The 57,671-nt window shown below is 65.2% G+C and carries 51 protein-coding genes (1 of these 51 running past the window's edge); 48 read left to right on the top strand and 3 right to left on the bottom strand.

Annotated features, from left to right (window positions below; genetic code table 11):
* From bamA to tilS, 10 genes are all read left to right on the top strand, one after another.
* Positions 1-796, top strand: the end of a protein-coding gene (bamA, locus tag ACGK9R_RS14715) for an outer membrane protein assembly factor BamA (protein WP_394582571.1). Its footprint begins 1,556 nt before the window's first position; the window shows 796 of its 2,352 coding nt (coding positions 1,557-2,352); its start codon lies beyond the left edge, outside the window; it ends in the stop codon at positions 794-796.
* Between the two features lie 59 nt (positions 797-855).
* Positions 856-1,353: an OmpH family outer membrane protein gene (locus ACGK9R_RS14710; RefSeq protein WP_394582569.1), complete on the top strand. Its 498-nt coding sequence runs from the start codon at positions 856-858 to the stop codon at positions 1,351-1,353.
* Between the two features lie 51 nt (positions 1,354-1,404).
* Positions 1,405-2,442 (top strand): UDP-3-O-(3-hydroxymyristoyl)glucosamine N-acyltransferase, encoded by a 1,038-nt coding sequence (gene lpxD, locus ACGK9R_RS14705; RefSeq protein WP_394582567.1) that lies wholly within the window; start codon positions 1,405-1,407, stop codon positions 2,440-2,442.
* 134 nt (positions 2,443-2,576) lie between these two features.
* Positions 2,577-3,020 (top strand): 3-hydroxyacyl-ACP dehydratase FabZ, encoded by a 444-nt coding sequence (gene fabZ / locus ACGK9R_RS14700; RefSeq protein WP_394582565.1) that lies wholly within the window; start codon positions 2,577-2,579, stop codon positions 3,018-3,020.
* Positions 3,017-3,784, top strand: coding sequence for an acyl-ACP--UDP-N-acetylglucosamine O-acyltransferase (gene lpxA / locus ACGK9R_RS14695; RefSeq protein WP_394582562.1), 768 nt, complete (start codon positions 3,017-3,019; stop codon positions 3,782-3,784). The genes fabZ and lpxA overlap by 4 nt, the downstream gene beginning before the upstream one ends.
* 60 nt (positions 3,785-3,844) lie before the next feature.
* Positions 3,845-5,020: a lipid-A-disaccharide synthase gene (gene lpxB / locus ACGK9R_RS14690; RefSeq protein WP_394582560.1), complete on the top strand. Its 1,176-nt coding sequence runs from the start codon at positions 3,845-3,847 to the stop codon at positions 5,018-5,020.
* Positions 5,013-5,633 (top strand): ribonuclease HII, encoded by a 621-nt coding sequence (gene rnhB / locus ACGK9R_RS14685; protein WP_394582558.1) that lies wholly within the window; start codon positions 5,013-5,015, stop codon positions 5,631-5,633. The genes lpxB and rnhB overlap by 8 nt, the downstream gene beginning before the upstream one ends.
* 30 nt (positions 5,634-5,663) lie before the next feature.
* Complete coding sequence (dnaE, locus tag ACGK9R_RS14680; RefSeq protein WP_394582556.1) at positions 5,664-9,173, top strand: DNA polymerase III subunit alpha; 3,510 nt, start codon at positions 5,664-5,666, stop codon at positions 9,171-9,173.
* Between the two features lie 115 nt (positions 9,174-9,288).
* Complete coding sequence (locus ACGK9R_RS14675) at positions 9,289-10,245, top strand: acetyl-CoA carboxylase carboxyltransferase subunit alpha (protein WP_394582554.1); 957 nt, start codon at positions 9,289-9,291, stop codon at positions 10,243-10,245.
* Entirely contained in the window at positions 10,226-11,512 is a 1,287-nt protein-coding gene (gene tilS / locus ACGK9R_RS14670) for a tRNA lysidine(34) synthetase TilS (protein ID WP_394582552.1), read from the top strand. The genes ACGK9R_RS14675 and tilS overlap by 20 nt, the downstream gene beginning before the upstream one ends.
* Here the strand turns inward: tilS and ppx are convergent.
* A complete protein-coding gene (ppx, locus tag ACGK9R_RS14665) occupies positions 11,498-13,033 on the bottom strand; it encodes an exopolyphosphatase (RefSeq protein WP_394582550.1) in 1,536 nt (511 codons plus the stop codon). The two genes, tilS and ppx, sit on opposite strands and share 15 nt — an antisense overlap.
* A 434-nt stretch (positions 13,034-13,467) precedes the next feature.
* On the opposite strand from ppx, the gene rho reads away from it, so the two are divergent.
* The 7 genes from rho to ACGK9R_RS14630 all read left to right on the top strand — a co-directional run bounded on the left by rho (position 13,468) and on the right by ACGK9R_RS14630 (position 21,399).
* On the top strand, positions 13,468-14,727 hold the full coding sequence (gene rho / locus ACGK9R_RS14660) for a transcription termination factor Rho (protein WP_394582548.1): 1,260 nt from the start codon (positions 13,468-13,470) through the stop codon (positions 14,725-14,727).
* 28 nt (positions 14,728-14,755) lie between these two features.
* A complete protein-coding gene (gene ubiD, locus ACGK9R_RS14655) occupies positions 14,756-16,252 on the top strand; it encodes a 4-hydroxy-3-polyprenylbenzoate decarboxylase (protein WP_394582546.1) in 1,497 nt (498 codons plus the stop codon).
* A gap of 63 nt (positions 16,253-16,315) precedes the next feature.
* On the top strand, positions 16,316-17,110 hold the full coding sequence (locus ACGK9R_RS14650; protein ID WP_394582544.1) for an FAD-binding oxidoreductase: 795 nt from the start codon (positions 16,316-16,318) through the stop codon (positions 17,108-17,110).
* Positions 17,111-17,610: 500 nt separating this feature from the next.
* Positions 17,611-18,669, top strand: a complete 1,059-nt coding sequence (locus tag ACGK9R_RS14645) for a 3-deoxy-7-phosphoheptulonate synthase (protein WP_394582542.1) — start codon at positions 17,611-17,613, stop codon at positions 18,667-18,669.
* A gap of 257 nt (positions 18,670-18,926) precedes the next feature.
* Positions 18,927-20,030 (top strand): lactonase family protein, encoded by a 1,104-nt coding sequence (locus ACGK9R_RS14640; RefSeq protein WP_394582540.1) that lies wholly within the window; start codon positions 18,927-18,929, stop codon positions 20,028-20,030.
* Positions 20,031-20,102: 72 nt separating this feature from the next.
* On the top strand, positions 20,103-20,612 hold the full coding sequence (locus ACGK9R_RS14635) for a DUF3087 family protein (protein ID WP_394582537.1): 510 nt from the start codon (positions 20,103-20,105) through the stop codon (positions 20,610-20,612).
* A gap of 46 nt (positions 20,613-20,658) precedes the next feature.
* A complete protein-coding gene (locus tag ACGK9R_RS14630) occupies positions 20,659-21,399 on the top strand; it encodes an MliC family protein (protein WP_394582535.1) in 741 nt (246 codons plus the stop codon).
* Here the strand turns inward: ACGK9R_RS14630 and ACGK9R_RS14625 are convergent.
* A complete protein-coding gene (locus tag ACGK9R_RS14625) occupies positions 21,396-22,490 on the bottom strand; it encodes a metal-dependent hydrolase (RefSeq protein WP_394582533.1) in 1,095 nt (364 codons plus the stop codon). The genes ACGK9R_RS14630 and ACGK9R_RS14625 overlap by 4 nt on opposite strands.
* Before the next feature lie 228 nt (positions 22,491-22,718).
* On the opposite strand from ACGK9R_RS14625, the gene gloA reads away from it, so the two are divergent.
* From gloA to ACGK9R_RS14550, 15 genes are all read left to right on the top strand, one after another.
* Positions 22,719-23,159 carry a lactoylglutathione lyase gene (gene gloA / locus ACGK9R_RS14620; RefSeq protein WP_394582531.1) on the top strand — a complete coding sequence of 147 codons (441 nt, stop codon included), beginning with the start codon at positions 22,719-22,721 and terminating at the stop codon, positions 23,157-23,159.
* 15 nt (positions 23,160-23,174) lie between these two features.
* Complete coding sequence (locus tag ACGK9R_RS14615; protein WP_394582529.1) at positions 23,175-23,630, top strand: META domain-containing protein; 456 nt, start codon at positions 23,175-23,177, stop codon at positions 23,628-23,630.
* A gap of 135 nt (positions 23,631-23,765) precedes the next feature.
* The gene (locus tag ACGK9R_RS14610; RefSeq protein WP_394582526.1) at positions 23,766-24,488 is read left to right on the top strand and encodes a mobilization protein; all 723 of its coding nucleotides are present in this window, start codon (positions 23,766-23,768) and stop codon (positions 24,486-24,488) included.
* Positions 24,489-25,298 (top strand): 3'(2'),5'-bisphosphate nucleotidase CysQ, encoded by an 810-nt coding sequence (gene cysQ / locus ACGK9R_RS14605; protein ID WP_394582524.1) that lies wholly within the window; start codon positions 24,489-24,491, stop codon positions 25,296-25,298.
* A 252-nt stretch (positions 25,299-25,550) separates the two neighbouring features.
* On the top strand, positions 25,551-25,817 hold the full coding sequence (gene rpsT, locus ACGK9R_RS14600; RefSeq protein WP_394582522.1) for a 30S ribosomal protein S20: 267 nt from the start codon (positions 25,551-25,553) through the stop codon (positions 25,815-25,817).
* Positions 25,818-25,902: 85 nt separating this feature from the next.
* On the top strand, positions 25,903-27,471 hold the full coding sequence (gene murJ / locus ACGK9R_RS14595; RefSeq protein WP_394582520.1) for a murein biosynthesis integral membrane protein MurJ: 1,569 nt from the start codon (positions 25,903-25,905) through the stop codon (positions 27,469-27,471).
* 126 nt (positions 27,472-27,597) lie between these two features.
* On the top strand, positions 27,598-28,698 hold the full coding sequence (gene ribF / locus ACGK9R_RS14590) for a bifunctional riboflavin kinase/FAD synthetase (protein ID WP_394582518.1): 1,101 nt from the start codon (positions 27,598-27,600) through the stop codon (positions 28,696-28,698).
* Positions 28,682-31,537: an isoleucine--tRNA ligase gene (gene ileS, locus ACGK9R_RS14585; protein ID WP_394582516.1), complete on the top strand. Its 2,856-nt coding sequence runs from the start codon at positions 28,682-28,684 to the stop codon at positions 31,535-31,537. Before ribF ends, ileS begins: the two co-directional genes overlap by 17 nt.
* A complete protein-coding gene (lspA, locus tag ACGK9R_RS14580) occupies positions 31,530-32,075 on the top strand; it encodes a signal peptidase II (RefSeq protein WP_394582514.1) in 546 nt (181 codons plus the stop codon). The genes ileS and lspA overlap by 8 nt, the downstream gene beginning before the upstream one ends.
* 10 nt (positions 32,076-32,085) lie before the next feature.
* Positions 32,086-32,529, top strand: coding sequence for an FKBP-type peptidyl-prolyl cis-trans isomerase (gene fkpB, locus ACGK9R_RS14575; RefSeq protein WP_394582512.1), 444 nt, complete (start codon positions 32,086-32,088; stop codon positions 32,527-32,529).
* Between the two features lie 101 nt (positions 32,530-32,630).
* A complete protein-coding gene (ispH, locus tag ACGK9R_RS14570) occupies positions 32,631-33,620 on the top strand; it encodes a 4-hydroxy-3-methylbut-2-enyl diphosphate reductase (RefSeq protein WP_394582510.1) in 990 nt (329 codons plus the stop codon).
* A gap of 61 nt (positions 33,621-33,681) precedes the next feature.
* On the top strand, positions 33,682-34,101 hold the full coding sequence (locus ACGK9R_RS14565; protein WP_394582508.1) for a type IV pilin protein: 420 nt from the start codon (positions 33,682-33,684) through the stop codon (positions 34,099-34,101).
* Complete coding sequence (locus ACGK9R_RS14560) at positions 34,102-34,497, top strand: prepilin-type N-terminal cleavage/methylation domain-containing protein (protein WP_394582506.1); 396 nt, start codon at positions 34,102-34,104, stop codon at positions 34,495-34,497.
* Entirely contained in the window at positions 34,494-34,964 is a 471-nt protein-coding gene (locus tag ACGK9R_RS14555) for a prepilin-type N-terminal cleavage/methylation domain-containing protein (protein ID WP_394582504.1), read from the top strand. Before ACGK9R_RS14560 ends, ACGK9R_RS14555 begins: the two co-directional genes overlap by 4 nt.
* 4 nt (positions 34,965-34,968) lie before the next feature.
* Entirely contained in the window at positions 34,969-35,424 is a 456-nt protein-coding gene (locus ACGK9R_RS14550) for a hypothetical protein (protein WP_394582502.1), read from the top strand.
* 68 nt (positions 35,425-35,492) lie between these two features.
* On the opposite strand, the gene ACGK9R_RS14545 is transcribed toward ACGK9R_RS14550, so the two are convergent.
* The gene (locus ACGK9R_RS14545; RefSeq protein WP_126950157.1) at positions 35,493-36,011 is read right to left on the bottom strand and encodes an Hcp family type VI secretion system effector; all 519 of its coding nucleotides are present in this window, start codon (positions 36,009-36,011) and stop codon (positions 35,493-35,495) included.
* Positions 36,012-36,652: 641 nt separating this feature from the next.
* Between ACGK9R_RS14545 and tssB the strand changes: the two genes are divergently transcribed.
* The 16 genes from tssB to tssI all read left to right on the top strand — a co-directional run.
* A complete protein-coding gene (tssB, locus tag ACGK9R_RS14540) occupies positions 36,653-37,162 on the top strand; it encodes a type VI secretion system contractile sheath small subunit (RefSeq protein WP_394582498.1) in 510 nt (169 codons plus the stop codon).
* A gap of 45 nt (positions 37,163-37,207) precedes the next feature.
* Complete coding sequence (gene tssC / locus ACGK9R_RS14535; protein WP_394582495.1) at positions 37,208-38,692, top strand: type VI secretion system contractile sheath large subunit; 1,485 nt, start codon at positions 37,208-37,210, stop codon at positions 38,690-38,692.
* Positions 38,693-38,705: 13 nt separating this feature from the next.
* Entirely contained in the window at positions 38,706-39,137 is a 432-nt protein-coding gene (gene tssE / locus ACGK9R_RS14530) for a type VI secretion system baseplate subunit TssE (protein ID WP_394582492.1), read from the top strand.
* A gap of 18 nt (positions 39,138-39,155) precedes the next feature.
* Positions 39,156-40,913 (top strand): type VI secretion system baseplate subunit TssF, encoded by a 1,758-nt coding sequence (gene tssF, locus ACGK9R_RS14525; RefSeq protein WP_394582490.1) that lies wholly within the window; start codon positions 39,156-39,158, stop codon positions 40,911-40,913.
* Positions 40,877-41,899, top strand: a complete 1,023-nt coding sequence (gene tssG / locus ACGK9R_RS14520) for a type VI secretion system baseplate subunit TssG (RefSeq protein ID WP_394582487.1) — start codon at positions 40,877-40,879, stop codon at positions 41,897-41,899. Before tssF ends, tssG begins: the two co-directional genes overlap by 37 nt.
* 3 nt (positions 41,900-41,902) lie before the next feature.
* Positions 41,903-43,282 (top strand): type VI secretion system-associated FHA domain protein TagH, encoded by a 1,380-nt coding sequence (tagH, locus tag ACGK9R_RS14515; protein ID WP_394582485.1) that lies wholly within the window; start codon positions 41,903-41,905, stop codon positions 43,280-43,282.
* Positions 43,279-43,818: a type VI secretion system lipoprotein TssJ gene (tssJ, locus tag ACGK9R_RS14510; RefSeq protein WP_394582484.1), complete on the top strand. Its 540-nt coding sequence runs from the start codon at positions 43,279-43,281 to the stop codon at positions 43,816-43,818. Before tagH ends, tssJ begins: the two co-directional genes overlap by 4 nt.
* Entirely contained in the window at positions 43,818-45,152 is a 1,335-nt protein-coding gene (gene tssK / locus ACGK9R_RS14505) for a type VI secretion system baseplate subunit TssK (protein WP_394582481.1), read from the top strand. The genes tssJ and tssK overlap by 1 nt, the downstream gene beginning before the upstream one ends.
* A gap of 3 nt (positions 45,153-45,155) precedes the next feature.
* Positions 45,156-45,995, top strand: a complete 840-nt coding sequence (icmH, locus tag ACGK9R_RS14500) for a type IVB secretion system protein IcmH/DotU (protein ID WP_394582479.1) — start codon at positions 45,156-45,158, stop codon at positions 45,993-45,995.
* 8 nt (positions 45,996-46,003) lie between these two features.
* Positions 46,004-48,604, top strand: a complete 2,601-nt coding sequence (gene tssH / locus ACGK9R_RS14495) for a type VI secretion system ATPase TssH (RefSeq protein ID WP_394582476.1) — start codon at positions 46,004-46,006, stop codon at positions 48,602-48,604.
* A gap of 4 nt (positions 48,605-48,608) precedes the next feature.
* Positions 48,609-50,201, top strand: coding sequence for a sigma-54 interaction domain-containing protein (locus ACGK9R_RS14490; protein WP_394582474.1), 1,593 nt, complete (start codon positions 48,609-48,611; stop codon positions 50,199-50,201).
* Entirely contained in the window at positions 50,198-50,845 is a 648-nt protein-coding gene (gene vasI / locus ACGK9R_RS14485) for a type VI secretion system-associated protein VasI (protein WP_394582472.1), read from the top strand. The genes ACGK9R_RS14490 and vasI overlap by 4 nt, the downstream gene beginning before the upstream one ends.
* A 9-nt stretch (positions 50,846-50,854) precedes the next feature.
* A complete protein-coding gene (gene tssA, locus ACGK9R_RS14480) occupies positions 50,855-52,300 on the top strand; it encodes a type VI secretion system protein TssA (RefSeq protein ID WP_394582470.1) in 1,446 nt (481 codons plus the stop codon).
* A 73-nt stretch (positions 52,301-52,373) separates the two neighbouring features.
* Positions 52,374-56,021 carry a type VI secretion system membrane subunit TssM gene (gene tssM, locus ACGK9R_RS14475; RefSeq protein WP_394582468.1) on the top strand — a complete coding sequence of 1,216 codons (3,648 nt, stop codon included), beginning with the start codon at positions 52,374-52,376 and terminating at the stop codon, positions 56,019-56,021.
* Entirely contained in the window at positions 56,005-56,589 is a 585-nt protein-coding gene (locus tag ACGK9R_RS14470) for a GNAT family N-acetyltransferase (RefSeq protein WP_394582466.1), read from the top strand. The genes tssM and ACGK9R_RS14470 overlap by 17 nt, the downstream gene beginning before the upstream one ends.
* Positions 56,590-56,792: 203 nt before the next feature.
* Positions 56,793-57,671, top strand: an 879-nt coding sequence (gene tssI / locus ACGK9R_RS14465) for a type VI secretion system tip protein TssI/VgrG (protein WP_394582464.1), incomplete at its 3' end; no start/stop codon positions are given.

Below are 57,671 nucleotides of genomic sequence, written 5' to 3'. Positions count from 1 at the left end.
GGTCAGCGAGCTTTCCAGGCTCAACTTCGGCGCCAGCGTCGAGGACCTGACGGTCAAGACCTACTTCGACACCGCTTCGGAAATCCGTCGCTACGTCGAGGACCAGGGCGACGATGCGCAGAGCCTCAAGCTCACCGCCAGTTGGACGCGCAACAACCTCAACCGCGGCATCATGCCTACCGCCGGTAACTACCAGCGCCTGTCGCTGGAAACCGGCGTACCGGGCAGCGACGCCGAGTACTATAAGGTGCGCGCTCGCGCTCAGCAGCTCTTCCCGGTCAACGAGGAAGAGACCTGGGCGCTGAAGTTCACCGGTAACCTCGGCTACGCCGATACCCTGGGCACCAACGACCCCTTCCCGTTCTACGAGAACTTCTACGCCGGTGGCCTTGGCTCGGTGCGTGGCTACACCTCCAACACTTTGGGTCAGCGCACGACACCTGCGCGTGAGGGCGGCCGCGACCGCACGCTCGGTGGTAACGTGCTGGTTGAGGGTAGCGCCGAGGTGCTCTTCCCGCTGCCCTTCGTCGAGGATCAGCGCTCGATTCAAACCTCGCTGTTCGTCGATGCCGGTAACACCTTCCTCGACTCCTGCTACGCCGTGCTCGACGAGGACGCCGGTCGTCAGCGCTGCAGCTCCGGCGTGGATCTGGGCGATCTGCGCTACAGCGCGGGTATCGGCCTTTCCTGGCTGACGCCGGTGGGGCCGCTGACCTTCAGCGTCGCCGAGCCGCTCAACGATGAAAGCGGCGACGATACGCAGTTCTTCCAGTTCTCGCTGGGTCAAACGTTCTAATGTGCGCTGCCGCCGGCAACGGCGGCGAGCCGCGGGCCAGTTCTCGATGAGGAGTTACCATGCGTAAATTGACGGCAGCCGTGTGTCTTCTGGGGGCTTTAGCGCTTCCCGCTTACGCCGCCGAAGTCGCCGTGCTCGACTGGCGCGCCGCGCTGATGAACACTCAGTCCGCCCAGGCCTCCTTGAGCCAGCTCGAAGGCCAGATTGGCAGCCAGCAGCGCGAGGCCCAGAGCCTGGGCAACGAGCTGCAACAGCTCCAGCAGCGGCTGCAAAACGAAGGTGACACCATGGGCCAAGCCCAGCGTGACGGCCTGGTTGCCGAGCTGCAGCAGAAGGGCAGCCGCTTCGAGCAGCTGCGCCGCGAAGTGCTCCAGGCGCAGCAGAACTCCGAGCAGCAGTTCCTGCAAAGCGCCGAATCCAAGCTCGAGCAGGCGGTCGAGCAGGTGCTGGCGCGGCGTAACATCGACGTGCTGGTCGAGCCTCAGGGCGTGCTTCACTCATCGACGGATCTGCCCAACGTCACCAACGAAGTCACGCAGATCTTCGATTCTCTCTAACTCAATCGATGAGGGTGCGGCCGGCCCGCACCCGCGCACTTGTGGGCTCCCATGACGCACGCTTCTCACACCATCACGCTTGCCGATATCGCTCGCCACCTGGAGATCGCCTTCGACGGCGACGCAAGCCGGCCCATTCGCGGATTGGCCACGCTCAAGGAAGCCGAGCCCGACCAGATCGCCTTTCTAGCCAACCGCGCCTACCTGAAGGACCTGGCCACTACCCGCGCCGCCGCGGTGCTGCTCCACCCGGAACACGGCAAGAACTGCCCGGTGCCGAAACTCGAAACGCTAAATCCTTACCTGGCCTACGCTCGTGTCTCCCAGCTCTTCGACCCGCTGATCGCCCGCGAGTCGCCGGGGATCCATGACACCGCCGTCATCGCCGATGACGCCATCCTGGGTGAAGGTGTGTCGATCCAGGCTCACGCGGTGATCGAGTCCGGCGTGACCCTGGGCGACCGGGTGGTGGTGGGCGCGGGTAGCGTGGTGGGCGCGGATACCACGATCGGCGAGGGCTCGCGGCTTCACGCCAACGTCACCGTCTGCCACGGCTGCGTGATCGGCAAGCGGGTGATTCTGCAAAGCGGCTGCGTGATCGGCGGCGACGGCTTCGGCTTTGCCCACGACGGCGCCGGCTGGCACAAGATCGCCCAGCTCGGCGGCGTGGTGCTCGGCGACGACGTCGAAGTGGGCAGTTGCTCGAGCATCGACCGCGGGGCACTCGGCGACACGCTGATCGGGCGCGACGTCAAGATCGACAGCCAGGTTCAGATCGCTCACAACGTTATCATCGGCGATCATAGCGCGTTGGCGGGATGCGTGGGCATCGCCGGCTCCACCCGAGTGGGCAAGCACTGCATGCTGGGCGGCGGGGTGGGGCTTTCCGGGCACCTCACCATCTGCGATGGCGTTCAGGTCACCGGCATGAGTCTCGTTACCAACTCGATCAACGAGCCGGGCGTGTACTCATCCGGCACCGGGGCGATGAACAACACCCAATGGCGCAAGAACGCGGTGCGTTTCAAACAGCTCGATGAGCTTGCCAAGCGCTTGAACAAATTGGAAAAAAATCACCGCAGCGAGTAAGCGGCGATTTATCCCCGCGCCCCCGGTGGTTCCAGGGCCAAGGGCGAGGGTATAATTTCGCACCTTTTGCCGGCCCCGCGCCGGCATCTGCCCGATACGCAATCGGGTTTTTTGTCTTTTTCGAGGTCGTCACGATGGTTATGGATATTAACGAGATTCGCGAATACTTGCCCCACCGCTATCCGTTTCTACTGGTGGATCGAGTAACGCAGTTGACCGTGGGTGAAACCATCGTCGCGTTCAAGAACGTCAGCATCAACGAGCCCTTTTTCAACGGCCACTTTCCTCACCACCCGATCATGCCCGGCGTGCTGGTGATCGAGGCACTCGCCCAGGCCTGCGGCATTCTGGGCTTCAAGACGGTCAACAAGTTACCCGCCGACGGCTACGTCTATTATCTCGTCGGCAGCGACAACGTGCGCTTCAAGCGCCCGGTGATGCCCGGCGACCAGCTGCGCCTGGAGGCCAACGTGATCAAGGGCAAGCGCGGCATCTGGAAATTCGCTTGCAAGGCGACGGTCGATGGCGAACTTGCCTGCGAGGCGGAAATCATCTGTGCCGAGAGGAAGGTCACTTGATACATCCAACCGCACTGGTCGACCCCAAGGCGCGCCTGGCCGACGATGTCGAGGTTGGCGCGTTCACGGTGATCGGCCCTGACGTCGAGATTGGCGCGGGCTCCGTGATCGGCTCCCACGTGGTGCTCAAGGGGCCCACGGTGCTGGGCGAGCGCACGCGTATCTTCCAGTTCGCCTCCGTGGGTGAGGAGTGCCAGGACAAGAAGTACGCCGGCGAGCCGACGCGGCTGGTGCTCGGTGACGACAACGTGGTGCGCGAAGGCGTGACGCTGCATCGCGGCACCGTCCAGGATCGCGGTGAAACCACCATCGGCTCGCGCAACCTGTTCATGGCCTACGTTCACGTCGGTCACGACTGCGTGATCGGCAGCGACTGCATTCTCGCCAACCAGGTGACGCTGGCCGGCCACGTCAACGTCGGCGACTTCGCGATCCTCGGCGGACTCTCCGCGGTGCATCAGTTCTGCTACTTCGGCGACTACGCCATGGCCGGCGGCGGCTCGATCATCACCAAGGACACCCCGGCCTACATGATGATCAACGGTAACCCCGCCGAAGCGCGCGGGCTCAACCTGGTGGGGTTGAAGCGCCGCGGCTTCAGCCGCGAGGCGATCAACGCACTCACCGCCTGTTACAAGCTGGTCTATCGCCAGGGGCTGACCGTCGAGCAGGCCGTAGAGCAGATGCGAAGCCGCTTCGATCTCGACGAGGTCGAGCACTTCGCTCACACGATCGAGCGCTCCACCCGCGGCATCGTCCGCTAGCCTGAACCCGCCGCGTGGACTTCTTGCCGCGCGGCTCTCAACGTCACAGGAATGTCGAGCATGACGCTTGCGCGTGTCACTCTCGTCGCCGGCGAACTCTCCGGCGATCTGCTGGGCGCCGGTCTGATGCGCGAGCTGCGCGCGCGCCACCCGAACGTCGAGTTTCGCGGCATCGGTGGGCCCTGCATGGAGCGTGAAGGGCTCGAAAGCCGCTTTCCGCTGGAAACGCTTTCGGTGATGGGGCTGGTCGAGGTACTCAAGCACCTGCCGGAGCTGGTTCGCGTGCGCCGGACGCTGTTCGAGGAGACACTCAACTGGCAGCCGGACGTGATGATCGGCATCGACGCCCCGGACTTCAATACCGGCCTCGAACTCAAGCTGCGCCGCGCCGGCATTAGAACCGTCCACTACGTGAGCCCCTCGGTATGGGCCTGGCGCCAGGGGCGGGTGAAGAAGATCGCCCGCGCGGTGGACGCCATGCTTACGCTGCTGCCGTTCGAGGCCGACTTCTACCAGCGCCACCGGGTGCCCGTCGCCTTCGTCGGCCATCCGCTGGCCGACGAAATGCCGCTTGCCAACGACCGTTTGGCGGCGCGCAGGGCGCTGGCGCTGGACGAGCAAGCGCCGCTGCTGGCGGTGCTGCCGGGCTCGCGGGCCAACGAAATCCGCTTCATGGGGGCGACGTTTCTCGACGCCATCGAGACGCTCTGCCAGCGCTATCCGGCGCTTGGCGTCGTCATACCCGCCGCCACGCCGGCCCGTCATCAGGAGCTTGCCGCGCTGCTCGAGGAGTACCCGGCACTGGAGGAGCGGGTGACGCTGATCCAGGGCCGCGCCCGCGAGGCGATGGTGGCAAGCGATGCGGTGCTTTTGACTTCCGGCACCGCTGCGCTCGAGGCGATGCTCTGCCACCGGGCGATGCTGGTGGCCTACAGGATGGCGCCGGCGACCCACTGGCTCGCCAAACGGCTGGTCAGGACGCGCTGGATCTCGCTGCCCAATCTGATCGCCCAGGAGGCGCTGGTGGGCGAACTCATCCAGGACGAAGCCTCGCTTGATGCGATCGTCGAGCAACTCGATGCGCTGCTCGGCGACGCCCCCGCCCGCGCCGCACTGGAGCAACGCTTTGCCGAGCTGCATGCCACGCTCATGCGCGATGCCAGCCGTCGCGCGGCGCTCGCCGTCGAAGCAGTCGCGGCGGGCCGCGCGCTTCCCGAGGAGACGCCGAATGGCTAAACGCACGCACGCCGACTACCCGCCGCTGGTGATTCCCTATACGGGCGAGCTACTCGCCGGGGTCGATGAAGTAGGGCGCGGCCCGCTGGTGGGCAGCGTCGTTGCCGCGGCGGTGATTCTCGACCCGGCGCGGCCCATCGAGGGGCTTGGTGACTCAAAGACCCTGTGCGCCAAAAAGCGCGAGGCGCTCGATGCGCTGATCCGCAAGCACGCGCTTTCGTTCTGCGTCGCCGAGGCGAGCCCCGCCGAGGTCGACGCGCTCAACATCTTTCACGCCACGCACCTGGCCATGCGCCGGGCGATTGACGGACTCACGCCCCAGGCGGAGTATCTGCTGGTGGACGGCAACCGGCTACCCGGCCACCGGCTTCCAGGCCAGGCGGTGGTGAAGGGCGACGCCCGCCATCCGGCGATCGCGGCGGCGTCGATTCTCGCCAAGGTAGCCCGCGACGCGCAGATGGTCGAACTCGACGCGCGTTATCCGGCCTACGGTTTTGCCCGCCACAAGGGCTACCCGACCAGAGAGCACTTGGCGGCGCTTGCCGAGCACGGCCCGCTCGAGTCGCACCGACAAAGTTTCGGGCCGGTCAAGCGCCTCCAGGCGCTGGTGTAGGCACACTCATTTTTCAGTGGTGAACCTCTTATGACGTCTCCCTTCGTTCATCTACGGGTGCACAGCGAATACTCCCTGGTCGACGGCCTGGTGAAACTGAAGTCGCTGGTCAGCACCACCGCCGAGCGCCAGATGCCGGCGTTGGCGCTGACCGACGAGACCAACCTGTTCGGCCTGGTGAAGTTCTACAAGGCCGCCCAGGGGGCCGGGCTCAAGCCGATCATCGGCAGTGACCTGTGGCTTGCCAATCCTCTTGATGCGGCGCACCCCTACCGCCTGACGCTGCTGGCGATGAACGACGTCGGCTATCGCAACCTCACCGAGCTGATCTCGAAAGGGTGGAGCGACGGCCAGCGCCAAGGCCGGGCGATTCTCGACAAGCAGTGGGTGCTCGAGCAAAGCGAAGGGCTGATCGCGCTCTCCGGCGGGCGTGAAGGCGACATCGGCCGCCATCTTCTGAGCGACCACGAACGCGAGGCGCGCGCGCTTTTAGAGGAGTGGCAAAGCGCCTTTCCCGACCGCTTCTATCTCGAGCTCATCCGCACCGGGCGCTCGCTGGAAGAGGCCTGCGTGCACGCAAGCGTCAAACTCGCTATCGAGACCGACACCCCGGTGGTAGCGACCAACGACGTGCGCTTTCTGGAGCGCGACGACTTCTGGGCCCATGAAACGCGGGTGGCGATCGGCGAGGGCAAGGCGCTCGACGACCCGCGCCGCGAGCGCCGCTATACCGAGGAGCAGTACCTCAAGAGCCCGGAAGAGATGGCGGAGCTGTTCGCCGACATTCCCGAGGCGCTCGAGAACAGCGTGATGATCGCCCGGCGCTGCAGCGTCGACGTGCGCCTGGGCGAAATCTTTCTGCCGGAGTTCGAGATCCCCGAAGGGCTGACCCAGGACGAGTTTTTCAGAAAGGTCTCCCACGATGGGCTCACCAACCGGCTCGACTTCCTGTTTCCGGTCGAGCGCTACCCGCGCGAGAGCGAGGAGTACCGGGAGATCGACGCGCGCTACCGAAAGCGGCTCGACTTCGAGCTCGACATCATCATCCAGATGGGCTTTCCCGGCTACTTCCTGATCGTGATGGACTTCATCCAGTGGGCCAAGGACAACGACGTGCCGGTCGGCCCGGGGCGTGGTTCCGGTGCGGGGTCGCTCGTGGCCTACGCGCAGAAGATCACCGATCTCGACCCGATCGGCTACGACCTGCTGTTCGAGCGCTTCTTGAACCCGGAGCGGGTCTCGATGCCCGACTTCGACGTCGACTTCTGCATGGAGAAGCGCGACCGGGTCATCGAGTACGTGGCGGAGCGCTACGGGCGCAACGCGGTGTCCCAGATCGTCACCTTCGGCACCATGGCGGCGAAGGCCGTGGTGCGCGACGTCGCCCGCGCCCAGGGGCGGCCCTATTCGCTTGGCGACAAGCTCTCCAAGCTGATTCCCTTTGAAGTCGGCATGACGCTCGCCAGGGCGATCGAGCAGGAGCCGGCGCTCAAGGAGTTCGTCGAAACCGACGAGGAGGCCGAAGAGATCTGGGAGATGGCGCTCAAGCTCGAGGGCACCACGCGCGGTACCGGCAAGCACGCCGGGGGTGTGGTGATTGCGCCGACCAAGCTCACCGACTTCTCGCCGCTTCTGTGCGAGGAGGATGGCTCCGGGCTGGTGGTCCAGTTCGACAAGAACGACATCGAAGACGCGGGGCTCGTGAAGTTCGACTTTTTGGGCCTTCGCACGCTGACGATCATCGACTGGGCGCTGGAGATGGTCGACAAGGTGCGCGACGCCGCAAACCAGGGGCCGCTTGACATCGACGCCATCCCGCTCGACGACGGCAAGACCTTCGAGATGCTCAAGCGCGCCGAGACCACGGCGGTGTTCCAGCTCGAATCCCGCGGCATGAAGGAGCTGATCAAACGCCTGTTGCCGGATTCGCTGGACGACATGATCGCCCTGGTCGCACTTTTCCGGCCGGGGCCCTTGCAGTCCGGCATGGTGGATGACTTCATCAACCGTAAGCACGGCCGCGCCGAGGTATCTTATCCACACCCGGATTACCAGCACGAGCTGTTGAAACCGGTGCTTTCCCCCACCTACGGCATCATCCTCTACCAGGAGCAGGTAATGCAGATCGCCCAGGTGATGGCGGGCTACAGCCTTGGTCAGGCGGACATGCTGCGCCGGGCGATGGGCAAGAAAAAGCCCGAGGAGATGGCCAAACAGCGCGCCGGCTTCATGGACGGGTGTGCGGCCAACGGCATCGACAAGGACCTGGCGGGCAACATCTTCGATCTGGTGGAGAAGTTCGCCGGCTACGGTTTCAACAAGTCCCACTCCGCGGCCTACGCGCTGGTCTCCTACCAGACCGCCTGGCTCAAGGCGCACTACCCGGGGCCGTTCATGGCCGCGGTCATGTCCACCGAAATGGACAACCTCGACAAGGTAGTGCCCTTGATCGAGGAGTGCCGCAACCTGGGGCTCACCGTGACGCCGCCGGACGTCAACGTCGGCGGCTACAAGTTCACCGTCGATACCGACGCCCGGGTGGTCTACGGGCTCGGCGCGATCCGCGGCGTGGGCGAGGGCCCGATCGGCGCGATCGTCGCCGCTCGCGAGGAGGGCGGGGCGTTCACGGATCTGTTCGACTTCTGCCGGCGTATCGACCCCAAACGCATGAACAAGCGTACCCTGGAGGCGCTGATTCGATCGGGGGCGCTGGATAATCTCGGCCCCAACCGGGCGGTGCTGTTCGCCGCCATGGAGGACGCGCTCAAGGCGGCGGCGCAGAACCACGCCAACCAGAGCGCGGGCATGCTCGACATGTTCGGCGACGCCTTCGCCCCGGCCGAGGAGGAGGAAGCATCTGACGTCTACGCCGAGTACCGCGCTGCTCGAGAGTGGTCGGACCGCGAGCGCCTGGCCGGCGAGAAGGATACGCTGGGGCTCTACCTTACCGGCCACCCGATCGACGAGTACGAGCGCGAGCTCAAACGCTTCGTCTCCACGCGCATCAGCGAGCTCAAGCCCTCCTGGGAGCCCCAGCGGGTGGCGGGTCTGGTGGTGGCGATGCGCACCATGAAGTCCAAACGCGGCGACACCATGGCCTTCGTCACCCTCGATGACCGCACCGGGCGCATCGAGGCCTCGATCTTCGGCGAGCTGTTCGATCAGCTCAAGGGCCAGAGCCTCGACGGGCAGGTGCTGATCGTCGAAGGCGACGTGTCCAGCGACGACTTCTCCGGTGGGCTCAAGCTTCGCGGCAAGGAGGTCACGCCGATGGTGGCGGCCCGGCTCAAGTACGGCCAGGGCGTGGAGATAGCGCTGGACGCCACGCGCATCAACGGCCGGCTCATCGAAAGCCTCCAGGCGTGCCTCGACCCCTACCGCGACGAAACCGGGCTGCCGGTGCATCTGCACTACCGCCACCGTGACGCCACCGGGTGGCTAGCGCTTGATAAAGCGTGGCACGTCACTCCGAGTGACGACCTTTTGCAGACGCTTCGCGACGTCGAGGGCCAGGTGGGTATCCAGCTACGCTACCGCTAACGCTTGGCGCGCGCCTTGCGCGCGCCGGTTAGGGTGCGATAATGCACGTTTGACGACGCGTTCACGACCACGTGTCCACAACGACTTTTTTTCAGGACGCTTACAGGCAGAGCCGATGAATCCCAACTATCTCGATTTCGAACAGCCCATAGCAGAGCTTCAGGCGAAAATTGAGGAGCTGCGCTTGGTAAGCTCCGACAACCAGGTCAACCTCTCCGACGAGATCACAAGGCTCGAAGAGAAGAGCCGCAAGCTGACCGAGTCGATCTTCAAGGACCTGACGCCCTGGCAGGTGTCGCAGATTTCGCGCCACCCGCAGCGGCCCTATCCGCTTGATTACTTTGCCTCCATCTTCACCGATTTCGACGAGTTGCACGGCGATCGCAACTTCGCCGACGACGCCGCGCTGGTGGGCGGCGTGGCGCGCCTGGACGACGCGCCGGTGATGGTCATCGGCCACCAGAAGGGGCGCGATGTGAAGGAGAAGGTGCGCCGCAACTTCGGCATGCCGCGCCCGGAGGGCTATCGCAAGGCGTGCCGCCTGATGGAAATGGCCGAGCGCTTCAAGATGCCGGTGCTCACCTTCATCGACACCCCTGGCGCCTACCCGGGCATCGACGCCGAGGAGCGCGGCCAATCCGAGGCGATCGCCTATAACCTGGCGGTGATGTCCCGGCTCAAGACGCCGATCATCTCCACCGTGGTGGGCGAGGGCGGCTCCGGCGGTGCGCTGGCGATCGGCGTTTGCGACGAGCTTCACATGCTCCAGTACGCCACCTACTCGGTGATCTCGCCGGAAGGCTGCGCCTCGATTCTGTGGAAGAGCGCCGAGAAAGCCTCGGACGCCGCCCAGGCCATGGGCATCACCGCCGAGCGCCTGAAAGAGCTCGGCTTCGTCGACGAGCTTATCAAGGAGCCGCTGGGCGGCGCCCACCGCCACCCGATTACCACCGCCGAGCGCGTCAAGCAGGCGCTCACCGAAAGCCTCGACCGGCTCAAGGATATGGATACCGAGACGCTGCTCGAGCGCCGCTATGAGCGGCTGATGAGCTATGGCGCCCCCACCGCCTGAGTCCCGGGCGAGCCTCGAGCGCTACTTGACCGACGCCCTGGCGCTGAGCGCGCCGGGGCGTACTCTTTGGGTGGCGCTCTCCGGCGGGCTCGACTCCTCGCTTCTATTCACCCTGGCCGCCGGCGTTTGTCGGCGCGCCGGGCGGCCCCTGAAAGCGCTTCACGTCAATCACGGCCTGCAGGCCTCTGCTGCTGACTTCGAGGCGCACTGCCGGGCGCTGTGTAACGCGCTCGGCGTGGCGCTCGAGGTGGCCTACGTCGAGGTCGTACTCGACGGCCGCGGGGTCGAGGGCGCCGCCCGCGTCGCCCGCTACCAGGCGTTCGCCGAACACGTGCCCCCGGGCGACACCCTCTGGCTCGCCCAGCACCAGAACGATCAGGCCGAAACCTTTCTGCTCGGCGCGCTCAGAGGCAGCGGCGTGCGGGGCCTGGCGGGCATGCCGGTAAAGCGCGTATGGCGCGGACGTGCGCTGGTGCGGCCCTGGTTGGATGTTCCCCGCGAGGCGCTGGAGCGCGTCGCGCATTCGCTTTCGCTCACCTGGTGCATTGACCCGACCAACGACGACCAGACGCTTGAACGCAACCGGCTGCGCCACGCGGTGATGCCCGTGCTCGGCGTCGGAGCGGCGGCTTCGCTTTCACGAAGCGCCGCGCTTGCCGGCGATGCCGATGCGCTTCTGGGTGAGTACGCCGCCGAGGATCTCGAGGCGCTGGCGCGTGGTTCCGGCTGTCTCGAGGTGAAGGGGCTTTGCCGCTACTCCCGCGCCCGCCAGCGGCTTCTGATCCGTGCGCTGTGTCAGGCGCTTTCGCTTCCCACGCCGCCGGCGGCGCGCCTTGAAGCGGTGATTGACCAGCTCGGCGCCTCCCAGGATGCGCAGGTGCGCGTGAGTTGGCCCGGCGCCGAGGCGCGGCGTTGGCGCGGCGGGCTTTACCTGATGGCACCGCTTTTGCCGCTACCGGATTGGCAGGCGAGCTGGCGCGGCGACACCGACGTTGCCACGCCCTGGGGGGCGCTTGCGGTTCGACTCGCCCCGGCGGCGCGCGTCACGCTGCGCTTTCGCCAGGGCGGTGAGGTGATCGACGTGGCCGGGCGCGGGCGGCGCGATCTCAAGCGCCTTTTGCAGGAGGCGGGGGTGCCGCCCTGGCGGCGTGAACGGGTGATCGTGGTGATGGCGGGCGAGCGCTGCCTGGGGGCGCTCGAATACCCCGGGCGGGTGCTGTGTCAGGCGCGCGGGGTCACGCTTACGGCGGCGTCAGACCAGGGTTAGTGCAAGCCCGGCGGCCTGCATCGCCGCCTGCTCCTGCTCGAGGTCGGTGCTCAGCAGGGTCGGCTCGTCGCTTGCCGGCAGCGTCAGGGTAAGGGTGTGCTCGCTTGCGTTGAGCGTGGGTACGGCGGGCGGCTCTTCCGGGCGCGAGTGGTTGAGCAGCACTGCCAGGCGCAGCAGGCGCGCGAGGCGAATCGCGCCGTCGCGCTGGGCCGGGGGCAGGCTCGAAAGCTCCTTGATCGGGAACTTGCGCCGGTGGGCGCGCACCAGGTGCGCCAGTAGCTGCTGCTCCGGGCGCGAAAAACCCGCCAGATCCGAGTGCTCGAGCAGGTAGGCGCCGTGGCGGTGAAACTGGCTGTGCGAAATCGCAAGGCCAATTTCGTGCACCAGACACGCCCAGTTCAGAAAGTGGCCTTGCTCTGCGGTGAGCTTCCAGGCGCGACGGACCTGGTCGAACAGCCGCTTGGCGGTCAGCGCGACGTTGTCGGCCTGGCGGGTGTCGACATCGTAGATACGCTGCAGATTGGTCAGCGTCTTTGCCCGGGTGTCCTCGGCGGTGTTGCGCCCGGCCATGTCGAACAGCACCCCTTCGCGCAGCGCGCCGTCGGCAAAGCGCATCTCTTTCAAATCGAAAGCCTCGAAGATCGCGCCGAGAATCGCCACACCCGCGGGAAACACCCGGGCGCGATCCGCCTTGAGGCCATCCAGCGCTACTTTATCGAGGCTCTTGCACTTGATCAGCCGCTCGCGCATCTTCCTGAGCCCGCTTCTGGTGATCACGCCTTCCTGGGGCGTGTCGCCGTAGGCGTGGATCACGCTGGCCGCGGCCTTGATGGTGCCGCTCGAGCCGACCGGATCCTCCCAGCCAAGCTTCAGGTAGGGCCGCTGAATGTGGGCCAGCTCGGAAAGCGCCGCGAGTTCGGCGCGGCGCATGCGTTTTTCCGAAAGCTCGCCGTCGGGAAAGTAGCGGCTGGTATAGGTGACGCAGCCCATGCGCAGACTCTCGAGCGCGCGGGGTTCGAAGGCTTCACCGATGATGAACTCGGTGGAGCCGCCGCCGATGTCGACGATCAGCCGCCGGCCGGTTTCGGCCAGCGCGTGGGCCGCGCCCAGGTAGATCAGCCGCGCTTCTTCGCGCCCGGCGATGATCTCGATGGTGTGACCGAGCTGCGCTTCGGCCTGGTCGATGAAGTCCTGACTGTTGGCGGCGTCGCGCAGCGCGTTGGTGCCTACGATGCGAAGGTGTTGGGGTGCGATATCGCTGAGAAACGGGGCAAAGCGCGCCAGACACTCGAGCGCGCGCTGCATCGCCTCTTCGCTCAAATGGCCGCTGTCGTCGAGCCCGGCGGCGAGCTGGACCTTTTCCCCCAGCCGCGCGACCACCTGGAGGCGCTCGTTGACGTAGTTGGCGACCAGCAGATGGAAGCTGTTCGAGCCCAGGTCGATGGCGGCCAGCCGCGTGGGCGCCGGATTCTCCAGAGAAGCGCTGGTGTCGGGCTCAGCGAGCGATATATCCTTCAACATGATCGTTCCTTCCAGTGGGCTACGCCAAGGTTGCGGTGCCGGTTGGCCGTTGTCAATTGCGAGGGGCTTGCGTTTAGCGCAGCGCTTGACTACCATCGAGTGACTGGCCTGCTCCCGGCTGGCTTGTTGGCCATTTCCAGCAAGCGATGATTCGGCACCAATGCCGTCTCATCAACGCCCGCCCGGATACTTCCAACTGGCCTGAATTCCAAGTCGTCAGAACCCGTTGACCGCGCTCACTCCTCGAGCGGGTCGAGACCAAGCAGCTTCCAAGCACCTTCGAGTCGAACCGCGCCTGCGCTTTTTTTGCCCGGGTGAATGCCGTTCGATTTGTTCCACGGGGCCTGAACGCACCACTGGGCGAACTATCACGCCTCCTGTCTTATTCCCGGCGCCTGGCGCCTGGCTTTCATGAGCAACGTTCTTACACACCGATGAATCTCACCGAACTCAAGCAAAAATCCGTTCCCGAGCTGCTCGATATCGCCCGCGAAATGGGAATCGACAACCTGGCTCGCTCGCGCAAGCAGGACATCATCTTCGCTATCCTCAAAAAGCACGCCAAGAGCGGTGAGGATATCTACGGCGACGGTGTGCTGGAAATTCTTCAGGACGGCTTTGGCTTTCTGCGCAGCGCCGACAGCTCCTATCTGGCCGGCCCGGACGATATCTACGTCTCGCCGTCGCAGATTCGTCGCTTCAACCTGCGCAAGGGCGACTCGATCTCCGGCAAGATTCGCCCGCCGAAAGAGGGCGAGCGCTACTTTGCGCTGCTGAAAGTCAGCCAGATCAACTTCGACCGCCCGGAAAACGCCAAGCACAAGATTCTCTTCGAGAACCTGACGCCGCTGTTTCCCGACGACCGGCTGCGCATGGAGATCGGCAACGGCTCCACCGAAGACTTGACCGCGCGGATTCTCGATCTGACCTCGCCGATCGGCAAGGGCCAGCGGGGCCTTCTGGTGTCGCCGCCGAAAGCCGGTAAGACGCTGATGCTGCAGAACATCGCCACGTCGATCACGCGCAACAGCCCCGAGTGCCATCTGATCGTACTGCTGATCGACGAGCGCCCGGAGGAAGTGACCGAAATGTCGCGCACCGTGCGCGGCGAGGTGGTCGCCTCCACCTTCGATGAGCCGCCGGCCCGTCACGTTCAGGTCGCCGAGATGGTGATCGAGAAAGCCAAACGGCTGGTCGAGCACAAGAAGGACGTGGTCATTCTGCTCGATTCCATTACGCGGCTGGCGCGCGCTTACAACACCGTGGTGCCGAGCTCCGGCAAGGTACTCACCGGCGGTGTCGACGCCCACGCGCTGGAGAAGCCCAAGCGCTTCTTTGGTGCGGCGCGTAACATCGAAGAGGGCGGCAGCCTCACCATCATCGCCACGGCCCTGGTCGACACCGGCTCCAAGATGGATGAGGTGATCTTCGAGGAGTTCAAGGGTACCGGCAACATGGAGGCGCACCTGGACCGCAAGCTGGCCGAGAAGCGCGTCTTCCCGGCGATCAACATCCGCCGAAGCGGCACCCGTCGCGAGGACCTGCTGGCCTCGGAAGACGAAATGCAGCGCATGTGGATTCTGCGCAAGCTGCTGAATCCGATGGAAGACACCGCCGCAACGGAGTTTCTGATCGATCGCCTTAAGGATACCAAGACCAACATCGAGTTCTTCGAGGCGATGAAGCGGCGCTAGATCCGGCTGGAAGTCACAGGGGACGGTTTTGAAATACAAGGATTTGCGCGATTTCATCGAGGCGTTGGAGGCGCGCGGCGAGCTCAAACGGGTCAAGGCAGAGGTGGATCCCTATCTCGAGATCACCGAGATCTGCGATCGCACTCTGCGCGCCGGCGGCCCGGCGCTTTTGTTCGAGAACGTCAAGGGCCACGACATGCCGCTGCTGGGCAACCTGTTCGGCACCCCACAGCGGGTGGCGATGGGCATGGGCCAGGACTCCGTCGAGGCGCTGCGCGAGGTCGGAAAGCTGCTGGCTTTTCTCAAGGAGCCGGACCCGCCCAAGGGCTTGAAGGACGCTTGGGAGAAGCTGCCGATCTTCAAGCAGGTGCTGAGCATGGGGCCCAGGGTGGTGCGCAAGGCCCCGGTGCAGGAGGTGGTGTTCGAAGGCGACGAGGTCGATCTCGACCAGCTTCCGATCCAGCACTGCTGGCCCGGCGACGCCGCGCCCCTGGTCACCTGGCCGCTGGTGATTACCCGTGGCCCGAACAAGAAGCGCCAGAATCTCGGCATCTACCGCCAGCAGAAGATCGGCAAGAACCGCCTGATCATGCGCTGGCTTTCCCACCGCGGCGGGGCGCTGGACTTTCAGGAGTTCCAGAAGGCCCATCCCGGCGAGCCCTATCCCGTGGCGGTGGCGCTCGGTGCCGACCCGGCGACGATTCTGGGCGCGGTGACGCCGGTGCCGGACTCGCTCTCCGAGTACGCCTTTGCCGGGCTTTTGCGCGGCTCGCGAACCGAGCTGGTCGCCTGTCACCACGCGGATCTCGAAGTGCCGGCCTCCGCCGAGATCATCCTCGAAGGCTTCATCTACCCGGACGACACGGCGCCGGAAGGCCCCTATGGCGATCACACCGGTTACTACAACGAGGTCGACACCTTCCCGGTGTTCACCGTCACGCGGATGACCCGCCGGCGTGACGCCATCTACCACTCGACCTACACCGGGCGCCCGCCGGACGAGCCGGCGATTTTAGGCGTGGCGCTCAACGAAGTGTTCGTGCCGATCCTCAACAAGCAGTTCCCGGAAATCGTCGACTTCTACCTGCCGCCGGAAGGGTGCTCCTACCGCATGGCGGTGGTGACCATGAAAAAGCAGTACCCCGGCCACGCCAAGCGCGTGATGATGGGGGTCTGGAGTTTCCTGCGCCAGTTCATGTACACCAAGTTCGTGATCGTGCTCGACGACGATGTCGACGCGCGCAACTGGGAAGACGTGATGTGGGCGATCACCACGCGCATGGATCCGGCCCGCGATACCGTGATGGTCGAAAACACGCCGATCGACTATCTCGACTTCGCCTCGCCGGTCTCCGGGCTTGGCTCGAAGATGGGGCTCGACGCCACCAACAAGTGGCCCGGTGAAACCGATCGCGAGTGGGGCACGCCGATTGTCATGGATGAGGCGGTCAAGGCGCGGGTCGACGAGCGCTGGGAGTCGCTGGGTATCGGTATCGAGCTTCCCGCCCCGCGCCACGGCGGCTAGCGCCGGATGTTCAAGATCCATTCTGAGATTTCATGTAGTCGCGTTTTTTAAAAAGAGGCATCAATGAGCACGAGCACGCTGACTCCCCACGGGGAGACGATCACCTGCCGCATTACCGACGTTCGGGAACTGAGTCGTGATGTGCTCGGGGTGACGCTCGAAGGCGACCCGGCGGCCATCAATCATCTGCCGGGCCAGTATCTGGAACTTGCGCTCGACGACCGCACCTGGGTGCCGTTTTCCATCGCTAGCCACTCGCGCGGCGACGGCGTGATCGAGCTGCATATTCAACACCGCCCGGAGCGGCAGAATTCGGCCCGGCTGCGCGAGCTTCTAACGCTCTCTGGCGAGTTGACCGTGCGCCTGCCCGGCGGCGAAAGTGTGCTCGACTCGCAAAGCGACCGGCCGCTGCTGCTGATTGCCGCCGGTACCGGTTTTGCCCAAATGAAGGCCATCGTCGAGGCAGTGCTCGCCGAGCAGCCCTCGCGCCGGGTGTTCATCTGGTGGGCGGCGCGCGAGCATCGCGACCTGTACGCCGAGCAGCTTGCCAGCGACTGGGCGGCGCGCTTCGATAACGTGCATTTTCATGCGGTCACCGAGCTCGAACTCGACCAGCCGCTTCTGAAAGGGCCGCGTATTGCCCACTATCAGGGGCGTATCGACGACGTGCTGGAACGGGCGCTGCCGAGCCTTTCCATTGAAGGCGAGCCGGTCGCGGCCAACGAGTGCGATATCTACCTCTCCGGCTCGCCGGGCATGGTCTACGCCTGTGTCGACGTGCTCGAGGCTCACGGGGCCGACCCGGAGCGGCTCTATTCCGACGTGTTCGCTTACGCGCCGCGTCGGCCTGCGTCGTGACGGTTGTCATTTGCCGCGAATGCAGGCAGGATTGAACCCGAACGTTTATCGAACCTGACACCGCAAAAGGCCGGATATCACCATGACGCTTTCGACTCGCTCGCTGACAACGCTTTCGACGCCCCGCGCGTTGGGCGTTGCTGCGTGCGCGTTCGGTTACGGCTTCTATTGGTTTATATCCGGTATGTCGCGGGCTGGCGCCTAGCCAGGCCCCGCAGGCATACCAACCGGGTAGCCTGCCGACACCAAAAGCCCCGGCGGGAGTACCCGCCGGGGCTTTTGCGTTTCAGGCGATCATAGGCGTCATCATTCATCGTCACATTGATCAGGGAGACTCACCATGACCGCACTCAACGCTACCTTTACCGGTTTCTATCCACGGTATCGGAGCGCCTGGCGATTTAGCGTCGCGCGGTCGGTGCAGGCAGCCACCTCCGACCGGGCCAACCTGGGTGGCACCCTACCGAGTCGATGTCCCTTGATCCATGAGAGTTAACGCCATGAATGCCCCGATGACCACCGCCCGCCGCGCCGAACATGCAACCCACGACGGCGCCACGCCCTTGCCGCTCCCTGGCGAGCTGTTGAAGCGTATCCACGTCGACGCCGATCTGGCCGCCCGCCTCGACGATCAGCGCCAGGCGGTCCAACGCATCCTCGAAGGCGAGGACAAGCGCCTGCTGGTCGTGGTCGGCCCCTGCTCGATCCACGACCCGGACGCCGCCCTCGAGTACGCCGACCGCCTGGCCGCGCTGAGCGAAGAAGTCCGCGATCACGTGCTGCCGGTGATGCGCGTCTACGTCGAAAAGCCGCGCACCACTGTGGGTTGGAAGGGGCTCGCCTACGATCCGGATTTGAACGGCGAAGGCGACATGGCTAAAGGGGTGACCCGCTCCCGGGAACTGATGCACGCGGTTGCCGCGCGCGGTTTGCCGGTGGCCACCGAACTTCTACAGCCGATGCTCGCGCCGTATCTCGAGGATCTTCTAAGTTGGGTGGCGATCGGCGCGCGCACCACCGAGTGCCAGCTGCACCGGGAGCTTGCCAGCGACCTGCGCGCCGCGGTGGGCTTCAAGAACGCCACCAGCGGCGACCTGCAGGTCGCGATCGACGCCATGCAGGCCGCCGCCCACCCCCACCAGCGCTTTGCCCAGGACGACCAGGGCCGCCCGATCATGCGTCAGAGCGCCGGTAACGCCCACACCCACGTCGTGCTGCGCGGCGGCCATGGTGAGCCCAACTACCAGGCGCGCCACGTGCGCGACGCGGTTGGCCGTCTTCAGGCGGCAGGGCAGAACCCGCGGCTGATGGTCGACTGCAGCCACGCCAACGCGCGCAAGGATCACCGCCGCCAGAGCGAGGTCATGCTCGATGTGCTCGACCAGCGTCTGGAAGGCGAGGCGAACCTGGTCGCGCTGATGCTCGAAAGCCACCTGTTCGAAGGCAAGCAGGCGCTTACCCCCGGCGCGCTTCGCTACGGCGTCTCGGTGACCGATGCCTGCGTGGGCTGGGACACCACCGAACACCTGCTGAAAACCGCCGCCGAGCGGCTGGCGTGATACTCCCGCTAACGCCTTGACGCACCTACGCGCAGGGCCCGTAGCGCTTTGGCGAAGCGGGCCCCGCGCGATGAAAAAACCTTTCAAACCCGCGAAATCGACACTACGCCATTGGTCTGGTTAAGGGTGAGCCCTGGTGAACCAGCCCTGAAAACGCATTACAGTGTGCAGGATGTACGATGTATTACCTGATGTTCAAGGCAGGCGGGATTGAAAGCATCATGCACACAACCACTAGAATGGCAGGGATTTTACTGATGAGCGCGACACTCTTCGGGGCAGGCCAGGCGGCTCAGGCGCAGACCTACGTTTATGTCTCCAACGCCGCTGACGGCGCGATTACAAGCTACGCCCTGGACCGCACTGCGGGTACTCTGGAGCCGCTGAAGACGACCGCCGCCGGCGACAACGTCATGCCCCTGGCGATCAGTCCCGATAAGCAGCACCTCTACGCGTCCCTGCGCAGCGCGCCGTATCGCATCCTGAGTTACCGCATCGACAGGGAAACGGGAAAGCTGACCCAGCAGGGTAGTGGGGCGCTGCCCGCCAGCATGCCCCATATCGCAACGGATCAGAGCGGCGCCTATCTGTTTGGCGCCTCCTACTCCGACAACCTGGTCAGCGTCAGCCCCATCGATGAATACGGCGTCGTTCAAAACGCGCAGCAGACGCTCGAAACCGGCCGCAATGCGCACGCGATACACGCCTCGCCGGACAATCGCTACGCCTTTGCCACCAGTCTGGGGGATGACCGGCTCTCGCAGCTGCGCTTCGATGCCGATAGCGGAGAGCTTTCGTCGAACGACCCCGGCGTCTTGAAGACCCAGAACGCGACCGGCCCGCGTCACTTCGTCTTTTCACCCAATGGCCGCTTCGTTTACCTGCTCGGCGAATTTTCCGGGGCCGTCACCACCTACGCTTACAACGCCGACACCGGCACGCTGACTCACATCGCCACCGAGCAGGGTATTCCGGCGTCGCTGAATCTCGCCCGGGGTGCGGCGCGGGAAACGATCGACGAGAGTGATAAAACGCCGCGCATCTGGGCCGCGGATCTTCATATCACCCCGGACGGGCGCTACGTTTACGCCTCCGAGCGTACCAGCAGCGTCATCACGACGTTCGAGGCCGACCCCGAGACCGGCGAGCTCACTTACCGGCATCACCAAACGGTAGAGAAGCAGCCCCGCGGATTTCAGATCGATGACTCGGGGCGCTACATGGTCGTCGCTGGGCAGCTCGACGATCGCGTCGGTCTTTACCGTATCGACCCGGAAAGCGGCGAGTTTACCCGGATCGACGACGCGCCCACCGGCAGGGACGCCAACTGGGTCGAGATCGTCTCGTTCGATACGCCTTGAATAAGAGCGCGCCATGACTTGTATGCCGCGGCCACTCTCTTATGATGGTGGCTATTTCAACGGAGACACGCCATGGCCTTTACCCTGAAGGAGCAGGACCCCGCGCGCTATCGGCGCAAGGCGCGCATGATCAGCGTCGTGATGGTGGGGCAGCTTCTGATCTTCGGGATGCTGTTTTCGCTGCTTTTGGCCTCGGCGCTGGGGCCGAGCTTCTGGAGTCTCGCCCTCGGCGTGGTGCTCGGGCTATTGGCCACCAGCGCGCTCTTTGCTGGCATCAAGGAGCGCCCCTGGATGAGCGAGGTGGGCTATGTCTGGGAGCTCAAGAGTCACCTTTCGCGTATCGCAGGCTACCGTGAAACCCTGGACAACGCCGCCGGGCAAGACAACCGCTCAGCGCTCGATATCCTGAGCTTCTACCACCAGGGGCTCGATCAGATGAGCTCGCTCAACGCCCGTCAGGCGCCGGACCCGGCCCGCCAGGCTCAGCAGGCGCGTATTGTCGAACGCCGCCAGGCGCTCGGGCTGACCGAGCGTGTCGCCACCTTCGACCCCCACGACCTGGACGCCTTCACGCGCGACTAGCGCGCGCCCGGTCGCCACTTGAAAAAAACACGATAGGGAACACCGCATGATCCACAAGACCCCGCTCGCGGCGCTGTCCGGCGCCGCGTTGAGCGTCTTGCTCGCCGGCTGCGCCGCCTCTCAAGGAGCGAATGGCGAGTCGCCGCCGGGCCTTTCACCACAAACGCCCGCCGACAACGTCGCGCCGCTGCTGCCCTCGGCGCTGTTTCCGGGTAGCGCCAACGCGTTTCGGGCCTGGCACTGCCAGCCCGCCAACCAGCACCTGATCAGCGCGGACAACGGCCAGGCGCTGCGGCTCTGGTCGTTGCACGGTGCCTGGCGGCTGCCGCAAGCGGTGGTGGCCAGCGGCGCGCGCTACCAGGATGGCGAGATCAGCTTCTGGGAGCGCGGCGAGACCGCGCGGGTGGAAACGCCGCGCGGCCAGCTCGCCTGCCAGGCTGCCGGCACGCGGCCCGCGATGACCCGCACCGAAAACCCCGGCGTGATGTTCAAGGGTGAGGGCGATGCGCCCCGCTGGCAGGTCACGCTCGCCCACGATACGCCGACGCTGACGCTGGATATCGGCTCGCAGCCACCGGCGCGCTTTCCGTACATGATCAGCGTGCTGGACAACCAGGCCGGGCGGGTGGTGCTCGAAAGCGGCGACGTCGAGCCCTTTTTCCGGCTGCGCATCGACGCCGGTGCCTGCTTTGCCAGGGGAAGCGAGGCGCCGTACCCCGCCCGGGTCACGCTCACCTACCAGGGCGAGCAGTACAGCGGCTGCGGGCAGGGCATCGCGCCGGACTAGTCGGCGGCACTTGTACCCGCACGGCAGGCGTAGGTTTCGCCCTCGAGCCGCCACTCGGGGGCGATGAAGTCGCTGGCGCACAGCGCGTCTTCGTCGCCCATCGCCCGCGCCACCAGCCGCGACAGCGTGCGCCCGCTCAACCCCCGCTCGGTGGGGCGCTGCTCGCTTTCGGCGACCGGCCGCCACTCGCCCTGCTCAAGGGTGGCCAGGGTGAAGTTGAACGGATGGAAGCCGGGAAAGCCCAGGCGCAGGTCGGTGGCGATCAGCGTCTCGACGCCGTCGATGGGCTCGACCTCGTAGCGCAAAAACGGGCCGCTGAACCAGGCGAGGCGCTGGCCAAGCGCTCCGCCGAGCGCCGCCTCTTCGAGCGGCGCCTGCTCGCGGGCAAACGGCTCCAGAATGGGCGCACGGTCGTCGTCGAACACGCTGACCAGCCCCTCGTAATAGCGATCCTCGCCCACCGCCGTGGCGCGCCACAGCAGAATGTTGAACGGCGTGGGCTGAACGAGCAGCGGCGCATCTTCGAGCCCGCGCGCCTCGAGCGCCGGCGCCAGTCGCATCTCGATGGACCACTTCATGCCCGCCGCCATCAGCAGATAGGCGCAGGAAAGCGCCAGGCCCATGGCGCAGTAGTGCACCACCCGGCGCGACACGCAGGCGGCGACGAGTCCGCCCAACAGCGCCAGGGTATAGAGCGGGTCGATGATGAAAATGATCGGCCAGGCGGCGGGCGGGGCGTCCAGCGGCCACAGGAGCTGGGTGCCGTAGGTGGTGAGTGAGTCGAGCAGCGGGTGGGTCGTGAGCGCCAGGGTGAAAAAGCACCACCAGCGGCCAAGCGAAGCCCGACCGGGCCACAGGTAGCGGCTCAACAGCGCCAGCAGCGTGCCCAGGCCGGTCAGTACGAACAGCGAATGGCTAAACCCCCGGTGCTCGGTGACGTTGGCGATGGCGTCGCCGTAATCCAGCGCGACGTCCAGATCCGGCAGCGTGCCCAGAAGGGCCCCTATTAAAACGGCCTTGCGGCCCAAACGGCGGCCCATGACGGCACCGCCCACGGCGGCGCCCAGAGCCGCTTGGGTAATCGAATCCACGGCGTTTCCTTGTCGAGAGTTGACGTCCCTGTCGTGCCTTCAAGCCTGAGCATGAAAGGCGCGGTGAAACAGGGTGTTTAGTAGAGCCCGCGGGTTTTGTACAGTTCCGGCGGCCCGGCGGCCCGGCGGCCCGGCGTTCCGGCGTTGCACAGGTTCGACAATTGCCCAAACGAGGCTAATCTGTTCCCATTGACGTTTCGTGAACCGACCGCTTGAAGAGGGAGTTTTATGCAGTTTCTACACACCATGGTACGTATTCGCGACATCGACGCTTCGCTTCACTTCTACTGTGATTTGCTGGGGCTCGAGGAAGTGCGTCGCAAGGAGAGCGAGAAGGGCCGCTTCACGCTGATTTTTCTCGCCGCCCCGAACGATGTCGAGCGCAGCGAGCGGCTCACCGCCCCGGAGCTCGAACTGACCTACAACTGGGACCCGGAAGAGTATGACGGCGGGCGCAACTTCGGCCATCTGGCCTACCGCGTCGACGATATCTACGCCACCTGCGAACGGCTGCAAAACGCCGGCGTGACCATCAACCGCCCGCCGCGCGATGGCCACATGGCGTTCGTCAAATCCCCGGACGGCATCTCCATCGAGCTTTTGCAAAAGGGCGACGCCTTCGAGCCCCAGGAGCCCTGGGCGTCCATGGACAATAGCGGCAGCTGGTAACGCGGAGAGCACCAGGTGAAAAAACATCTACTCAGCGCGCTGGCGGTCAGCGCCTCGGTTTTGCTCGGCGCGTGCAGCAGCGCCCCTACCCAGCCCGGCAGCTCGCCCGTGGGGCAGAGCGGTGAAACGCTCTCCGGGGCGATCGTCGGCCCGCGCTGGAATCTGTTGCTGATCGGTACCGACGAGCGGCTGTCGATGCCGCAAACCGCGTATTTCCAGATCGCCCGCGATGGGCGCATCACCGGTAGCGACGGCTGCAACAATTTCCAGGGTAGCGTGAGCCTCGGCGACAGCCAGCGTATCGAGGTGGGCGAGCTTTCGACCACGCGCATGGCCTGCGCCAAGGGCGAGGATGCACTGCGCGTCACCGGCATGCTCGAAACCGCCTACCGCTACCTGATCGACCACGACCGGGTCGTCTTCTTCGGCCCGGACAGCCGCGTGCTCGGCGGCTGGCGCAAGGCCAACTAGCCCGCGAAGCGCGTTTGGCGTTTTAAAAACCGCGTCGTGCCAACGTGTGAAGGCGCGGCGCGTTTTTTTTGCTAAATTCGCTACGGGGTTCGGTGTTCATCCCACGGGTTCGGTTTTCACAAGAGACGAGTAACGATGGCCTGCGTACATTTTATCGGTGGTGAAAAGGGTGGGGTGGGAAAATCGATGACCGCGCGGGTGCTCGCGCAGTACTACATCGACCATGATCGGACGTTCATCGGCTTCGACGGCGATGCCTCCCACGGCACGTTCTCGCGTTTCTACGCGGATTACGCCTCGCCGGTAGTGATCGGCGACGACGAGAGCCTGGACGGCGTGCTGATGGCAGTGGAAGCGCATCCCGAGCGCGATTTGATCATCGACCTGGCAGCGCAGTCCTCCCAAGCGCTGAACCGTTGGCTCGACGACACCGATGTGTTCGCGCTGCTCGACGAGCTGGGCTTGAGCGTGCAGTGGTGGCACGTCATGGATGACGGCGCCGATTCCGTAACGCTTTTGCAGACGCTGCTCAAGCGCCTGCGCGGCGAGCCGGTCAGCATCGTGGTGGTACAGAATCTGGGCCGCGGCGAGAGCTTCGAGCGTTTTCGCCAAAGCGACACCTGCCGTGAGGCGAAAGCGGCCGGGGCCAGACTGATCGAGCTGCCGAAACTTCACGCCAAACTGACCCAAAAAATCGACTTCAACGATAGCAGCTTCTGGGCGGTGGCCAACGACCGCCGCCTGATGAACATCGCCGAGCGTCAGCGCATGAAGGTGTGGCTACGCCAGGCTTATCGCGAACTCGAGGGCGTCGTGGCGATGGACGCTGAGCCGGCGGCGCACTGCGAGGAGGATTAGATGTCAGGCGCCGTGCCCACCCCCGACCGGACCCTGCTCGAGGCGATCGAGCGGCTCGCCCATGAGGCCGGCCAGGTGATCCTCTCGGTTTACCGCCGGGATATCGAGGTTACGCTCAAGACGGATCGCACGCCGCTGACCGAGGCGGATCTTCGCGCCAACGAGGTGATCCTCGCGGGCCTTGCCCGCTTGACGCCGCAGACGCCGGTGCTTTCCGAGGAGAGCGTGGAGCGCTTCGATGGCGTTGGGCCTGGGGGCACCTACTGGCTGGTCGACCCGCTCGACGGCACTCGCGAGTTCATCAGGCGAAACGACGAGTTCACCGTCAACATTGCGCTGATTCACCAGGGCGCGCCGGTACTCGGCGTGGTGGTGGCGCCGGCGCTCGGGGTGAGTTACCTGGCCGCGCGCGGGCTAGGCGCGTTCAAGGTCGAAGGCGAGGGCGGCGCCTGGCAGCCGATTCGCTGTCGCGGGTTCGACCCGGCGCGAGGCTATCGGGTGCTGGGCAGCCGCTCGCACCAGGACCCGCGGCTGACGAGCTGGCTTGCCGCGCTCGGCAAGCATCGGCTCACACCCCTTGGAAGCTCGCTCAAGGCGTGCCTGATCGCCGAGGGCCAGGCGGATGTCTACCCGCGCTTCGGGCCGACCAGCCTTTGGGACACCGCCGCGGCGCAAGCGGTGGTGGAAGAGGCCGGCGGTGTGATCGTCGACCAGGCGGGCGCGGCGCTTGGCTACCACACGCCGGCAGAACGCTTGAATCCGAGCTTTTTCGTCTGGAGCAAACGCGCGCGCGAGCACTTTTGCGCGTGACGCGTTTTGCGCTTGACAAGCGCTGGCAAGGCCGGGGCAGCTGTGATAGGCTACGCCATCCTCTCAGACAGATCAGATAGAGAACGTGTCAACGGAGCCGGTAGCAAGGCGCGCGTGACACGTGTTGGCAGACGATAAAGCATTGCCAAATCAATTGGTTGTTTAGGAAGTGTCGGGTTCGGGTAAGCCACTCGACAGCACATAGTTAATCCGTTGCCGTTGCGGCAACCTTTATTCTCCAAGGAGATACCAGTGGCGAACAGCAAGCAAGCTCGCAAGCGCGCCCGCCAGGCCGAGTCACGTCGCGTCCTGAAATCCAGCCAGCGCAGCATGGTCCGCACCTACATCAAGCGTGTGATCAAGGCGATCCACACCGGCGACCATGGCAAGGCGATGGAAGAGTTCAAGGTGATGCAGCCGGTCGTCGACCGCATCGCCGACAAGGACGTGCTGTCCAAGAAAAAGGCCGCACGCCTGAAAAGCCGCTTGAACAAGCGAATTAAAGCGCTGGCAGCGTAAGCCGGCAGCGTCTTGAAAAAACCGGCTACGGCCGGTTTTTTTGTGCCTGATTAGACCTTGAGAGTCAGATCCTACGGATAACGCCATGACGGACTCCTCTTCCCAGCCAGCCGCCCCCCGCCGCACGCTCATGCGCTCGGGGCTGGTCGTCAGCGCCATGACCATGCTCTCTCGGGTGATGGGGCTGGTGCGCGACGTGGTGGTGGCGACGTTTCTCGGTGCGGGTAACGGGGCAGATGCGTTCTTCGTCGCCTTCAAGATTCCCAACTTCCTGCGCCGGCTGTTCGCCGAAGGCGCCTTCAACCAGGCCTTCGTGCCGGTGCTCTCGGAGTACTCGACGCGCCAGAATCGCGAGGAGATCCGCGAGCTCTTGAACGCCGTGGCAGGTAGTCTCACGGCGCTTTTGGCGCTGATCACCGCGCTCGCCATGCTCTGCGCGCCCTGGCTCATCTGGCTGTTCGCGCCGGGCTTCGGCCGCGACCCGGAAAAGCTCGCGCTGACCGCGGACATGCTGCGCCTGACCTTTCCGTACCTTTTGTTGATTTCGCTGACCGCGTTTTCGGGGTCGGTACTCAACACCTGGAACCGCTTTGCGGTGCCGGCGTTTACCCCGGTGCTGCTGAATCTCTCGCTGATCGGGGCCGCGCTTTTTCTAATGCCAATGATGGAGGAGCCGGCGATGGCGCTGGCCTGGGGCGTGCTGATCGCAGGCGTGGCCCAGCTCGCTTTCCAGGTGCCGTTTCTCTACCGGCTGGGGCTTCTGCCCACGCCCTGGCCCAACTTCGCCCACGATGGCGTCAAACGCATTCTGAAGCTGATGGCGCCGGCGCTGTTCGGTGTCTCGGTGTCGCAGATCAACCTGCTGCTCGATACCGTGCTGGCATCGCTTCTGGCAGCAGGCAGCGTCTCCTGGCTCTACTACTCGGATCGTTTGGTGGAGCTTCCGCTGGGCGTGTTCGGGGTGGCGATCGGCACGGTGATCCTGCCGGCGCTGTCAAAGCGTCACGCCGAGCAGTCCAGCGACCACTTCGCCGCCATGCTCGACTGGGCGATCCGCGTGGTGCTACTTCTGGGCGTGCCGGCGGCCCTTGCGCTGGTGGTGCTGGCCGAGCCGTTTCTGATCACGCTGTTTCACTACGGCGCGATGACCGACAGCGACATTCAAATGGCGGCCATGAGTCTGCGCGCCTACGCGGTGGGGCTCGTGGCTTTCATGCTGATCAAGGTACTGGCGCCGGGCTTCTTCGCCCGTCAGGACACTAAAACGCCGGTGAAGGTGGGTATCGCCGCCATGGTGGCGAACATGGTCTTCAACCTGATTTTGATCTGGCCGCTGGCCCACGCGGGTCTGGCGCTGGCAACGGCGCTGTCGGCATTTCTGAATGCCGGGCTTCTGGGGTATCTGCTGGTACGCCAGAAGGTGCTGGTGTTCCAGCCCGGCTGGGGGCGCTACGCGGTACAGCTTGGCGGCGGAAGTGCGCTAATGGGCGCGGCGCTCTATTTTCTCACGCCGCCCTGGCAGGCGTGGCTCGATTTTGGCCTGTGGACCCGCGTTGGCTGGGTGGCGGGGCTCGTTGCGCTCGGCGGCGGGCTCTATTTCGCCTGGCTCGCTGCCTGGGGGCTGCGGCTTCGCCACTTCCGCCTTTCGAGCTGAGTGAGAAGACATGGGCGCAATCGTGACTGCACCTTCACCACGCGTTCGTTATAATCAAGGGCTTTATCACGCCGGGTAAGCCTTTATTCACGCGTTGACTGGCAGGTTTCAACCGAACGAGGGGCCATGCACGTTATACGAGGTCTGCACAATCTGAACGCCGAAAGCGGCGAGAGCCCGCGCGGCTGCGTTGCCACCATCGGCAACTTCGACGGCGTGCACCGCGGCCACCAGGCGATTTTGCAGCAGTGCCGCGAGCACGCCACGCGCATGAACCTGGCGCTGACGGTGGTGGTGTTCGAGCCCCAGCCGCGGGAGTACTTCGCCGGCGAGCAGGCCCCGCCCAGGCTTACGCGCCTGCGCGAGAAGGTGCGCTTGCTCGGCGAACACGGCGCCGAGCGAGTGCTGTGCCTGGCCTTCAATGAGGCGCTTAGAAGCCTGACCGGGCGTGAATTCATCGATCAGGTGCTGATCGAGGGGCTCGGCGTGAAGCACCTGGTGGTCGGCGACGACTTTCGCTTTGGCTGCGACCGGCGCGGCGACTTCGCGCTGTTGAAAGCGGTGGGCGACGAGCAGGGCTTCGCCGTCGAGCACACCCGCACCTTCACCCTCGAGGACGAGCGGGTGTCGAGCTCGCGGGTGCGCACGCTGCTCGCCAGCGGCAACTTCGCCGCCGCTCGGCGCCTTCTGGGCCGGGCCTATTCGCTCTCCGGGCGGGTGGTGCGCGACCAGCAGCTCGGGCGCACTATTGGTGCTCCGACGGCGAATCTGCCGCTATTGTCGCAGCCGCTGACGCTGCGCGGCGTGTTCGCGGTGGTGGCCGAGCTCGACGACGGCACCTGCTACCCGGGGGTGGCCAACGTCGGCTTTCGCCCGACCGTTGGCGCCAAACGCCCGACCCTGGAGGTGCACCTGTTCGACTTCGACGGCGACCTGTACGGCAAGCGGCTGACCGTTTACCCCTGCGCGCGGCTGCGAGGCGAGGTCAGGTTCGACGACTTCGAGGCGCTCAAGGCGCAGATTCAGCGCGACCAGGCGCGCGCGCGGCGCTACTTCGCCCTCAAGGCCGGGGAAAGCGCGGCCGCCACGGGTTCCATTTTCAACGCCTCGAGTGCGCCGTTAAAGCGCGGTGCCCTCGAGACCTGGCTGGCTTCGGCGCCGCTTGGGCGCGAGACCGCTTCTTCTGATTCCTCCTCGGCGGATAACGCCGATGCTAACGACGGCTGACCGGACTATGGACTACAAGCACACGCTCAACCTGCCCGATACCGACTTTCCCATGCGCGGCATGCTGCCCAGGCAGGAGCCGGGCCGGGTTTCCAGATGGCAGGACATGAACCTCTACCAGCGCCTGCGTGAAGCGCGCGCCGGCGCTCCGCTGTTCGTTTTGCACGATGGCCCTCCCTACGCCAACGGCAGCATCCATATCGGTCACGCCGTCAACAAGATCATCAAGGACATCATCGTCAAGTCGAAGAACCTGGCCGGGTTCGACGCGCCCTACGTGCCGGGCTGGGACTGCCACGGGCTTCCCATCGAGCACAAGGTGGAGACTACCCACGGCAAGCACCTGACCCCGGCGAAGGCCCGCGAGCTCTGCCGCGAGTACGCCGGTGCCCAGATCGAAACCCAGCTCACCGACTTCGTGCGCCTGGGCGTGATCGGCGACTGGAACCATCCCTACCGTTCGATGGACTACGCCAACGAAGCCGGCGAGATCCGCGCACTGGCTGACATGGTCGAGGCGGGCTACGTGTTCAAGGGCTTGAAGCCGGTCAACTGGTGCTTTGACTGCGGCTCGGCCCTGGCCGAGGCCGAGGTGGAGTACCAGGACAAGAAGTCCGACGCCATCGACGTCGCCTTCCCGGTCGAAGACGCCGACAAGCTGGCGTCGGCCTTCGGTTTGGATGCGCTTTCAAAGCCCGCCGCCGTGGTGATCTGGACCACCACGCCCTGGACGATTCCCGCCAACCAGGCGCTCAACGTTCATCCGGACTTCACCTACGCGCTGGTCGATACCGGCGAGCGCCTGCTGCTGCTGGCCGAAGAGCTGGTCGAGAGCTGCCTCGAGCGCTTTGGCCTCGAAGGTAGCGTCATCGCTACCGCCAAGGGCCAAGCGCTGGAGCTGATCGATTTCTGTCATCCGCTTTATGATCGCCGCTCGCCGGTCTATCTGGCCGACTACGTCGAAAGCGAGGTCGGCAGCACCGGCATCGTTCACTCGGCGCCGTCCTACGGCGTGGACGACTTCAACACCTGCCGCGACTACGGCATGAGCTTCGACGACATGCTCGGCCCGGTACAGAGCAACGGCGTCTACATCGACGATCTGCCGCTGTTCGGCGGCCAGATGATCTGGAAGGCCAACCCGAAGATCGTCGAAGCGCTCGACGAGGCCGGCGCGCTGATGGCGCACAAGGTGATCACCCACAGCTACATGCACTGCTGGCGCCACAAGACGCCGGTGATCTACCGCGCCACGGCACAGTGGTTCGTGGGCATGGACATCGCGGGTAAGGATGGTAAGACCCTGCGGCAGAAGGCGCTCAAGGGCATCAAGGCGACCCACTTTACCCCGAGCTGGGGCCAGGCGCGGCTGCACAGCATGATCGCCAACCGCCCGGACTGGTGCATCTCGCGCCAGCGCAACTGGGGCGTGCCGATCCCGTTCTTCCTTCATCGCCAGACCGGCGAGCTTCACCCCAACACGGTTAGCCTGATGGAAGAGGTGGCCAAGCGCGTGGAAGAGGGCGGCATCGACGCCTGGTTCAATCTCGGCGCCTCTGATCTGCTCGGTGCCGAGGCGAGTGATTACGAGAAGATCACCGACACGCTCGATGTGTGGTTCGACTCCGGCACCACCCATCGCCACGTGCTCCGCGGCTCGCACCCCCACGGCCACGAGTCCGGCCCGCGGGCGGATCTGTATCTGGAAGGTTCGGATCAGCACCGCGGCTGGTTCCACTCGTCGCTTCTGACCGGCTCCGCCATCGACGGCCACCCGCCGTACCGCGAGCTTCTGACCCACGGCTTCACCGTCGACGCCCAGGGACGCAAGATGTCGAAGTCGATCGGCAACGTGGTCGCGCCGCAAACGGTGATGGACAAGCTCGGTGCCGACATCCTGCGCCTGTGGACCGCGTCCACCGACTACTCCGGCGAAATGGCGGTGTCCGACGAGATCCTCAAACGTACCGCCGACGTCTACCGGCGCATTCGCAACACCGCACGCTTTCTGCTCGGTAACCTGACCGGCTTCGAACCGAGCCGCGACATGGTGGCGTTCGAGGACATGATCGCGCTGGATCGCTGGATCGTCGACCGCGCCGACCAGCTCCAGGCGCGCATCCAGACCGCTTATGACGAGTACCGCTTCCGCGACGTCTACCAGCAGGTGCACGATTTCTGCGCGCGCGACCTGGGCGGCTTCTATCTGGATATCATCAAGGATCGCCAGTACACCACCCAAGCGGACTCGCTCGCCAGGCGCAGCTGCCAGAGCGCGCTCTATCACGTGATCGAGGCGCTTTCGCGCTGGGTCGCGCCGATTCTCTCCTTCACCGCCGAGGAGATTTACGAGCACATCCCCGGGGAGCGCGGCGATAGCGTGCTGCTCGAAACCTACTACGACGGCCTCGCGGCGCTTCCCGAAGAGGCCGACATGGGCCGCGCCTTCTGGGAGCAGGTGCTCGAGGTCAAGCAGGCGGTCAACAAGCGGCTTGAAGAGGCGCGTAACGAGGGCGCTATCAAGGGGTCGCTTGATAGCGAAGTGACGCTTTTCGTCAGCAACGAACTCGAAGCGCTGCTTTCGCGGCTGGAAGACGAGCTGCGTTTCGTGCTGATCACCTCAAGCGCAACGCTCAAGCCGCTCGGTGAGGCCGACGCGAGCGCCCATAGCGAGCTCGAAGGGCTCAAGGTCGCGGTGGCGCCGAGTCCTTATGAAAAGTGCGAGCGCAGCTGGGAGCGCCGCCCGGACGTGGGCAGCCACCCGGAGCACCCGACGCTTTGCGAACGCTCGATTCTGAACCTGCCGGACGGCCCGGGCGAGGTTCGCCGCTATGCCTAACGCGGCTCAAACCCCGGCACAGCGCGGGGCGCCGATGCCCAAACCGCTGCGCTTTCTATGGATCGCCGTAGCGGTCATCGCGCTCGATCTGGCGACCAAGTACTGGGTCAGCCACGCGCTCGACTACAACGCGCCGGTGCAGGTGCTGCCGTTTTTCGACCTGCGCCTGATGCACAACTTCGGCGCAGCGTTCAGCTTTCTGGCCAATCATCCGGGCTGGCAGCGCTGGTTCTTCGCCGTGATCGCCGTGGGCGCAAGCGTGGGCCTGACGGTCTGGCTTTCGCGCATTCGCCGCGACGAGCGGATTCTGGCGCTGGCGCTGCCCTTGATCATCGGCGGGGCGCTGGGCAATCTGTACGACCGGCTGATCCACGGCTACGTGGTGGATTTTCTCTCCTTTCACGTGGCCGGCTGGTACTACCCGGCGTTCAACGTGGCCGATATGGGCATCGTGATCGGCGCCGCGGGGCTGATCTGGGAGTCGGTCCTGGGCGATCGACGGCGCAAGAAGGCTGCGGTCAACGAAACCACCCACTAGCGAGAAACGCATGGATTACGTCATCGACGAGGGTATGGAAATTACCCTGCATTTCACCCTGAAGCTCGAAGACGGCACGGTGGTGGACTCGACCAGAGAGAAAACCCCGGCCACCTTCGTCTTCGGCGACGGCAACCTGCCGCCGGGCTTCGAGCATCCGATCAAGGGGCTTAAACCGGGCCAGAGTGGCGCCTTCAAGATCACCCCGGAGCACGCTTTCGGTCAGCACAACGCGCAGAACATCCAGACGCTCAAGCGGGCGGATTTCGGCGACGAAGAGCCGGAAGTCGGCATGGTGATGTCGTTCGCCGACAAGGCGGGCACCGAGCTTCCCGGCGTGGTCAAGACCATCGACGGCGACCGGGTCGAGGTGGACTTCAATCATCCGCTGGCCGGGCGTACACTGACCTTCGAGGTCGAGGTGCTCGACGTAACGCCTGCGACCACGCACTGAGCCGGAGCGGCGAACGCGACAGACGCACGGCGGTCGAAAGGCGAACGCTGACCGCTGTCCACTATTCACCAAGCGATGCGCTCACGCATCAAGGCGCTACCATGAACGCACCCGAAACCGAGTCTCAAGCGACGCCGATCACCATTCAAATGGCCAACCCGCGCGGCTTCTGCGCCGGGGTCGACCGCGCCATCGACATCGTCAATCGGGCGCTGGACGTCTTCGGCCCGCCGGTCTACGTGCGCCACGAAGTGGTGCACAACAGGTTCGTGGTCGACTCGCTGCGCGAGCGCGGCGCGGTGTTCGTCGAGGAGCTCGACGAGGTGCCGGACGACGTCATCGTGATCTTCTCCGCCCACGGCGTCTCCCAGGCGGTCCAGGAAGACGCCGACCGCCGGGGCTTGAAGGTGTTCGACGCCACCTGCCCGCTGGTCACCAAGGTACACATGGAGGTGCTGCGCTACGCCAAGCGCGGCCAGGAATGCATTCTGATCGGCCACGAAGGGCACCCGGAGGTCGAGGGCACCATGGGCCGCTACGACACCTCCTTTGGCGGGCGCATCTACCTGGTCGAGGACGAGGAGGACGTGGCGAAACTCGAGGTGGCGGATCCTTCGACGCTCTCGTTCGTTACCCAGACTACGCTTTCGATGGACGACACGGCGAAGGTGATCGACGCGCTGCGCGATAAATTCCCCGAGATTCAGGGCCCGCGCAAGAACGACATCTGTTACGCCACGCAAAACCGCCAGGACGCGGTGCGCGATCTGGCGGCGCAAAACGATCTGATTCTAGTGGTGGGTAGCCCCAATAGCTCCAACTCCAACCGCCTGCGCGAGCTCTCCGAGCGTATCGGCACGCCGGCGTATCTGATCGACAACGCCGACCAGATCGAGGACGCCTGGCTCGAGAACGTCTCGCGTATTGGCGTGACCGCTGGCGCCAGTGCCCCGGAAGTGCTGGTGAAAGGCGTGATCGAGCGGCTCAAGGCGCTCGGCGCCTCCGACCCCTCGGAGCTTGCCGGGCGTGAGGAGAACATCGTGTTTTCCATGCCCAAGGAGCTGCGCGACCAGGTGATCGCGAGCGGCTGATGCTTTCAACGCCCGTTTTAGCCATACTTCGGGTATGGGCTAACTAAAACGAGGCGACGTCGTGCTCCACCGTTTTGATCCCCGCGCCGGCGCCACCAAGGGCCGGCGCGGTTTTACCCTCATCGAGATGCTTATCGTCCTGGCGGTCATCGCGCTACTGGCGAGCATCGCCTACCCGGCCTACCAGCGCTATCTGCAAAGCGCCCTGCGCGCCGATGCCAAAGCGGGGCTTCTGGCCGCCGCCACCGAACTCGAGCGCTGCTACGCGCGTTTTCAAAGCTACGACAACGCCTGCGCCATCCCCCTGACCTCGCCGGACGGCCATTTTGATCTCGCCCGCACACCGGGCACCCGCGACCCCGAGGCCCCAGGCTACGACGGCGGCTTCGTACTGAGCGCCACGAGTGACGAAGACGACGGCTGCCCCGCGCCGCTGACTCTCAACGCGCTGGGCGAGCGCGGCCCCGCGGAGTGCTGGTAAATGCAGCGTCAGCGCGGCTTCGCCTTTACCGAGGCGCTGGTGGCGCTGCTGGTGCTGTCGATCGGGCTGATTGGCGTTGCCGCGCTCGAACTCAAGGCGCTCGAGAGCGTGCGCGAAGGCCACCAGCGCGCGCTGGCTGGCGTCGCCGCGCTGGACGCCCAGGAGCGCCTCTGGGCCGCCTACCGCGTGGCGCCGAGCTGTGCCGCCCTGGAGCTTGACCGCCTCGAGCGCCGCTGGCGCCAGCACTGGTTCACTCAAAGTGGAGCCGCGCTCGACGGCCAGGCCCAGGGCGCCATCGAGCAAGCCTCCTGCGCCTTCGAAATCACCATCACCCACGCCCAGGCGGAGCGCGTGCGCTACCGCCTCGAACTTCCTCGCAAGAGCCCCGCGCCGTGAACGCTCAGCGCGGCTTCACCCTGAGCGAGGCGCTGGTCGCGGTGGTGCTGTCGAGTCTGGTGGTGATCGGCGCTGGCCAGCTCTTGCTATCGGGGTTTCACACCTTTCGCGAAGTGGACCGGCTCGGCCGCCAGCAGGAGGCGCTGGTCTATACCGCCACCGCTCTGGCCGACCGGCTGCGCGTTCAAGGTGGCGCTGAGACGGCGCCCGCCGGGGTCTTTCAACTCGTATGCCGCAAGGAGTCTGGGGCGTGTCGCTGCACGGTACAGGACAACGAGGCCGCCCAGCCGCTGGTCACGTTCGAAAGCGCCGGTGAGGGCAGCTGCGCGCGCGACGAGCCGATGGTCGAGCGCGTCGGTGACGGCGTGTATTACGTGACGCTACCGCTGGGCCCCGGCGGCAAGGAGATCGGTTTTCATGTTACATCGCGCCAAAACACCATTGAGCACACCATCTGGTCGCCCTGACAGCGTGAAACTGCCCAAGCATCAGCGCGGAGCGGCGCTGGTGGTGGTCATGGTGGTGTTGACCAGCGCGCTGATGCTCGCCCTGGTCGGGGTGCAGTCAGCGCTGGTCGACCAGCGCCAGGCGGCCAACTACCGCGCCGCGCTCAAGGCGCAGATGCGCGCTGAAAGCGCCGCCGCGGCGGCGCTTAAACGCTTTGATACGCTCGATTGGGAACAAGCGCCCACGCTGGAAGAGACAAGCCCGCGGTGGTCGACGTTGACCCGGCACCCGGAGGCGACCTACCTATGTGCCGATCACTCCTGTCTCTATTTGCCTGTCCTGCGAGATGATGAGCGCTGGGCCATGGCGCTGGGCGTGGTGCATGACGACACCCCGGAGGCAACGTTGATCGCCCACAGCGAAGCGGTATTTGTGCGCGTCGAGCAGGATAGCGCAGGCGCGCGGGTAAGGTGGGAATAAACGGGGCAGGTAGTAAGCGCGAAAAACCCCTTCGCAGGGAAGGGGTTTTTTGTGGCTGAGCGAAAGCTTTAGCCTTCGATCGGCGCGCGCCAGTCGTCGGAGCCGGAGGTACCAGCAACGGTGTGTTCCCAGTCGATCTTGCGGTAAGCCAGGGAGACATCCATCAGCTGGGTGAATTCGGCCTTGTTGATATCCTGAGCGTGCGGCATGCGCAGGTTGATGTCGACGATGGTGGCGTCGGTCAGTGTGGTGGTGAAGAAGTGCTCCTGCTTGCCCTCAACGGAGGTGCGATACCACTTCAGCGCCACGTTGGGCAGCATTTCACCGGAGGCCAAAGCGTTGTACATCAGCGGCACGGCCTTGTTCAGTGCGACGGTGAAGACGAATGGCTTATGGGCACGCTGGCCAGAGGGCTGACCGGACTGCGGGTCGGTCGGCACGGTCACGACGTGCTTGAATTCCTGGACCAGCATCTCATCTTCGTGCCCTTCCACGTAGATGTTGCCTACGGAGTCGGGGGTAAAAGCGCCGGCAGTGATATTGCCCTGAGTCTGGCCTTCGATGCTGATATAACACGGTGTCGGCATGGGAGATCTCCTTGGTCATGAGTGAGAAAAGGGCGGATAGCCCGATGATCGCCCAGTACAAGGCAGTGCGCATGCCAACAATAAAAAAGTTTATTTATATCAAATTCTTAATCTTCTAACGAAATTAAAATAAATTTTAATTAGGCATTGGCTTGCTTGCGTTCAAGCAAGTGGTTGCCCAGCAGGCAAGCCTTTGCTCATTGAGCGCGGTAGCAGTAAACGGTGTGGTGCATGTCAGCACCGATTGATCAAGAAAGTTCATTTTTTACCCCCTGAAACGCTACCTTTCCTCTTTTTTTCTAATTTTAATTTGCATCAAGGTCTTGCTATCGGCTCCCTCTTGCCGGCTCCGCGAAAGAGAAAATAGGGTTTCGTGGTTAAGATATTTTTGATTTTTTATGTAAGAAATATCTTACAAAGCGCAATCGCTAAAGTTAATCATTATTTGTCATTGGCGTAAGTTCGGCAAAAATGCGCCTAAGTTCGCCTAACGTGTAGGTGAGAAGCATTCGTATTATCTGGAGCAATATACAGTGTTTAAAAATGGCGCATTGATGGCGTTAATGCAAATTGGTTAGCGTTAATAGATTGATTATTATTGGCTGAAACGTTCGATTTTTTCATTCTCAGGACGCATCTTCATGGCTAAACAAGGCACCGTCGCGCCCAAAGAGCGCATCAACATCAAGTACGTTCCGGCCACCGGCGATCAGCAGGCGGATATGGAACTGCCGCTGAAACTACTGGTGGTAGGTGACTTCAAGGGCGGCGAGGAGGAGACGCCGATCGAAGAGCGCCAAGCGGTTTCCGTCGACAAGAACAACTTCCAGTCTGTGATGCGCGAAGCGGGTTTGACGCTACAGACCTCCGTCGCCAATCGGCTCGAGGAGAGCGGCGAGCCCGACGAGATGGCGGTCGATCTGTCGTTCAAATCCCTCCAGGACTTCTCGCCGGACGCCATCGCCAGGCAGGTGCCGGAGCTACGTAAGCTGGTCGAGCTGCGCGAGGCGCTGGTGGCCTTGAAAGGCCCCTTGGGTAACGTACCCGCCTTTCGGGATCGTTTGCAGAAGCTGCTGGAGAGCGACGAAGCGCGTCAGCAGCTGCTGAATGAGCTGGAGCTGCTGGATACGGACCGTCAGGAAGGCGAATGAGCCCCGGACCCGCTGCATTCACCCCACCCAACGCGAGGCTAAACGATGAGCAAGACGGCTAAACAGCACTCCCAAGCGACCCAGACAGAAACCGAAGAGGTCTCGCTGCTGGATCAGGTCATGGCCCAGACCCGCATGGCGCCGGCCGATGAAGGGTACGACGTGGCCAAGCAGGGGGTCGCCGCCTTCATCTCCCAACTGCTGGCGGGCGACGAGTCGACCCCCAAGGTCAACAAGTCCATCGTCGACGACATGATCGTCGAACTCGATCGCAAGATAAGCCATCAGGTCGACGAGGTGCTGCACAACCAGGAGTTCCAGCAGCTCGAATCCGCCTGGCGGGGTTTGAAGCTCCTGGTCGATCGCACCGACTTTCGCGAGAACATCAAGCTCGACGTGCTCCACGCCACCAAGCAGGAGCTGCTCGAGGATTTCGAGTTCGCCCCGGAGGTCAGCCAGAGCGGGCTCTATCATCACGTTTACAACGCGGGATACGGCCAGTTCGGTGGCGAGCCGGTGGCCGGCATCATCGGCCACTACGACTTCTCCCCCTCGACGCCGGACATGAAGCTTTTGCAGTACACCTCGGCGGTCGGCGCCATGGCCCATGCGCCCTTTATGTCTTCGGTGGCGCCGTCGTTCTTCGGTATCGACAGCTTCGAGGAGTTGCCCAACATCAAGGATCTGAAGGCCATTTTCGAGGGGCCGAAGTACGCCCGCTGGCGCAGCCTGCGGGAATCCGAGGATGCGCGCTACCTGGGTCTGACCGCGCCACGCTTTCTGCTGCGCACGCCGTATGACCCGATCGAAAACCCGGTCAAGACCTTCAACTACCGCGAGACGGTCAGCGAGGATCACGAGCACTATCTCTGGGGCAACACCGCCTATCTACTGGCCGAGCGACTCACCGATAGCTTCGCCAAGTACCGCTGGTGTCCCAATATCATCGGCCCGCAAAGCGGCGGCGCCGTCGAGAACCTGCCGGTGCACACCTACGAGGCCTTCGGCCAGCTGCAGGCGAAGATCCCGACCGAAGTGCTGATCACTGACCGCCGCGAGTTCGAGATGGCCGAGGAGGGCTTCATCTCGCTGACCATGCGCAAGGGTAGTGACAACGCCGCCTTCTTCTCGGCCAACTCGGTGCAAAAGCCCAAGGTCTTTCCCAATACCGAAGAGGGCAAGGCGGCGGAGACCAACTTCAAGCTCGGCACCCAGCTGCCCTACATGTTCATCATCAACCGCTTGGCGCACTACGTGAAGGTGCTTCAGCGCGAGCAGATCGGCTCCTGGAAAGAGCGTCAGGATCTCGAGCGCGAGCTCAACGCCTGGATTCGCCAGTACGTGGCCGACCAGGAGAACCCGCCCTCCGATGTGCGCAGCCGCCGTCCGCTGCGTGCCGCCTCCATTCAGGTATCGGACGTCGAGGGCGAGCCGGGCTGGTACCAGGTGTCGATGTCGGTGCGTCCGCACTTCAAGTACATGGGGGCGAACTTCGAGCTCTCCCTGGTCGGTCGTCTCGACAAGGAGTGAGGTAAGCCACGCTATGGCCACGCACAGCAATGGGCGCTTGGGCAGCCGATTGTTCGAACGCCTGGCGGCACCTCACCAGCCGCAAGCGCTCACCGAGCAGAGCCGGCTGGCGGAGGTAGTGGAGTCGATCAAGCGCCACCTGGTGGAGCTTCTGAACAGCCACCCGGGCAACAGCGCCTGCGCGCCGGAGCTTGGGTTGCTGGACTTCAACGATGCCACCATCGGCGTGCTCGACCTTGAGCTCAACATCCAGCGGGCGATTCGCCAGTGCATCGAGCGCTTCGAACCTCGGGTGAAGCGGGTGGAGGTGGCGTCGCTGCCTAATGCGGGCGACCCCCTCCAGCTGCGCTTTCAGGTGCATGCCACCGTCGCGCTCGGCAACGACCGCACCCAGGCCACGATCGATCTGCTGCTCAACAACAAGCGCTATCAGTGTCTCAACTGATGGCTTGGTGAGACTTTCATGCTCAACCGCTACTACCGCGATGAACTCAACTTCTTGAAGCGTCAGGGCCGGGAGTTCGCCGAGGCGAACCCGGGGCTTAGCCGCTTTCTCTCCGAGCGCAGCACCGACCCGGACGTCGAGCGCCTGCTGGAGGGGTTCGCCTTTCTGACCGGGCGGATGCGCGAGAAGGTTGAGGACGAGTTTCCCGAGCTGACCCACTCGCTGATCGGCATGATGTGGCCCAACTACCTGCGCCCGGTACCCAGCATGACCGTCGTGCAGTTCACGCCGGTCTGGCACGTGCTGAGCCAGCGTCAACAGGTAGCGCGCGGTACCGAGCTTTCGAGCACCCCAGTCGAGGGCACGACCTGCCTGTTTCGCACCTGTCACGATGTCGTGCTCCATCCGCTGGCCCACGCCGGCGTCACTGCGCGCCATACCCGTGAGAGCTCGATCGTCGAGCTTGCGCTTGACGTACACAGCGACCAGCCGATGAACGAGCTGGGGCTCGATACCCTGCGTCTTCACCTCGGCGGTGACGGCTACACCGCACGGACGCTGTATCTCTGGATGAGTCATTATCTGGAGCGGCTCGAGCTCGAGGTGGATGACCAGCGTCATCGCCTGCCACCTCATGCGCTGCGCGCTGTCGGCTTCGAGCGCGACCAGGCGCTCTTGCCGTACCCGCGCAACGTCCATCAGGGCTATCGCATCCTGCAGGAGTACCTCTGCTTTCCCGAGGCGTTTCACTTTTTTGACGTGCACGAGCTCGGTGTGGGCATGCCAGCTACCACGGCCTCGCGGGTGATGCTGCGGTTCGTGTTCAAGCGCCCGCTGCCCACCGACGCCCGCCTGCAAGATGAGCATCTGGCGCTTTACTGCACGCCAGCGATCAACCTGTTCGAGCACGACGCCGAGCCGATCGACCTGACCGGCGAGCGCAGCGAGTATCGCATCCGCCCCAGCAGCAAGGCGCCGTCGCACTTCGAGGTGTTCAGCGTCGACGAGGTAGAGGGGCGCCTCGAAGGGGGCGGCGGCGCCCAGGGCGGGCGGCGCTACGTGCCCTTTGAAAGCTTCCAGCACCAGATAGAGCGTGATCGCGGCAATGAGTCGCTTTACTACCGCACCCGGGTAGGCGCGAGCCTGCGCGGCGATGGCTTCGATCATGACATCGCCTTCGTGCGCGGCGACGAAAGCGAGTGCCTAGGGCGGCGCGAGACGGTCTCGCTGCGCCTGACCTGCAGCAACCGGGAGCTGCCCGAGCAGCTAACGGTGGGTGACATCTGCGTCGGGACCGAAAAGAGCCCGACCTTTGCCGGCTTTCGCAATATTACCCGGCCCACGCCGGTGCTGCGCCCGGCCATCGACGACCGGCTTTTGTGGGTGCTGATCTCGAATCTTTCGCTGAACTATCTATCGCTGCTAAGCCGCGACGCGCTCTGCTCGGTGCTCAAGGCCTACGACTTTCGCGCCCTGATCGACCGTCAGGCCGAGCGCGTGGCGCAAAAACGCCTGGCGGGCATCGTCGACATCGACACGCAGCCGGTGGATCGGCTGCGCCGTGGCTTGCCGGTGCGCGGGCTGCGCTCGGTCATGACCCTGGACCAGGAGGCGTTCGGCGACGAAGGCAGCCTCTACCTGTTCGGCAGCGTGCTGGCGCGCTTTATGTCGCTTTACGCCAGCATCAATGCCTTTCACGAGCTGCAGGTCATCAACCGGCACAACCAGGAGCGCTACGTATGGAGCATGCAGGAGGGGCAGCAGCCCCTGATGTAGCGCCGGCGCCGCTGGTGGAGAGGGCGCGGCGCTACCAATTCTTTCAGCTTGTCGAGCTGCTGCACCGGCGTCATGGCGACGACCTGGAGCAGCGGCCTGGCGGTAGCGTGCCCGGATTTTCGCGGGTCAGCTACAAGAGTTCGGCGTCGCTGGGCTTTCCCGGCAGCGACGTGCTGTCGCTCGAAGCCGGCGAGCAGGGCCGCTACGCCATGGAGGTCAGCTTTCTGGGCCTGCAGGGGGCCCAGTCGCCGCTGCCGAGCTACTACCTGGAGGCGCTGGCCCACGCCTCGGCCCACCAGGAGGGTAGCGCGGGGGATTTCCTGGATTTCTTCAACCACCGCCTGCTGACCCTGATGCACCGCAACTGGCGCAAGTATCGCCACTATGTGCGCTATCAGGACGATGCCCGGGACGGTTTCTCCGCGGCGGTGTTCGCCTTGGTGGGGCTGGCCGACGAGAGGCTGCGCGGCGAGACGCCGATCAACTGGAGCAAGATGCTCGCCTACGCCGGGCTCCTGGCGGGGCGGTCGCGCTCGCCGGAGGTGGTCTGCGGCATCGTCAGCCACTGCTTCGATCTGGCCTGCGTCGAGATCGAGCAGTGGGTCAAGCGCTGGGTGGAGATTCCGCTCGACCAGCGCAGCCGCGCCGGGCTCGGCGCCATGACGCTGGGCCAGGACATGGTGGCCGGCGAGCGCGTCGCCGACGTGCAGGGCAAGTTCGCCCTGTGCCTGCGCGGGCTGACCCTGGAGCGGTTTCGCGACTTCCTGCCCGATGGCCAGGAGCACGCGCCGCTCAAGACCCTGGTGAACTTCGTGCTGCGCGAGCCTCTGGCCTACGACCTGGAGATCGAACTGCTGGAGAGCGAGGTCAAGCCGATGCGTCTGGGTGACGCGGGCTCGTGCCAGCTGGGCTGGACCACGTTCGTGGACCCCGAGAGCGACGAAGAGAGCACACGTCGTCGCGTACGTATTCAAATGACGAGTTAAGCCATGCAAGCCGACCCGTTCGACGCCATCACCCTGGTGGTCCTTAACAGCGAGCAGCTCGAGGGCCGCTCTTCCAGCAGCCACGTCTTCCAAAGCGACGGTGGCACCCTCGGCAGCGGCGAGTTCGATGGCTGGTTGCTGCAAGACCAGGCACGACGCATCAAGCCGCACCACGCCGAGATCACCAAGGTCGACGGCAAGTTCTGCCTGGTGGATGCCAGCGGCTACACCTTCATCAACGGCGCCACGCTGCCGGTGGGCCGCAACCGCAAGGTCGCCCTGCGCGACGGCGACGAGCTGACCGTCGGCATCTACCGGCTCAAGGTGCATTTGGGTAATCGCCACGCCTGGCAGCCGGGCATGCACGCGCTGACCACCCTGGTCGACGACGAGCAGGAGGACGTCACCCGCGACGTCGGCACTGCCCCCCTGCAGCGGGAGCGGGATGGCGAGCTCGAACGCGCCGATCAGCGCGAGGACCCGATCGAGGCGCTGGGCGGGGTGATTCCCGGCTCGCTCCAGCACGACCCGATGAGAGCCCTCGACGACAGCGAGCCGACCCCCCGCGGCATCGACCCGCTGGAGGAGCTGCCGTTCACCCGCAACGAACCTTACGGACAGGGCACTCGCGAACCGCGCGAGGAAGCGGTGCGCCTGCCTGGCATCAAATCCCTAACCGGCACGAGAACGCAGAGGAGCACAGACATGGATGAGCGGCAACTGGACGACCTGGAACGCTCGGTAGGCGAGCAGCTGGAGGACCGCTGGCAAAAGCCGATACCACAGGAGCTGAGCCACGTTGGCGCCGACCCGCTGCTCCGTGGGCTGGGGCTCGACCTTGGGTTTCGTGACAGCGGCGAGCAGCAAGCATTTCTCGAGGAAGCGGGGCAGACCCTGCGCGCCACCATTGACGGGCTGCGCACCCTTCAGCAGGCCCAGAACGACAGCCGATATCCGCTGCGCGACCGCCGTCTTCAGCCCATCGAGGACAACCCCCTGCGGCTGGGGCTCGATTTCGAGCAGACCGCCGAGACCATGTTTTCGGCCCAGCGCAGCTACGTGCATCTCTCCGCCCCCGAGGCGGTGGCCGAAAGCCTGCGCCATCAGGGGCAGCACCAGGTGGCGGTCGAGGAGGCGATCAAGGAGGCGCTGGGGGCGATTCTCGATGCCTTTTCGCCGGAGGCGATGCTCAAGCGCTTTCACGCCTACCGGGGAGCGGGCAACCGCATCGAGAACGAGGAGGGCTGGGCCTGGGAGATGTATCAGCACTACTACCGTGAGCTCAATTCGAACCGCCAGCAGGGGTTCCAGAAGCTCTTCTGGGAAGTCTTCGAGCAGGCCTACGACCACTCCGTTCGCCGTCAGCAGCGGGAAGCACCATGAGCACCGCCACGTTCATACGGCTGGCAGGCATTGCCTGCCTGTGCCTACTGTTTGCCGGCTGCGCTTCGACTCGAGAGGCCGCCAGCAAGTCCTGGCAGGTCATGCGTGATCCGTCGATTCCGGTGGGCTATCCGGAGGAGCGCCCGACGCTGGTCGATCTGAGCATGGTGGCGGAGCCGGATGTGAACCCCAATCTGGACGGAGAAGGCACGCCGCTGCGTTTTCAGGTGCTGCAGCTCAAGGATGACTCGATGCTGATGGCCGCCGATATGCTCCAGCTGCGCGAGGATCTCGAAGAGGCGCTGGGCACCAACTACCTGACCCACGACGATTTTACCCTACTGCCGGGGCAGTGGAAGTTCTACGAGCCCTTCGAGATCGACGAGCAGGCGCGCTACATCGGCATCATCGCCTTCTACGCCACGCCCAACGAGGCCGAGTGGAAGAAAGTGGTGAAAGTGAGGAGTCAGGCCCAACACTATCATCTGCTCGTTCACCTCCGTGACAGCGAAGTCGAGTTAAGGAAGGAGGAGTAATGGCCAGTCGCAACCGCGTGGTCTGGAGCGAGGGGCTGTTCATCAAGCCCCAGCATTTTCAGCAACAGCAGCGAAGCCTCGAGGGGCTTCTCGATACCCGGCTCAAGGGCGTGAGCCACTATCTCTACGGCTTTCTGACCCTTGAGCTCAACCACGAGTTCTTGAGCTTCGGGCGCATCGCCATCAGCCGTGCCAGCGGCGTGATGCCGGACGGCGTGGCGTTTCATCTGCCCGGTGATGATCTTGAGCCCGCCGCGCTCGAGATCGATGACGCCAGCCTCACCAACCAGGTGGTTTACCTGGGCATTCCGCTCGCCACCGACGGCGTCGGCGAGGTGCGCTGGCCCGAGGACGACCTGCCCGCTCGCTACCGGATGACCGCGCGCAGCGTGCGCGATCTGCACTCCCAGGAGGGTACCACGGCACAGCTCGACGTCGCCCGCGTCTCGCCCCGGCTGTTGCTTGAGCGTGACGACCGCAGCGGCTACGCGTGCCTTGCGGTGGCGCGCATCGTCGAGCGCCGCCCGGATGGAAGCCTGGTGCTCGACGAGCAGTTCTTGCCGACGCTTTTGAACGTACAGGCGGCGGCTGGTCTCCAGCGCTTCGTCGGCGAGATGGCGGGGCTGATGCGCGAGCGGGCGCGCAACATCGCCCAGCGCCTCTCCACGCCCCATCAGGCAGGGGTGGCGGACGTTGCCGACTTCATGCTATTGCAGCTTCTCAACCGGGCTCAGCCGCGCTTTCAGCACCTGGCGCGTTTGGGCCAGCTCCACCCGGAGCGTCTCTACGACACCATGCACGAGATCGCCTGCGAGCTGATCACCTTCACCGACGAGTCGCGCCTGCCGCCGGAGTGCCCAGCCTACGATCACGACCACCCGGAGCGTGCCTTCAAGCCGCTGATGCGGATGCTGCGCCAGTCGCTCTCGACGGTGCTCGAACCTCGCGCGGTGGCGATTCAGCTGCAGTCGCGCCGCTTCGGCCTGCTGGTGGCGCCGCTGTCCGACGCAAGCCTGATCGAGTCCGCCCAGTTCATCCTCGCGGTGCGCGCCGACATGCCGAACGAACGCCTGCGCAAGCTGTTTTTGCAGCAGACCAAGGTGGCCAGCGTCGAGCGCATTCGCGATTTGATCAGCCTGCAGCTGCCGGGGGTTCCGCTCGAGCCGCTACCGGTGGCGCCGCGGGAGCTGCCCTACCACGCCGGCTACACCTACTTCCAGCTGGATCGCCAGAGCGAGGCCTGGAGCATGCTCGAGGGCGCCAGCGGCTTTGCGTTCCACGTGGCTGGGGAGTTCCCGGGCCTGGAAATGCAGTTCTGGGCGATCAGGAGTTAAACCATGTCACAGCTAGCCACCAATGAGCCGAGCGCCTCTGCGTCAAAAGCGGTGAAGGGGCGCCACGAGGACTTGATCAACGAGCGCGGGCTCGAACATTTGATCCATAGCCACGCCGAGCAGCTCGACGCCGACGAGGATTACTGGTTTCGACTGCGCGGCCACAACCTCAACCCGCTGGTCGACGCCGCCGGAAGCCTTTTGGGAATGGTGGTAAGGGTGCGCCAGCTCGATCAGGTCGCCGACGTCGAGCGCCTCTACCGCCAGGTGGTGGACGAGATCGCCGCCATCGAGATCGAACTGACCGAGCAGGGCTACGACCGAGCGACGCTTCTGGCCTACCGCTACGTGCTCTGTTCGTTCATCGACGAGGCGGTCATGGGCATGCCCTGGGGGCGCCAGAGCAAGTGGGCGGAGCACTCGCTGCTGGCTCGCTTTCACAACGAGACCTGGGGCGGCGAGAAGGTGTTCTCGATTCTTGCCCGGCTGCAGCAGGAGCCCAAGCGCTACCGTGACATGCTGGCCTTCATCTACCTGTGTCTGTGCCTCGGATTCGAGGGGCGCTATCGGGTGATGTCCCATGGGCGCGACGAGTACGAGCAGATTCTGCGGGCGCTTGGCGACCAGCTCTCCGCCATGGCGGAGCCGATGGGGGAGGATGCGCTCACCCAGCCCCTGCGTAACGTGGCCAAGGGCCGCCGCCGTCGTGGGGCGAGCTTTCCCATCTGGGGCATCTTTGCTCTGTTCGGGGTCGCCATGGTGGCGGTTTACCTCGGCTTTTCGCTCTCGCTCGACCGCCAGGCCGAGCAGATCACCACGCTTCTCAACCAACTTTACCGCTAGGAGATGCCATGCTCAGGGTAGAGCTGCCGGCGCTGATCGACCGGCTCAACGCGATCGCCAGGCAAGGGCTCGAGCAGGCCGCCGTACTGTGCGCCGAGCAGCAAGCGCCGGAAGTAACCGTCGGCCACCTGCTTCAGGCGCTGCTCGACCTGCCGCTGTGCGACGTACGCCTGCTTTGCGAGCAGATGGACGTGGACACCGAGGCGCTGCGGGCAGCGCTTGCCGAGGAGACCCGCCCGCCGCGTACCGTGGAGGTGACCACGCCGAGTTTCTCGCCGCTGCTGGTCGAGCTTCTGCAGGACGCCTGGCTACTGGCCGCCACCGAGTATCAGCACGCAGCGCTCAGGAGTGGGGCGATCTTCACCGCGCTGTTGCATACGCCGGAGCGCTATTTGGGCCCGGGCTCGCGGCGCCTGCTGGCCGAGATCAACCGCGAAAATCTGCGCCGGCGCCTCGACGCGCTGACCACGGACTCCGCCGAAGCCCCGCAGGAGGCGCACGCGCCGCCTCGCCAGCGCCCCGCCGGCGACGATAGCGCGCTTGCTCGCTTTGCTACCTCGCTCACCGAGCAGGCGCGTCAGGGCGAACTCGACCCGGTGCTGGGCCGCGACCCGGAAATCGATCAGATGCTCGACATCCTGGGACGGCGGCGCAAGAACAACCCGATCGTGGTCGGCGATGCAGGGGTGGGCAAAAGTGCGGTGGTCGAGGGCCTGGCCGCGCGTATCGTGGCGGGCCAGGTGCCGGCGGCGCTGGCCGGGGTCGAGCTGCTGACGCTGGATCTAGGCGCGCTTCAGGCCGGGGCGGCGGTCAAGGGCGAGTTCGAAAAGCGCCTCAAGGCGGTGATCGACGAGGTCAAGAACGCCGCGTGGCCCACGCTCTTGTTCATCGATGAAGCCCACACCCTGATTGGTGCCGGCAACCAGGAGGGCGGCGGCGACGCGGCTAACCTGTTGAAGCCCGCTCTGGCCCGGGGCGAGCTTAGAACCATCGCCGCCACCACCTGGCGTGAGTACAAGAAGTACTTCGAGAAGGACCCCGCGCTCTCCCGGCGCTTTCAGCCCGTGGCGCTGTCCGAGCCGAGCATCGATCAGGCGCTGGTCATCCTGCGTGGCTTGCGTGACGTTTACGAGCGCGCCCACGGCGTGCTGATCGGCGATAGTGGCCTGCGCGCCGCCGCCGCGCTTTCCGCGCGCTATTTGGCCGGGCGCCAGCTGCCGGACAAGGCGATCGACGTGCTCGACACCGCCTGCACGCGACTGGCCCAGGCACTGGATACCCCGCCGCGCCAGCTGAGCCATCTCAAGAGCGAGCATACCGCCGCCGTGCGCGAGCGCGACCAGCTCGCCCGCGAGACCCTCTTGGGCCGCACCCAGGAGCCCGCCCGGCTTGAGGCGCTTAAAGAGCGCCTGGCCGGGCTCGAAGAGGAACTCGCCACCCTGGAGGCCGCCTGGCAAGCCCAGCGCGACTGCGTCGACGCCATCGTCGCCCTGCATCGCCAGCTGCTCGACGCCGAACCGCAAAGCGATCCCCAGGCGCTCCACGCCGAGCTCGCCGAGCGCGAGGCCGAGCTTCGCCAGCTTCAGCACGCCTTCGCGCTGGTCAACCCGAGCGTCGAGGAGGCGCAGATCGCCCAGGTGATCGGCGACTGGACCGGGGTGCCCGTCGAGCGCATGACCAGCGACGAGCTGACCCGTCTGACCGAGCTTCCCGAGCATTTGGGCCAGCTCATCAAGGGCCAGGACGTGGCCATCGAGCGCATCCACCGCCACTTGCTCACCGCCCGGGCGGATCTACGCCGACCGGGGCGGCCGCTCGGTGCGTTCCTGCTCGCCGGGCCCAGCGGCGTGGGCAAGACCGAAACCGTGGTGCAGATCGCCGAACAGCTCTACGGCGGGCGGGAGTTTCTGACCACCATCAACATGTCCGAATACCAGGAGAAGCACACCGTCTCGAGGCTGATCGGCTCACCGCCGGGCTACGTCGGCTTCGGTGAAGGCGGGCTTCTGACCGAGGCGATCCGCAAGCGCCCCTACTCGGTGGTGCTGCTCGACGAGGTGGAAAAGGCGCACCCGGACGTGCTCAACCTGTTCTACCAGGCCTTCGACAAGGGCGAGCTCGCCGATGGCGAAGGGCGGCTTATCGACTGCAAGAACGTGCTGTTCTTTCTCACTTCGAACCTCGGCTTCGAGCAGATCAACCGCTATCACAATGATCCTGCTGCCCTCCTTGATGCGCTCTACCCGGTACTGGCCGACTTCTTCAAGCCGGCGCTTCTAGCGCGCATGGAAGTGGTGCCTTACCTGCCGCTTTCTGGCGATACGCTGCGCGACATCGTCGCGGCCAAGCTCGACACGCTGGCCTGGCGCATTCGCGCGCGCCATCCCCAAGCCGAGGTGATCCTTGATGACGCGCTGCGCGAGGCCATCTGCACCCGCGCCACGCGCAGCGAGAACGGCGCGCGAATGCTCGAATCGGTGATCGACGGCGAGCTGCTACCGCCGCTCTCTCGGGCGCTTCTGGAGCGCATGGCCCGCCGCGAGCCGATATCGCGGGTGGTGCTGGGTATCGACGCCGAACGCCAGACCTTCGATGCGCAGGTCGTGTGACGCCATGACGCTTTCCACCCGCCCCGTTGATCCACCGATGTCGGCGTTGTCGGCCATGCCGCTGGCGCTGACGCTGGTAGAGAGTGACTCGCTCCGTGCGCTGCGCCGCCAAGCAGCCAGGCTTCTGCGCCGCCAGCTGGGGCTTGCCATGGTGGAGTGTCTGTACATCGATGGCAGCGGGCGCTGGGTGGGACGCGACGACGCAACAGAGCGCTTTGACTGCGCCGATTTCAGCCACCCCTACGCTCATGTGATTCGCAGCGACAAGGCGCTCGGCCTGACCGTGACCGACGCCCGCCTGCGCCTGGACCACGACGGGTTCCAGGCCCAGATCGCGCCGCTGGGAGCGCGCCTGCGCCTGCACCTGCGCCCGCTACGCGCACCGGACGGCCGGCGCGAGTGGCTCGGCGTGCTACTGCTGGCCGGCGACCCGGCGCTGTTCGAGACGCTGTTCGACGCCCCCGGCATGGCCGCCTTCGAGGCGCTCTTGTGCCGGCTGTGGGCGCGGCTGGCCCGCGAGCACGGCGAGCGCCAGCGCTCCCGGGTGCTCGAGGAGTCGCTCTCCAAGCTCAATGACGGTGCCCGCCGCCAGGCCCTGGCGGATCGTCTGGGGGAGCGCCTGCTGGGGCGCTCGAGCGTCATGCAGACGCTGAGAAGCCACGTGGTGCGCGCCGCCGAGACCAACCTGGCGGTGCTGCTGCAAGGCGAGACCGGCACCGGCAAGGATCGCGTGGCCCAAGCGATCCACGAGCTCTCGGGGCGTGCCCAGGCGCCGTTCATGGCGATCAACTGCGCAGCGATCCCCGAGACGCTGCTGGAGTCGGAGCTCTTTGGCCACGTCAAGGGGGCGTTCTCCGGGGCGGATCAGAACCGTGAAGGGCTGATCGCCAAGGCCCATGGCGGCACGCTGTTTCTCGACGAGATCGGCGACATGCCGCTGGCGCTTCAGGCCAAGCTTCTGCGCGTGCTGGAGAGCGGCCGCTACCGCCCGCTCGGCGCCAGCGACGAACGCTGCGCAGATCTGCGCGTGGTCGCGGCCACACATCAGCCGCTGCGCGAGCAGATCAAGGCGCAGCACTTTCGGGCGGATCTCTATTATCGGCTGGGGCAGTTTCCGATCACTCTGGCGCCGCTCGCCGAGCGGCGCGACGACATCGAGATGCTCGCCCAAGCCTTCATCCGCGACTTCTGCAAGCGCGAAGCGCGTAGCGACATGGGCATCACCCCGGCGGCGCTGCGGCTTTTATACCGGCGCGACTATCCGGGCAACGTTCGCGAGCTCAAGAACGTGATCGACTACGCCTGCGCCATGACCCCCCCGGGGGCGGATATCGGCCCCGACCAGCTGCCCGGCGAGCAGCCGCCAGAGGTGGCGCTCGAGCCGGTGGTAGAACCGGCGGCGGCCCGGCCGGCGGCCACGGTGGTGCCCAATGAAATCGACGACCTTCGCCAGGCCCTGCGGGAGATCGAATCCTCGATCATCCGGCAGCGGCTGCAGCGCTTCGGCGGCAACCGCGCCCAAGCGGCGCAGAGCCTGGGGCTGCCCAAGCGCACGCTGGCGCACAAATGTCAGCTACTGGAGCTGGATACCAAATGAACGTGATGTTTGCACAACGCCGCTGGCTGTACGGCGCGCTGTTGACCCTGAGCCTGACGAGTCTCGCTAACGCCCAGCAGCCGAGCGCCTTGCTGGAGGCGGCGCGGGACTGCGGCCAGGAAGACTCGCGGCTGGAGCGGCTCAACTGCTACGACGCGCTGTTTCTCGACGCCGCCTCCTCTGAGACGCCGGGCGAGCTGCCGGCGCTCTGGTACGCCATCGAGCGCCAGGAGGCCGGCCGTGAGCAGGGCGACATGGGGCTGATCGAAAGCCAGACTCAGGACAGTATCCTGATCAGCGTACCGGCGCTGGGTACCACGCCGCCCCGCCCGGTCATGGTGCTGGCCTGCGAAAAGTGGATCACACGTTTTCAGCTGCATCTGCCGGAGCCCCTCGCGCAGGCCCGGGTGGACGTTCGCTTGAGCGGCGACAACGGCTCGGTCACTCAGCAGTGGCGGGTGCGCGACGGCGGCCGAGTGGTGGGCGGTGGCCGGGGGCTTCCGGCCATCGAAACGCTGCGCCAGCTGCTCGGTGCCAGCACCGTCACCCTGCAAAGCGACGTGGCGGCCCTCGACGGGCTGCGCTTTGACGTGACCGGTCTGCGCCAGGCCGTTGGCCCGCTGCGCGACGACTGCGGCTGGTAAGGAGAGACGATGAAGATCACCGCAGAATCCCAGCTCGCCCCCCTGCTCGCTGCGCTGCCGGAGAACGCCGACGGTGCGCCGGTGGGCGAGCCGGTGGAAGAGGGCAGCGACTACCTGGCGCTGGACGAGGAGATGATGAAGATCGGCTCGCTTCAGCACGGCGCTATCGACTGGGAGCAGGCCGAGACCCGGGCGGTGCGCCTGCTCAGCGAGCGCGGCAAGGACCTGAAGGTGTTGGGCCACCTGCTGCACTGCATGCAGCATGGTGGCAGCGGCGTGCGCTTTGCGCTGTCGCTACGCCTTCTGGCCCGGGCCATTGCTGCGCCCTGGTGGGAGCACGCCTACCCCTTCGCCGGCAAGCGCGGGGCCAAGCTGCGCCCGCGGCTGTTCCAGCAGTTCGTCCAGCGTAGCGTCAAGCTCGTCGATACCCTCGACTTCCACAACGCCCAGGAAGAGTTCGACGCCTTTGAAGCCTCGCTTGGCGAGCTGGCCCAGGAAGTGGCCAAACGCTCGTTGCCCCATCAGGCGCTCGACGAGCTGACCCGCAAGCTCGGCGACAAGCGCCCGACCCAGGACGCCGCGCCACCGGCTCAAGGGGCGCCCGCGGCGCCTTCCGAGACGGCGCCTTCGAACCCGCGCGAAGCGCCATCAGCGCCGGCGGCCAAGGCACCGGAGCTTCGCCTGGAGGCGGGCAACGAGCGGGCCAACCGCCAGGCGCTGCTCAACATGGCGGAGTTTCTCGCCGAGCAGTCGCCGGGCGAGCCGCTCGCTTACCGCCTGCGCCGCTACGCGATCTGGAGCACGATCCAGGCGCTGCCTGGCGCCAACGCCAGCGGCAAGACCGAGCTTGCCCCGGTCTCGGCGGATCGCACGGCGGAGTACCGCGAGGCGACCAGCAAGGGCGGCGACGAAGCGCTCTGGGCGCGCATCGAGAAGAGCCTGGCGCTGAGCCCCTACTGGCTCGAAGGCCACCGGCTGAGTGCGGGGCTGGCGAAAACCCTGGGGCATATGCGCTGCGCCGAGGCGATTCGCGACGAGACCCAGCGCTTCGTCGCCCGGCTGCCGGGCATCGAGGCCCTCACGTTTCAGAACGGCGTAGCGTTTCTCGATGACGAGACCGCGAGGTGGCTGACCAGCACTCCTGGCGGGAGCGGCGGCGGCGAAGGCGGTAGCGATGACTGGCAGCAGGGGCTCGCCGAGGCGCGGGAGATCCTCGAACAGGGCGATACCGGTGCCGCGCTAAAAGTGTTGGACAGCGGCCTGAACGCGGCAAGCTCGCCGCGAGAGAGCGCCTACTGGCGGCTAGCCAGCGCCGAGCTAATGAGCGAGGCGGGGCTCGAGAGCCTGGCCCGCCAGCACTACGCCACGCTGCATCAGACGGCGACCGAGCTTGCGCTGGAGCAGTGGGAACCCGCGCTGGTCGCGCGCCTGCAAGCCGCACTGAAACAGGCCTGATGGCAAGGCACAGACATCGCGCCAACCGGTACATACCGATGATCATCTTTAAAGGGACGAGGGACGAAGGCTCATGTGGTCAACCTTGAAATCGAAGCTAAGCCGCTGGGTGCCGGAATTCTCCAGGGCACAGACGGCGAAGAACCGGGCCAACGCCCACCTCAACAAGGCGCGGGGGCTGTCACGACTCTCCATGGCGCTCTGGGCGGTGTTGGTGCTCCTGCTGCTGGTGGCGATCTGGTGGTTTGGGCCCCGTTGGGAAGTGGGCGGTGTGATGCCGCTTTCGCCCTTCGTCAACCGCGTGGCCGCAACGCTTGCCATCGTGACGCTGGCGGCGGTGGTGTGGGGCGTGCGCCTGACGCGCCGACTGCGCGAACTCGACACCGAGCGCGCTCAGGAAGCGGCGCTTCAGCAGGACCCGGTGCTCGCCCAGGTCGAGCGCCAGGAGACCTCGCTCAATGCAGTGCTTGGCGAGCTCACCGAGAGCCTGGGCGGCAACAACGCCCGCTACCGGTTGCCCTGGTACCTGGTGATGGGCGTCGAGAACGCCGGCAAGACCAGCCTGATCAACCGCTCCGGCCAGAACTTCGCCCTGACCCACGTGATGAAGGCCAGCGGGCAGAGCAGCAAGCAGGGCCAGCTCGGCTTCGACTGGTGGATCGGCGATCAGGCGGTACTGATCGACCCGGATGGCGAGCTTCTGACCCAGGGCGCCATGGAGGGCGGCGAGCCTCAGGAGCTTCAGCGGCGGCTGTGGGATCACTTCGTCGATTGGCTCGAGCGCAACCGCGCTCAGCGCCCGCTGGATGGCATCGTGCTGGTGCTCGACCTGGCGCGGCTAAGCCACGCCCAGGTCGCCGTGCGAAAGGCCTACGCGACGCTCTTGCGTAGCCGCCTGCGCGAGCTGATGGAGCGCCACGGCGCCAGGCTTCCGGTCTACGTCACCTTCAGCAAGATGGACCTGCTGCACGGCTTCGACGACTTTTTCCGCCACTACTCCCGGGCCGCGCGCAAGGCGCCGCTGGGCTTCACCTTCACCCCAGGCTCCATCGACACCCCGGGGCAGTGGGAGCGCGAGTTCGCAGCCGATTTCGACGCCATGCTCACCCGCCTAAATCAGCTTTTGCCGGGCATGCTCGCCGAGTGTCGCGACCGCGAGGAGCGCGAATCGGTGTTTCGCTTCGTGCGCCAGCTCGCCGGACTTCGCGACGTGCTGCTGGGCTTTTTGACCGAGTCGCTCTCAAGCGACCGCTTCTCCACCGCGGCGATGGTGCGCGGGGCCTACTTCACTTCGGTGTACCAACAGGGCGTGCCGGAGGACCCCTTCGTCGACGCCGCCGCTCGGCGCTACCACATGGACGACAGCGTTCAGCCTGCCCACCGCGCGACCCGCAGCGCCCTCTATTTCACCGAGGAGCTGTTCGAGAAAGTCATCTACCCGGAAGCGGGACTGGCCTCGGATAACGCCCGCGTCGCTCGGCGCCGGGAGCGCGCCCGTAACGCCAGCCTGGCGATCTGCGCAGTGCTCGGCGTGGCGCTGGTGGGCGGCTGGACCCACTTCTACCAGAAGAACAGCGTCTCGCTTTCGGCAGTGGAGGAGCGCGCAGAAACCTACCTGGCCACCCGGCCCGAGGAGTTTCGCAGCGACGACCCCAGCGGGCGCGAATTCCTCGAGCCGCTGGACCGGCTGCGCTACGCCATGCAGACCTTCGGCGAGTACCGTACTCATACGCCGTACTTCGCCGACATGGGCCTTTACCAGGGCCACGTGATCGGCGCCCAGGTCGAACGGGCGTATCTTGCCATGCTGGAAACCCAGTTCCTGCCGGCACTGATGATCGGCATCATGGATGACATGAACCGCGCCGAGGAGGGCAGCAACGAGAAGCTCGCCCTGCTGCGGGTGCTGCGCATGATGTCGGATCAGAGCGGCCGCCAGACCGAGCGGGTGGAGCGCTACATGGCCAACCGCTGGCAGGGTTACTTCCCCCAGCAGGGCGACGTGCAGCAGCGCCTCTTGACTCACCTTGACTACGCCATGGCGCACAGCGATCTTCAAGGCCGCATAGAGGCGGGGAGCCCCCGCGCCGAGCAGGCCATGGCGCCGCTTGTGGGCAGCATCGAGGCCGCCCAGCAGGATCTCTTGCGTCAGCCCATCGACGAGCGGGTCTACGCCGCGCTCAAGGCCGCCGGTAACCGTCGCGGCGAGCCGCTGGATCTGCGCCGCAGCGTGGGCACGCTCTTCAACACCGTCTTCATGGCTCGCAACGACGATCCGGACCACGTGCGGCTGCCGTATCTGGTCACTCGCGACGGCTTCGAGAACTACTTCCTGCAGGAGCTCGACCGCGCCGTGGAGCTCGCCCTGATCGATGTCTGGGTGCTGGGCCAGCGTGACGACATCGATTTCAGCGAGGCGGACAAGGAGCAGCTGCAGATGGCGCTGCGCGAGCACTACGTCAGCGACTACCAGGTGAGCTGGCGCGACGCGCTGCGCGATACCCGCCTGGTACCGCTGCCGGACATTCACCAGGCCATCGTGGTGGCGGACGCGCTGGTCGGCGCCCAGCGCCCGCTGGACCGGCTGCTGGAAGCGGTTGCGCGCAACACCAGCCTCTACCCGGAGCTGCCCGAGGAGGACGATCTGGCCCGCGAGGCGCTGCGTCAGTCCCAGCGCTACCAGCTGGCGCTCGCCATCGAACAGCCCTTCACGCCGATCAACCGGCTCGGCCAAGCGGACAACGACAATCCCTCGTCGCTTGCCGAGATCAAGGTCGCCATCACCCAGCTTCGCGACTACCTGCGCGAGATCGAGGAGGCCAGCGATTCAGGACAGCGCGCCTTCATCAGCGTGCGCGACCGGCTCTCGCTGCGCGGCAGCGACCCCATCGAGAACCTGAAACGCATCGCCGACGATACGCCGGAGCCGGTCGGGCGCATGCTGCACCAGTTGGCCGACCAGAGCTGGGAGCTAATGATGGCCAGCGCCACCCGCCATCTGGAAAGCCTGTGGCTCGACGAAGTGGTCGCGCCCTATCAGGAGCGCCTGGCGGGGCGCTACCCGCTCGCCCCCGGCGCTTCCCGAGACGTGGCTCTCAACGACTTCGAGGATTTCTTCGCCCCCGGCGGCATTCTGGATACCTTCTACGAAGACAGCCTCAAGCCCTTCATCGAGGGGGCGCCAGAGTATTTGACCGACGCCGAGGGCAACTCGCTGTTGCGCGATAGCCTCTATACCGCGGTGGACCAGGCCGAGCAGATTCGCCGCGCCTACTTCAGCCGCGACGGCGCGCTGGACGTGGAGTTCGCCCTGGAGCCGGTGAGCTTGAGCGCCAACAAGCGACGCAGCGTCATCAGCGTGGACGGTCAGCTGATCGAGTACGCCCATAGCGCCAGCCAGCGGGTGTCGATGATCTGGCCCAACGCCCTGCGCGGGGGCACCGAAAGCCGCATCACCATGGTGCCGAGCGAAGTCAATCGCTCGCCGAGAAGCATCAGTCAGGACGGCGCCTGGGCGTGGTTCCGCCTGCTGGAACAGGCCGACATCACCAGCGTCAGCGAGCGCGAGCTGGAGCTTCGCTTCAACGTGGATGGCGGCACCATGCGCTACCGACTGTTCGCTGGCGGTGCCCCTAATCCCTTCACTCGGCCCTTGGCGGCGGGCTTTCAGCTGCCCTCCGCCCTCTACGCCGAGCGAGGTGGCCATGCTGACAACATTTAAGAGACTGTTTTCCCGGGAGGGCAAGCCCGCCTCCCGCCAGCGGCGTGGGCGCCCCCAAGGCGCTCGCGCCCTGGAAAAGGCCCAGGAGCAGGATATCGACACTTTTCTCGAGGCGGTCACCCAAGCCGACGCCAAGGGGCATTCGCCCTGGGTGCTGCGCGATCAAAACACCCTCGAGACGCTGCGCCGTGCGCTGGAGTTCACCGTTCACCGCGGGCTCTGGCTCCAGCAGGAAAACGGCCAAGTGGCGCACTGGCAGGGGCAGCTTCTATCGCTGCGCCACGGCGACGGCCCGCCGCTGGGCATGGTGCTGGCCTGCCGAACCGATGACGAGGCTGCCTGGCAGATCCGCTTTTTCTTTATCAGCCGCGAGTGGAAGGGCAGCGGCCACGGCACGCGGCTTTTACGGGCGCTGCGCGTCACCCTGAGCGGCGTGCCGCTGCAGACACGGCTGCCGCTGGCCTGCCAGAGTGCCGTAGACAGCCTCGAGACAGCGGGCTTTACCCGCCAGCACGTGGATGCCCTGGAGGTCGCCAGTTTTGAGGCGCCCGCGAAGTGGGATGAATAAGTGGAATGAATAAGCGGAATGAATAAGCGCAATGAATGAGCAGGATCGAACGAGGAGTCGCGACATGGATAGAACCTTCAGGTTGCCAGTGAACCCCACCGCCGAGCATGAAGGCGATTCCTTTTTGCTAGCGGCCGAAGGAGACCCAAGGGGCATCGCTGGCACGGCCGCCATCGTTTCAAGTTCAGAAGAGGGACATTGACATGCCAAGTACCGGCCTGCAGTTCACCCTGACACTCCCCGGCGTCGACGACGTTGCGGTGGTCGACTTCACCCACCGCGAAGCGCTCTCCGAACCCTTCGAACTCACGGCGACCCTGGCCAGCCGCGACGGCAGCCTGGACGCCGCCGAGCTGCTCGACCGCGAGGCCACGCTCACCGTGTGGCAGGACGGCGCGCCGCTGCGCCGGGTTCACGGCATCATCAGCGAGTTCGGCCGGGGTGATCGCGGCCACCGGCGCACCTTCTATACCCTCACGCTGCGCCCGGCGCTCTGGCGCACCTCGCTGCGCCAGAACTCGCGCATCTTCCAGAAGACCAACCCGCTCACCATCATCAACACCCTGCTGGACGAGCGTGGCATCAGCGACGTGGCGTTTGCCGTTAGCCGAGAGCCCGCCGAGCGCGAGTACTGCGTGCAGTACCGCGAGACCGATCTCGCCTTCATCGAGCGCCTGGCCGCCGAGGAAGGGCTGTTCTACTTTCACGAGTTTGAAGATAGCGAAGGCGGCGCCCACCGGCTGGTGTTTTCCGACGACCCCCAGGCGCTGACCAACCTGGGCGAGCGCACCTATCACAGCCGCGCCGGCGGCACGCCGCCCACCCGCCACGTGCGCAAATTGAGCCACACCGCCCGGGTCGCCGCCGCCAGCGCCCAGCTCAAGGACTACAGCTTCAGGAACCCGGCCTACGCCCAGCTCCACGATCATTTGGGCGATGACGTGGAGGCCCACGGCCAGCAGAGCGACTACGAGCACTTCGACTACCCCGGACGCTACAAGCAGGACGCCTCCGGCAAGCCCTTCACCCGCATCCGCCTCGAGCACCTGCGCCGCAACGCCACCACGGCCCGCGCCGAGAGC

It is taken from the genome of Halomonas sp. HNIBRBA4712 (genome assembly GCF_043558675.1).
GTDB lineage: Bacteria > Pseudomonadota > Gammaproteobacteria > Pseudomonadales > Halomonadaceae > Vreelandella.
This window is presented reverse-complemented; position numbering and strand designations above follow the sequence as displayed.

Bases quoted from the DNA above. Each gene is read 5' to 3' on its own strand.
- tssH (WP_394582476.1), top strand. From the start codon at position 46,004: ATGCTCAGGGTAGAGCTGCCGGCGCTGATCGACCGGCTCAACGCGATC.
- tssJ (WP_394582484.1), top strand. From the start codon at position 43,279: ATGAGCACCGCCACGTTCATACGGCTGGCAGGCATTGCCTGCCTGTGC.
- ACGK9R_RS14640 (WP_394582540.1), top strand. From the start codon at position 18,927: ATGAGCGCGACACTCTTCGGGGCAGGCCAGGCGGCTCAGGCGCAGACC.
- tssE (WP_394582492.1), top strand. From the start codon at position 38,706: ATGGCCACGCACAGCAATGGGCGCTTGGGCAGCCGATTGTTCGAACGC.
- ACGK9R_RS14650 (WP_394582544.1), top strand. From the start codon at position 16,316: ATGAGCACGAGCACGCTGACTCCCCACGGGGAGACGATCACCTGCCGC.
- ACGK9R_RS14545 (WP_126950157.1), bottom strand. From the start codon at position 36,011: ATGCCGACACCGTGTTATATCAGCATCGAAGGCCAGACTCAGGGCAAT.
- rho (WP_394582548.1), top strand. From the start codon at position 13,468: ATGAATCTCACCGAACTCAAGCAAAAATCCGTTCCCGAGCTGCTCGAT.
- ACGK9R_RS14470 (WP_394582466.1), top strand. From the start codon at position 56,005: ATGCTGACAACATTTAAGAGACTGTTTTCCCGGGAGGGCAAGCCCGCC.
- tagH (WP_394582485.1), top strand. From the start codon at position 41,903: ATGCAAGCCGACCCGTTCGACGCCATCACCCTGGTGGTCCTTAACAGC.
- dnaE (WP_394582556.1), top strand. From the start codon at position 5,664: ATGACGTCTCCCTTCGTTCATCTACGGGTGCACAGCGAATACTCCCTG.
- cysQ (WP_394582524.1), top strand. From the start codon at position 24,489: ATGTCAGGCGCCGTGCCCACCCCCGACCGGACCCTGCTCGAGGCGATC.
- tssC (WP_394582495.1), top strand. From the start codon at position 37,208: ATGAGCAAGACGGCTAAACAGCACTCCCAAGCGACCCAGACAGAAACC.
- fabZ (WP_394582565.1), top strand. From the start codon at position 2,577: ATGGTTATGGATATTAACGAGATTCGCGAATACTTGCCCCACCGCTAT.
- icmH (WP_394582479.1), top strand. From the start codon at position 45,156: ATGTCACAGCTAGCCACCAATGAGCCGAGCGCCTCTGCGTCAAAAGCG.
- ACGK9R_RS14645 (WP_394582542.1), top strand. From the start codon at position 17,611: ATGAATGCCCCGATGACCACCGCCCGCCGCGCCGAACATGCAACCCAC.
- fkpB (WP_394582512.1), top strand. From the start codon at position 32,086: ATGGATTACGTCATCGACGAGGGTATGGAAATTACCCTGCATTTCACC.
- lspA (WP_394582514.1), top strand. From the start codon at position 31,530: ATGCCTAACGCGGCTCAAACCCCGGCACAGCGCGGGGCGCCGATGCCC.
- ribF (WP_394582518.1), top strand. From the start codon at position 27,598: ATGCACGTTATACGAGGTCTGCACAATCTGAACGCCGAAAGCGGCGAG.
- ileS (WP_394582516.1), top strand. From the start codon at position 28,682: ATGCTAACGACGGCTGACCGGACTATGGACTACAAGCACACGCTCAAC.
- tssG (WP_394582487.1), top strand. From the start codon at position 40,877: ATGGAGCATGCAGGAGGGGCAGCAGCCCCTGATGTAGCGCCGGCGCCG.
- ACGK9R_RS14560 (WP_394582506.1), top strand. From the start codon at position 34,102: ATGCAGCGTCAGCGCGGCTTCGCCTTTACCGAGGCGCTGGTGGCGCTG.
- gloA (WP_394582531.1), top strand. From the start codon at position 22,719: ATGCAGTTTCTACACACCATGGTACGTATTCGCGACATCGACGCTTCG.
- ACGK9R_RS14610 (WP_394582526.1), top strand. From the start codon at position 23,766: ATGGCCTGCGTACATTTTATCGGTGGTGAAAAGGGTGGGGTGGGAAAA.
- rnhB (WP_394582558.1), top strand. From the start codon at position 5,013: ATGGCTAAACGCACGCACGCCGACTACCCGCCGCTGGTGATTCCCTAT.
- ppx (WP_394582550.1), bottom strand. From the start codon at position 13,033: ATGTTGAAGGATATATCGCTCGCTGAGCCCGACACCAGCGCTTCTCTG.
- ACGK9R_RS14675 (WP_394582554.1), top strand. From the start codon at position 9,289: ATGAATCCCAACTATCTCGATTTCGAACAGCCCATAGCAGAGCTTCAG.
- lpxD (WP_394582567.1), top strand. From the start codon at position 1,405: ATGACGCACGCTTCTCACACCATCACGCTTGCCGATATCGCTCGCCAC.
- ACGK9R_RS14490 (WP_394582474.1), top strand. From the start codon at position 48,609: ATGACGCTTTCCACCCGCCCCGTTGATCCACCGATGTCGGCGTTGTCG.
- murJ (WP_394582520.1), top strand. From the start codon at position 25,903: ATGACGGACTCCTCTTCCCAGCCAGCCGCCCCCCGCCGCACGCTCATG.
- vasI (WP_394582472.1), top strand. From the start codon at position 50,198: ATGAACGTGATGTTTGCACAACGCCGCTGGCTGTACGGCGCGCTGTTG.
- ACGK9R_RS14710 (WP_394582569.1), top strand. From the start codon at position 856: ATGCGTAAATTGACGGCAGCCGTGTGTCTTCTGGGGGCTTTAGCGCTT.
- tssF (WP_394582490.1), top strand. From the start codon at position 39,156: ATGCTCAACCGCTACTACCGCGATGAACTCAACTTCTTGAAGCGTCAG.
- tssA (WP_394582470.1), top strand. From the start codon at position 50,855: ATGAAGATCACCGCAGAATCCCAGCTCGCCCCCCTGCTCGCTGCGCTG.
- ACGK9R_RS14630 (WP_394582535.1), top strand. From the start codon at position 20,659: ATGATCCACAAGACCCCGCTCGCGGCGCTGTCCGGCGCCGCGTTGAGC.
- tssK (WP_394582481.1), top strand. From the start codon at position 43,818: ATGGCCAGTCGCAACCGCGTGGTCTGGAGCGAGGGGCTGTTCATCAAG.
- tssM (WP_394582468.1), top strand. From the start codon at position 52,374: ATGTGGTCAACCTTGAAATCGAAGCTAAGCCGCTGGGTGCCGGAATTC.
- ACGK9R_RS14635 (WP_394582537.1), top strand. From the start codon at position 20,103: ATGGCCTTTACCCTGAAGGAGCAGGACCCCGCGCGCTATCGGCGCAAG.
- lpxB (WP_394582560.1), top strand. From the start codon at position 3,845: ATGACGCTTGCGCGTGTCACTCTCGTCGCCGGCGAACTCTCCGGCGAT.
- tssB (WP_394582498.1), top strand. From the start codon at position 36,653: ATGGCTAAACAAGGCACCGTCGCGCCCAAAGAGCGCATCAACATCAAG.
- ispH (WP_394582510.1), top strand. From the start codon at position 32,631: ATGAACGCACCCGAAACCGAGTCTCAAGCGACGCCGATCACCATTCAA.
- tilS (WP_394582552.1), top strand. From the start codon at position 10,226: ATGGCGCCCCCACCGCCTGAGTCCCGGGCGAGCCTCGAGCGCTACTTG.